This window comes from Pseudomonas sp. (assembly GCF_040514055.1).
Lineage (GTDB): Bacteria > Pseudomonadota > Gammaproteobacteria > Pseudomonadales > Pseudomonadaceae > Aquipseudomonas.
Window position 1 is genome coordinate 55,016 of sequence record NZ_JBEVDL010000052.1, and the last position, 55,357, is coordinate 110,372.

The window sequence follows — 55,357 nt, forward strand, 5'->3', positions numbered from 1 at the left end:
GAAGCGCGGGCGAATCTCGTCGCGAAATTTGGTCTGGATCTGGTACAGGTTGAGCGGCAACTGCTTGTAGCTGCTCAGTTCGTTGCGGGCCAGGTCGGTGATCACTTCCTCGTGGGTCGGGCCCACGCAGAACTCACGGCCGTGGCGATCCTTCAGGCGCAACAGCTCCGGGCCGTACTGTTCCCAGCGACCGGATTCCTGCCACAGTTCGGCTGGCTGAATGGCCGGCATCAGCACTTCGAGTGCGCCGGCGGCGTTCATTTCCTCGCGGACCACGGCTTCGACCTTGCGCAGCACGCGCAAGCCCATGGGCAGCCAGGTGTAGAGCCCGGATGCCAGTTTGCGGATCATCCCGGCGCGCAGCATCAGTTGGTGACTGATCACCACTGCGTCGGCTGGGGTTTCTTTCTGGGTCGAGAGCAGATACTGGCTGGTGCGCATGTTTGGCCGTTCTATCCATTGCGAAGGCGGGAAATGACTTGGCATTGTACGGTGCCTGTACAGTGGCGTACAGGATGGGCAGCAGAAGGACATAAGCGTGGCAGCACTTACCGCAGAGCAGGTACAGGCCTTGATTCGAGAGGGCGTGCCGATGGCCGAGGAGATCGGACTGTGCATCGACCGGCTGGACGGACAGAGGGTGGTGGCGCGGGTGCCGTTTCAGCCACGGCTGGTCCGTCCTGGAGGGACCTTATCGGGGCCGACCATTATGGCCCTGGCGGATGCCGCCATGTATGCGGTGGTATTGGGTCGTCTGGGGCGCGTGGAGATGGCGGTAACCGCTAACCTCAACATCAACTTTCTGGCCCGCCCGGGTCCGGTGGACTTGCTGGCCGAAGCCAGTATCCTGCGCTTGAGTCGGCGTCAGGCGGTGTGTGAGGTGTCGCTCTATTCCCTGGGGAACGAAGAGGATCTGGTGGCCCATGTGACCGGTACCTACGCCTTGCCACAGTAGCCCGAGTAGGGCAGGAGCGAGGCGAAAAAAAGCCCGGCAATGCCGGGCTTTTTCAATCATGCAGTGCGGTAATCCCGCAGTTACAGGATTTCCAGCGGGTATTGCACGATCAGGCGTACTTCGTCCAGATCGCCTTCAGCCTGGTCGTCATTGGCGCGGTGTACCGCGTGACGAACGGTGAAGTTGAGGTCTTTGGCAGCGCCGTCCTGCACGGTGTACTTGGCCTGCAGGTCGCGTTCCCAGTGTTCGCCGTCTTCGCCGTAGACGCCAGCGTAGCCGCCAGACGCGTCAGCGTTGGTGCCGTCGATGTCGAAGCCTTTGATGTAGCGGGCAGTGAGGACCAGACCCGGTACGCCGAAGGTGGCCATGTTCAGGTCATAACGAGCCTGGAAGGACTTCTCTTCCGGGGCGTTGAAGTCGGAGTACTGAACCGAGTTCGCCAGGAAGATCGAGTCGCCACCCACGTAGTCGAAAGGCGTGTCACCGTGTACGCGCTGGTGCGCCAGGGTGAACTTGTGCGCGCCGATGCTGTAGGCCGCTGCCAGGCTCCAGGTGGTGTTGTCGATTTCGCCCTGGAGAGCATCGCCGGTGTCGTCGGTGCGGTACAGGTTGAAGTCGAAGTTCAAGGCCTGGTCTTCGGCGAGTGCGATGTTGTAGTTCGCATTGCCATAGAACTGGGTCCAGGACTCGTCGAAATCGGCGCCGTACAGGGAAACGCTCAGGTCATCGGTGATGCCGTACACGCCACCGACGAAGTCGATGGTTTTGCCGGCTTCGCCGCCGCCGTAGTTGACCAGCAGCTCGTCGTCGGAGTTGGTGGAGTTACGGTTGTTGTAGGCAGTGAAGTGACCGGCTTCAGCGGTCAGGCCTTCCAGCTCGCTGCTGGTGACCAGGAAACCGGTGGCGGTTTCAGGCAGCAGGCGGGAGTCGCCAGTGGCGAAAACCGGTGCGGCGGTGCGCATTTCGCCATACTTCAACTCGGTAGCCGAGAGGCGCATTTTGACGGCGCCGCCGGCTTCACCGTAGGAATCTTGAGCGTGACCGTCACTGCCAATTGGCAGCAGGCCGGTGCCAGCACGGCCTTTGCCGCTGTCCAGCTTCAGGCCCAGGTAGCCATAGGCGTCAACGCCAAAGCCAACGGTACCTTGAGTAAAGCCCGAGGCGTATTCGGCGATGACGCCGTGCGCCCACTCTTCACGGTAGTTCTGAGTGCCAGGATCACGATTTTTGAAGTTGCGGTTGAAGTAGAAGTTGCGGTTCAGAATATTCAGACTGCTGTCTTCAACGAAGCCCTTGGATTCGGACTGGTTGGCGGCTACTGCCATTTGAGTGCTGCCCGCTGCTACTGCGAGGGCGATTACGCTCCACTTCATCACTTGCATCGTGATTGCTCCTAGGTTTGGAAGAGTTGCGCCGCCCATTTCGGCTATTGGCTCTGTATGGGCAGCTCTTTCTTGTTGTGTCGGCGCTGACTTATATCATGGGTTTGACGCCGGTGATACCGTCATCGCCGATCCATAGTGCGGTACCAGTCCACTATTCGACGAGGTGCTCGGCAACCTCAGGCCCACTGGGGTATCGCGGGCATAAAGAGCGGCATAACTGTCGATCGGCAACTGGGAGGTTTGCCATAAAAAAGCCCAGCAAAGCCGGGCTTTTTTTATGCGTTACCAGAGTACCGCAGAGTTACAGAATTTCCAGCGGATACTCGACGATCAGGCGGAAATCGTTCACGTCACCGGTGTAGCTGCTGTCAGCACGGTAGATGGCGTTGCGTACGCGGAACGACAGGTCTTTGGCCGGGCCGTCCTGCAGTACATACTTGGCTTCGATGTTCAGTTCGTGTTCTTTGGCTTCTTCACCGCCGCCGACATCGATGTCGGTACCGGTGACGTAGCGGGTCATGAAGCTCAGGCCCGGCACGCCGTAGGTGGCCATGTTGATGTCGTAACGGGCCTGCCAGGATTTCTCGTCCTTGCCGTTGAAGTCGGAGTATTGGATCGAGTTGGCCAGGAAGATGCTGCCGCCACCGTCAACGCCGTAGACGTAACCGGCATCGCCGCTGGAGCTCTGGTGCGCCAGGGTGAATTTGTGCGCGCCGATGCTGTAAGCCGCTGCCAGGCTCCAGATTTTGTTGTCGGCTTCGCCGGACAATTCCTGGCCGTCACCGGAGGTCTTGTAGCCGTTGAAGTCGAAATTCAGCGCCTGGTCTTCGGTCAGGGGCAGGTTGTAGTTCAGGTTGACGTAGGCTTTCTTGAAGTGGTCTTCGACGTCGGAGGCGTGGATGGCCGCGGTCAGGTCGTCGGTGAAGGCGTAGCTGACGCCGGCGATATTGGCGGATTTCAGACCAAGGCTGTCGTGGCCGGTGTTGGCTTGGCTGCTGATCGCCGTGAAGCGACCGGCGGACAGTTCCAGGCCTTCGATTTCATTGACGGTCAGCAGGGTGCCGGTGGCAACTTCCGGCAGGATGCGGCTGTCGTCAGTCGCGAATACGGGGCTACCGGTGAATTGGTTACCGTATTTCAATACGCTGTTGGACAGGCGCAATTTGGCAGCGGCGCCAACTTCGGTCTGGGTATCGTCAGCGCTGCCGTCGTCGGTGGTACCGAACAGGCCATTGCTGTGACGGCCTTTGCCGCTGTCAAGTTTGATGCTGGTCAGGCTGTGAGCGTCCAGACCAAAACCGACCGTGCCTTGAGTAAAGCCCGACTCGAACAGGGCGCGAATGCCCAGGCCGGTTTCTTCACGGTAGCCGTTGGTTTTGCCGGTAACACTGTTTGTGTTGGCGCCGCCATTGCGGTAGTCGCGATTCATGTAAAGGGCACGACTCAGCACGTTCAGGCTGCTGTCTTCCACGAAGCCCTTGGAGTCCGCCTGGCTCGAGGCTACTGCCATTTGAGTGCTGCCGGCTGCTACTGCGAGGGCGATTACGCTCCACTTCATCACTTGCATCGTGATTGCTCCTTGGTTTAGAGAAGTTGCACTGCCTAATGATTTTGTTGTATAGGCAGCTCTTTCTTTTTGTATCCGCGCTAACTTATAGCACCGGAAGAATATTGACGAGACATGCGCCCTGGTCCGAATGAATTCTCTGCGAGCCTGTCGCGAGTCCATAAGGATAATGTCGCATTTTTGTAACTTCTGCGCCCATCCGGGCGAATCTAGCTACTGGCGATATGACAGCGGTCACACCGCTGGCATGGATTCCCTCCGATCCCTTCGCCTGATTCGATTGAGAATCATTCCGCTCCAAAATAGCCCGTGATCTAGGTGTCTCGGTGAGTGCTGATGTTAAGCAATAACCGTGCTCAAATTGCGTTGTGCCTTGAAAATCGGAGCGGGCGAGTCCGTCTCAGGGCGGCTGACGACACTGCCAGCGGCTCTCGGGCTGTCTTGTCCGGGCGTGCCGGACCCATTCGGGGTGTCGTCGCCAGGACTGGTTGTGTTTGCCTGGGGACTGTGGCAGGGCAGAGTGGGAGGATTACTGCCGGTAACAGTCGTGGCCAGTAGCGCTTCTCCCGTTGCGAAATAATGTGCCATTTTGGTGCGTTCTTCGCCTTTATTAAGGCACGCGGCTGAACTCGCCGTGGCCATGGTGCGCTATATGCGGCTGGCAGGGCGTCGGTCTCGGCTGTTTTTGGAGTCAGCAACGTTGTTGTCGCGTCACTGGCGGTATCCTAAGAGGCCCTCGGTAGGTGTTGCACCGTGACCCGGGGTCGGAATAAGTCAGAGGGTGGTTTTTATGTTTGCCTTGGATCCGCGTTTGCAGCAGGACACCGTGACTATTGGTGACTTTCCGCTGTGTCGGTTATTATTAATGAATGATTCTCATTATCCGTGGTTTGTCTTGGTGCCACGCCGCGAGCAGGTCAGTGAGCTGTTCCAACTCGATACAGCTGATCAGCAAATGTTGTGGCAGGAAACAGTGGCGCTGGCGGAGACACTCAAGGATTGTTTTTCCGGTGACAAGATGAATGTTGCCAACTTGGGGAATATCGTCAGCCAATTGCATATGCATGTGATCGTACGTCATTGCGAGGACCCTGCCTGGCCCGGACCTGTATGGGGGCGCCACCCGGCGCAGCCCTATGCCGACGAGCAGCTCGCGCAAGTACGTGCCCGCTTACGCACTGCGCTGGCGAGCGATTTTCGTTTTGCCGAGGGGGCGCTATGAATCTGGAGGCACGGGTCAACGATCTGGAAAGCCGCCTGGCATTTCAGGACGACACCATTCAGGCATTGAATGATGAGCTGGTACAGCAGCAACGGCTGATCGAACGGCTGCAGCGGCAACTGGCCGCGCTGCTCAAGCGGCAGGAGGAGTTGGGCAGCGCCTTCGAGGCGGCGGAGCAGGAGGCGCCGCCGCCCCATTATTGAGCGGCGGGGCGAGTCGGCCTGGCATAAAAAAACCCGCCGTCGGCGGGTTTTCAGGGGTGCGCTGTCGCGATCAGCGGCGCAGTGGCGGGGCGGCAATCACGTCCTCGGCCTGCAAGCCCTTGTCGCGCTGCATCACCGAGAACTCGACACGTTGACCTTCGACCAGTACCCGGTGGCCCTCGCCGCGAATGGCGCGAAAGTGCACGAAGATATCGTCGCCCGAGTCACGGGAGATAAAGCCGAAGCCTTTTGAGGTATTGAACCACTTGACCGTGCCGGTTTCGCGGTTGCTCATGTCGCCCGAGGGGGTGACCGTGCGAGTCGGCAGTTGCAGGTTAATGGCCACGTGCAGGGCAACTGCTGCCGCCACCGCCAACAAGCTCAACACTACGGCGGGCTGGCCGCCGATGGACGGCAAGGGCGCGAGCAAGATCAGTACCTGCAGGACCACGGCCAGCACCAGCAAGGCCGACACCAGCGCCTGCAAATGATTGCGTGCGCCTTGGTGCCAGATTGGCAGAAGGGGGGCAAGCAGCAGGTTCAATAGGCCGAACAGGGCCAGGTAAAGTGCGTCGGGTTGTTGCAGGTAGGGCAGGGCCTCAGGCCGAAAACTGGGCACCAGCGACAGCAGCAGGGCAGTGGCGCCCGTTAACAGATGGACGAGTTTCAACATGTGGAATGAGCTCATTTTTAATAAGAAGGATCATCAGGAAAAGCGGGCTGGGCGCCCGTGCCCTTGATCGAGGGTGGGCATTGGAGGCGGGCGCCGGGTCAGCCTGTGCCGGCCCCCGATGGGTGAGGGGTGACGGCACGCAGCGTATTTAACAGCAAAGAGAGGAGCTACTCAAATCAAGCGCTTAGCGCGCACGGCGGGGCCGGTGGCGTGGCGTGGGGCGTGCCGAGGCATTCAGGCGATCAGTGCGGTGTCGGGTGGCGTAGGGCAGACCTGATTTCGGCCATTGTGCTTGGCTTGATAAAGCGCGTCGTCGGCACGCGTGATCAGGCTTTCCGGGCTGTCGCCGCCTTGCGCCAGGGCCAGGCCGAAGGAGGCGGTGATGCTGTCCAGCATTTGGTCGGTCCGCCTGATCTTGATACGCAGCGCCTGGATCTTCAGGCGTAGCTGCTCGGCGAAGGCATGGGCTTGCTCCAGGGTGAAGCAGTCGCGCAGGATAAAGCAGAATTCCTCGCCGCCATAGCGCGCGGCCATGGCCCGCGCGGGCAGCAATTCGCGCATCAGCTGGGCCACGTGCTGCAGCACCCGGTCGCCCAGGGGGTGGCCGTATTGATCGTTGAACTGCTTGAAATGATCGATATCGAGCATCACCAAGGCCAGTCCCGGTTGGTTCGCGGCCAGCGCCTGTTCCAGCAATTTGTTGAAGGCGTGACGGTTGAAGACCTGCGTCAGGCTGTCCAGCGTGGCGGCCAGCTGGGCGCGTTCCAGCTGGCTGCGTAGTTGCTGGATTTCGCTCTGGGCTGCGCGCAGGCGGTAAAGAAACTGTTCCTGCTGCTCCTGCATGTGCTGAGTGCTTTGTTGCAGGTCGTGCAGCACCGATGGCAGGTTGTCCGTCAGGGGTTCGTGCAGGGCGGCCAGACCCAGCGTCAAACTCGACTGGTAGGTCTGGCTGCCCAGAACACTGCGCGCCACCCCGCCTTCAATATCGTCGACCAGTTCAATGACCTGCTGCTGGCCCGAGCGGGCCTCCTCCAGCTCACCCCGGATGATAAAGTCACGAAACAGCCTGCTTGCGGTTTCGGGTGGAAAGCTCTCGAAGTTCTTGAGGGTCTGGTCCAGGCGCCGGTTCAGCTCCGGCTCAGAGCCTTTGCTGTAGGTGTACCACAGGGCATAGTGCAGCGGGTTGGGTGGGATGTCGTGGCGTACCATCAGCGGGATGGCGCGCTTGAGCAACTCGGCTGCCTCCCGGGTTTCTTCGGGATACAGCTCGAGCAAGGACGGAGCATGGGGTGGCTGGCTCATGCACATCACGCAGCGGATGGAGTGTGCAGAGCATAGAACAGCCTGGTGAGAAACGTCAGCCCGCTGCGGTTGGCGATCGGCGGGCGGCCCGGTGCAGCAAGGGCCTTCTGGCCGTAACGGTCAGGCGGCCAACAGGCTGCGCAGCATCCAGGCGGTCTTCTCATGCACCTGCATGCGCTGGGTCAGCAGGTCGGCGGTCGGCTCGTCGCTCACCTTGTCCAGCAACGGGAAGATGCCGCGCGCGGTGCGCACCACCGCTTCCTGGCCCTGGACCAGCAACTTGATCATGTCCTGGGCGTTAGGTACCCCTTCTTCCTCCTTGATGGAGGACAGGCGGGCGTAGGCGGCGTAGGTGCCGGGCGCTGGGAAACCCAGGGCGCGGATGCGCTCGGCGATCAGGTCGACCGCCAGGGCCAGTTCGGTGTACTGCCCCTCGAACATCAGGTGCAGGGTGTTGAACATCGGCCCGGTCACGTTCCAATGGAAGTTGTGCGTCTTCAGGTACAGAGTGTAGGTGTCGGCCAGCAGGTGGGACAGGCCGTCGGCGATCGCGGCACGGTCCTGCTCGGTAATGCCAATATTGATTTCCATGGATTTTGCCTCTCGAGTCAATCGGGCGCTAGCCCTGTGGCGAACGGCTGAGCCTAGCATGCGTCGGACCGCCAGTGGGGCTGGCGTGTGCCTGCGTCGGGGGTGTAGTGGCCGGTTTAGACGCCTTGCGGCGGCGCTTAGGGCGTATTCTAAGGGGGTTGATCAGGCGTGGGCCAGTGCCGGTTGCTGCTGCAGGGTGCGGTTGAATACCTCGACCCAGGTGCCGCTGAACTGGCTGCCGCTCAGGCTGTTGATTTCCAGTATCGCGCGCAGCAGTGGGCGTTTGCTGAGGGTCTGGTGGGCGCGCTCGTGAGTGCGTGCGTCGAAGGTATCGATGATATGCAGGATCAGCGCGCCAGGGGTGATCTCAGTCTCGCGCAGGCCCTTGGGGTAGCCGCTGCCGTCGGCATGCTCCTGGTGTTGCATGACGATCTCGGCGGCAGCGGACCAGTCCGGCATGCGCTTGAGCAGGTCGAAGGCCAGGCGTGGATGGGACTGCATCTGCCGCCGCTCTTCACGGCTCAGGCGCTGATCCTTGTGCAGCAGGTCCAGTGGCAGGAAGGCCATGCCCAGGTCATGCAGGCAAATCGCGGCTGCCAGTTGGGTGGGCTGTTCCGGGCACTCAGCCGCTTCGTTCATCGTCAGGCCGAGTTCCAGCAGGCGCATCCCGCGGCCTTGCCAGTAGGCCGAGCGCTGTTCGCTGGCGTGCATCAGGTCGATGAAAAACTGCAGGTCGGCGCCGCCTTCGATGCCGTGTCGCGCCAGTAGCGCCAGGGTTGGCGACTGGTCCACTGGGGGTTGGGCAATCAGCTGGGTGGCAGGATCGAGTTGTTGCAGCAGCTGCCGGCGCGTTTCGGTCTGCTTTTCCGTGGGTGCCACGGCCAGGGCAGTCAGGGCGCGGCAGAGCGGCTCGAGGCCACTGGCGTCGATGGCGCCGGTGCCGCCGACCACCTCGTCGCTGAGGGCGCGCAGCCGATCCAGGCTGAGCAACAGGATGTCCCCCAGCAAGCTGTCGAAATTCAGCTGGCGGGTGCGCAGGGCGTCCAGCACGTCTTCGACGGCTTGCGGCAGCGGCATCAGTCCGTTAAACCCGACATAGCCCAGGTTGCCTTTGAAGGTGTGCACCTGGCGGAACAGCTCGCGCAGGCGTTCCTGGTCCTGGGGGTAGTGTTCGAGCTCGATCAGCAGTTGTTCGCAGCGCGGGAAGAGCTCCGCCGCGTCCAGCCGAAAGTCTTCCAGCAGGTCGCGTGACAGGTCGGCGGGTCGGGCGATGGCCATGGCGGTTCTCCGCGAGGGGAAACCTGAGTATAGGAAGGCTTAGGCGAATGCGAGCCGGACGCGCGGCTGCGCGTGGCGAATTAACCAGATATAATGCTGCCCTTTCGCCGCGAGACGCGGGCTCGCGGTGGTATTTTCCATAGCCGAGACGAGCCGATGCCAATTTACGATTACCAGTGCGGCGCCTGCGCTCATCAGCTGGAAGCGATTCAGAAGTTCAGCGATGCAGTGTTGGTCGATTGCCCGGCGTGCCAGGCACCCGCACTGAAGAAATTGTTATCCATGCCGGGTTTTCGCCTCAGTGGCAGCGGCTGGTACGAGACCGATTTCAAGACCGGCGCGAAGAAGAATCTGGCTGGCGGCGACAAAGCCGACTGAACGGCCCACCGATTATCCGAATCACGAGAAGCGAACAGACCATGATGCGCAGCCATTATTGCGGCCAACTGAACGAGAGCCTGGACGGCCAGGACGTCACCCTTTGCGGCTGGGTCCATCGCCGCCGTGACCATGGCGGGGTGATCTTCCTCGACATCCGTGACCGTGAGGGCCTGGCTCAGGTGGTCTTCGACCCGGATCGCGCCGAGACCTTCGCCGTCGCCGATCGGGTGCGCAGCGAATACGTGGTCAAGATCACCGGCAAGGTCCGCCTGCGTCCGGCCGGTGCCGGCAACGCCAATATGGCCTCTGGGGCCATCGAAGTGCTGGGCTACGACCTGGAAGTGCTGAACGAGGCGGAGACGCCGCCGTTCCCGCTGAACGAATACACCGACGTCGGCGAGGAAACCCGCCTGCGCTACCGCTTTATCGACCTGCGCCGTCCGGAAATGGCCGCCAAGCTGAAGCTGCGTTCGCGCATCACCACCAGCATCCGCCGTTACCTGGACGACAATGGCTTCCTCGACGTCGAGACGCCGATCCTGACCCGTGCCACCCCGGAAGGCGCGCGCGACTACCTGGTGCCGAGCCGCACCCATGCCGGCAGTTTTTTCGCCCTGCCGCAATCGCCGCAGCTGTTCAAGCAACTGCTGATGGTGGCCGGCTTCGACCGTTACTACCAGATTGCCAAGTGTTTCCGTGACGAAGACCTGCGGGCTGATCGCCAGCCGGAATTCACCCAGATCGACATCGAGACCAGTTTCCTCGACGAAGCCGACATCATGGCCATCACCGAGAAGATGATCCGTCAGCTGTTCAAGGAAGTGCTGGACGTCGAGTTCGGCGAACTGCCGCACATGACCCTGGCCGAGGCCATGCGTCGTTATGGCTCCGACAAGCCTGACCTGCGCAACCCGCTGGAACTGGTGGACGTTGCCGACCAGTTGCAGGCAGTCGACTTCAAGGTCTTCAGCGGTCCGGCCAACGATCCGAAATGCCGTGTGGCCGCCCTGCGCGTGCCCGGTGGCGCGAGCATGCCGCGTAAGCAGATCGACGACTATACCAAGTTCGTCGGCATCTACGGCGCGCGCGGCCTGGCCTATATCAAGGTCAACGAACGGGCTAACGGTGTCGAAGGCCTGCAGTCGCCGATCGTCAAGAACATCCCGCTGGACAATATCAATGTGATCCTCGATCGCGTTGGCGCGGTGGACGGCGACCTGGTGTTCTTCGGCGCCGACAAGGCCAAGATCGTCAGCGAGGCACTGGGCGCGCTGCGCATCAAGCTGGGGCATGACCTGAACCTGCTGACCTGCGAGTGGGCGCCGATGTGGGTAGTCGACTTCCCGATGTTCGAAGAGAACGACGACGGCAGCCTGACCGCCATGCACCACCCGTTCACCGCGCCGAGCTGCAGTGCGGCCGAGCTGGAAGCCAACCCGTCGGCCGCCCTGTCGCGCGCCTACGACATGGTACTCAACGGTACCGAACTGGGTGGCGGCTCGATTCGTATCCACGACAAGGCCATGCAGCAGACCGTATTTCGCGTGCTGGGCATCAGCGAGGACGAGCAGCAGGAGAAGTTCGGCTTCCTGCTCGATGCCCTGAAGTACGGCGCACCGCCCCACGGTGGCCTTGCCTTCGGCTTGGACCGCTTGGTGATGCTGATGACCGGCGCCCAGTCGATCCGCGAAGTGATCGCTTTCCCGAAAACCCAGAGCGCGGCCTGCGTGATGACCCAGGCGCCGGGCGAGGTGGACGCCAAGGCCCTGCGCGAGCTGCACATTCGCCTGCGCGAACAGCCCAAGGCCGAGTAAGCCGATGCAGGCGCGGCCACCTTGGGCCGCGCCTGTGGTTTCGATACGACCCTTATTTGAACAGCACGGGAGTGGGTATGGCGGGTCATTCCAAATGGGCCAACATCAAGCACCGCAAAGGGCGCCAGGACGCCAAGCGCGGCAAGATCTTCACCAAGCTGATCCGTGAGCTGACCGTGGCGGCCAAGAATGGCGGCCTGCCCGCGGACAATCCGCGCCTGCGTCTGGCGGTGGACAAGGCGCTGACCGCCAACATGACACGCGACACCATCGATCGGGCAATTGCCCGGGGTGTTGGCTCGGACGAAGCCGACAATATGGCCGAGCTGAGCTACGAGGGTTATGGCCCCAGTGGCGTGGCGATTTTCGTCGAAACCATGACCGACAATCGCAACCGCACCGCGGCGGAAGTTCGTCATGCCTTCACCAAGTGTGGGGGCAATCTGGGGACCGATGGCTCGGTGGCCTATATGTTCGACCGCAAGGGCCAGATCAGCTACGCCCCGGGCGTGGCTGAAGAGGCCTTGATGGAGGCGGCGTTGGAGGCCGGCGCGGATGACGTGGAAATGGGCGCGGACGGCTCGGCGCTGGTCTCCACCAGCTTCGCCGATTTTCTCGCGGTCAACGAGGCGTTGTCGGCCGCGGGCTTCAAGGGCGAGGAAGCGGATATCGCGATGATCCCTTCGGTCAGCGCGCCGGTCACCGACCTGGAAACCGCCAAGAAGGTCATGAAGCTGATCGACATGCTTGAGGACCTGGATGACGTGCAGAACGTCTATTCCAATGCCGAGATCCCCGACGAGCTGATGGAACAGCTGGGTTAGTTGGTAGGATGGGTTGAGCGAAGCGATACCCATCGAACAAATTTATCCGCCAGGCGGGCCTCGGGCGAATGGGTTCGCCCCAGTCCACGCATTTTGAAGCCGGAGAATCCTGGCCTCGCTTCGCGCAACCGCATCAATGAAGCTGCGCTAGGCGCTCCCGGCTTCTGCCTTTAAGCTGCCGGCATTCGGCTTGGCCGTTCCTTTTTGCATGTCGCGAGCGTTATGACCCTTATTCTTGGCATCGATCCTGGATCACGCATCACCGGCTACGGCGTGGTGCGCGACACGGGGCGCGGCTGCGAGTATGTCGCGTCCGGTTGTATCCGCACCGGCACCGGCTTGCTCCACGAGCGCCTGCAGGCGGTCTACCGCGGCGTGCGCGAGGTGATCCAGACCCATGGGCCGGTGACCATGGGCATCGAGAAAGTCTTTATGGCGAAAAACGCCGATTCGGCGCTCAAGCTCGGGCAGGCCCGGGGGGCGGCGCTGGTGGCGGTGATGGAGGAGGGCCTGGATGTCGCGGAATACAGCGCGACGCAGGTCAAGCAGGCGATCGTCGGCAGCGGCGGGGCGGACAAACAGCAGGTGCAGATGATGGTCATGCACCTGTTGAAACTCACGCAGAAACCGCAGATCGACGCCTCCGACGCCTTGGCCATCGCCCTGTGTCATGCTCATACCCGCTCCAGCCTGATTCCCCATGGTCTGGTCGGCGCGCGCAGCCGCGGCGGGCGGTTGCGCCTGTGACCGGCCTGCGCAGCGTTATTGGTGATCATCGCCGGCTCGGGCCCAACGCCTGCCGCCCCGTAAAGGAAACAACAACGTGATCGGACGCCTGCGTGGCACCCTGGCGGAGAAGCAGCCGCCGCACTTGCTGGTGGATGTGAATGGCCTGGGCTACGAGCTGGAAGTGCCGATGAGCACCCTGTACCGCTTGCCGTCCCTGGGAGAGCCGGTGACCCTGCACACCCATCTGGTGGTGCGCGAGGACGCCCAGCTGCTGTATGGCTTTTTCGAGCGCCGCGAGCGCGAGCTGTTTCGCGAGCTGATCCGCCTCAATGGGGTCGGCCCCAAGCTGGCCCTGGCCCTGATGTCCGGGATGGAGGTCGACGATCTGGTGCGCTGCGTGCAGTCCCAGGATACCTCGGCGCTCACGCGTATCCCGGGGGTCGGCAAGAAAACCGCCGAACGCCTGCTGGTGGAATTGAAGGACCGCTTCAAGGCCTGGGAAACGGTTCCCGGGTTGGCCGGCTTTGTGGTTGAACCTCGGCTGGTCGTGGCAGTCACAAGCGCGGAGAATGATGCGGTCAGTGCGTTGATTTCCCTCGGCTTCAAGCCACAGGAAGCCAGTCGGGCGGTATCCGCCGTGCAGGAAGACGGTTTAAGCAGTGAAGATATGATCCGTCGTGCATTGAAGGGAATGGGTTAAGTGATCGAAGCCGACCGCCTAATGACCGCCAGCGGCAAAGACCGCGACGAGCAGCTCGACCGTGCCATTCGGCCGCTGCGCCTGGCAGACTATATCGGCCAACCCAAGGTGCGCGAGCAGATGCAGCTGTTTATCCAGGCTGCCCAGGGGCGCCGTGAAGCCCTGGATCACACCTTGATTTTCGGCCCGCCGGGTTTGGGCAAGACCACCCTGGCCAATATCATCGCCCAGGAAATGGGGGTGTCGATCAAGAGCACCTCGGGGCCGGTGCTGGAGCGTCCGGGCGACCTGGCGGCCATGCTGACCAATCTCGAGCCGGGCGATGTACTGTTTATCGACGAGATTCATCGCCTGTCGCCGATCGTGGAAGAAGTGCTCTACCCGGCCATGGAAGACTTCCAACTCGATATCATGATCGGCGAGGGGCCTGCGGCGCGTTCGATCAAGCTCGACCTGCCGCCTTTTACCCTGATCGGCGCCACCACCCGGGCCGGCATGCTGACCAACCCGCTGCGCGACCGTTTCGGTATTGTCCAGCGCCTGGAGTTCTACAACATCGACGACCTGGCGACCATTGTCGGTCGTTCGGCCGGTATTCTCGGACTGCCGATCGAAGCCGACGGCGCCTATGAAATCGCCCGTCGCGCGCGTGGCACGCCGCGGATCGCCAACCGGCTGCTGCGCCGGGTGCGGGATTTCGCCGAAGTGCGGGCCCAGGGGCAGATCACTCGGGCGGTGGCCGATCTGGCGCTGAACTTGCTCGATGTGGACGAGCACGGCTTTGACCATCAGGACCGGCGCCTGCTGCTGACCCTGATCGAGAAATTCGATGGCGGCCCGGTGGGTATCGACAGCCTGGCCGCGGCCATCAGCGAGGAGCGCCACACCATCGAAGATGTGCTGGAGCCCTACCTGATCCAGCAGGGGTATATCATGCGCACCCCCAGGGGGCGGGTGGTCACGCGCCACGCCTACCTGCACTTCGGCCTCAACGTGCCCAAGCGCCTGGGTGAATTGCCCACCGCCGACCTGTTCGCCAGCGAGGACCCATGAGCCATCGACACAAAGAGTTGCAACCCCTGATTGGCAAGCGTGGGAGTAAGCACTAGAGTATGCGCGCGCAAAACGGACTTGAACCGTTCGCCCACCGGTGTCGGGTGTATTACGAAGACACCGATGCCGGCGGCATCGTGTACTACGTCAACTACCTCAAATTTATGGAGCGGGCCCGCACCGAACGGCTGCGCGCACTGGGTTTTGCCCAGTCGGAGCTGGTGGGGGACAATCTGCTGTTCGTCGTGCATTCCAGCGAAGCGCGTTACCACGTGCCGGCGCGCCTGGACGACGAGCTGCTGGTGAGCGCCGATCTCAGTGAATTGAACCGTGCCAGCCTGCGCTTTCGTCAACAGGTGAGGCGGGCCACGGATAATGCGCTGCTCTGCGAAGGGCAGTTTTTGGTGGCCTGTGTGCGCGCCGACAGTTTGAAACCCCGGGCTATTCCCGAAGCTTTGCGCGCGGCCTTCGCCGCGCTGAGCGGCCCGGGTACATCCAAAGCAGGAGAGTAAGCGTGGAAGCCACCGCCGTCGACCATTCATCCATGTGGAGCCTGATCAGCAACGCCAGCATCTTCGTGCAGCTGGTGATGCTGACCCTGGTAGCCGCTTCGGTTACCTCGTGGATCATGATCTTTCAGCGCAGCATCATGCTGCGTGCCGCCAAGCGCTCGCTGGACAGCTTCGACGAGCGTTTCTGGTCGGGCATCGACCTGTCCAAACTGTACCGCCAGGCCGGCAGTAACCCCGACCCGGATTCCGGCGTGGAGCAGATCTTCCGTGGCGGCTTCAAGGAATTCTCCCGCCTGCGCCAGCAGCCAGGGGTCGACCCGGATGCGGTGATGGAGGGTGTGGCCCGCGCCATGCGCGTGGCGATTTCCCGCGAAGAGGAAAAACTCGAGCAGAGCTTGCCGTTCCTCGCCACCGTCGGTTCCACCAGCCCCTATATCGGCTTGCTGGGTACTGTCTGGGGCATCATGAACTCCTTCCGCGGCCTGGCCACGGCGCAGCAGGCAACCTTGGCCACCGTGGCCCCGGGTATCGCCGAGGCGCTGATCGCCACCGCCATCGGCCTGTTCGCGGCGATCCCCGCGGTGATCGCCTACAACCGCTTCGCCGCCCGCGGCGAGATGCTGATCGGCCGTTATTACACCTTCGCCGATGAGTTCCAGGCGATCCTGCACCGCAAGGTCCACACCAGCGATGAGTGATTCGCCGGTTTTCTTTTCGGGTGGGTGTTAAGTCATGTCCAGAGTGCGCAAGAAACGTAAGCCGGTTGCCGAGATGAACGTGGTGCCCTACATCGACGTGATGTTGGTGCTGCTGGTGATCTTTATGGTGACCGCGCCGATGCTCAACCAGGGCGTCAAGGTCGACCTGCCCAAGGTGTCCAGCGAGGCCTTGCCCCAGGACAACGACAGCCAGGTGCTGACCATTTCCATCAAGGCCGACAAAACCTACTTCTGGAACCTGGGTAGCGAGGTCGATACCGACGCGGGCAAGACCACCGAGAAGGCCTTGACCCTGGCGGAGATGACCAGTTCGGTGACCAAGATCCTCAACCAGAGCCGCACCCAGGGTAAACAGACCCAGGTCTTTATCCGGGGCGACAAGTCGGTCGACTACGGGTCGGTCATGGCTGCCATGGGCGGCCTGCAGCAGGCCGGCGTGGGCAACGTCGGTCTGATCACCGAGGCCCCTTGATGCGCGAGTCCAGCCAGCGTTCCACTTCGGAAAGCTATTTCTGGCCCAGTGTCTGGGCGGTGGGCTTGCACGCGCTGATTTTTGCCCTGGTGTTCGTCAGTTTCGCCTTCGCCCCCGACTTGCCGCCGTCCAAGCCAATTGTCCAGGCGACCCTGTATCAGCTGACGTCCAAGAGCCCGGCCACAGTGCAGACCAACCAGAAAATCGCCGGCGAAGCGGTCAAGACCGCGGCCCGCGAGACCCAGGTCGAGCAGCTGGAAGCCAAGAAGATCGAGCAACAGAAACAGGCCGCCGCCGAAGCCAAGGAAAAACAGGAAGAGGCCGCGCAGAAAGCCGAGGAGGCCAAGGAAGAGGCGGCCGCCGACGCTGCCGAGGCCAAGGCCGCGGAGAGCAAGAAGGCCGAGGAAGCGAAAGCCGAGCAGCAGAAGCTCGCCGATATCGCGAAGAAAAAGACCGAGGAAGAACGCAAGAAGGCCCTCGAGGAGGCCCAGAAAAAAGCCGCCGAAGAGCTGAAGAAAAAGACCGACGAGGCCAAGAAAAAAGCCGACGACGCGAAAAAGAAGGCCGATGAGGCGCGCAAGAAACTCGAAGACGCCAACAAGAAAAAGGCCGCCGACCTGCTGAAGAAACAAAAGGCCCAGGAGGCCGCGCGCAAGTCTGCCGAGGAGAAAAAAGCCCAGGCCCTGGCCGAGTTGCTGTCCGACACCACTGAGCGCCAAGCGGCTGTGAGCGACGAAGTTGGCGAGCAGGTGGCGGGCAACTTCGATGACCTGATTCGCCTGCGCGCTGCCGAAAGCTGGAGCCGTCCACCGAGTGCCCGTAAGGGCATGTCGGTGACGGTGCAGGTTTCCATGTTGCCGGACGGCACCATCACCGGTGCGAGCATCGCCCGCTCCAGCGGTGATGGACCTTTCGATGCCTCGGCTGTGGCGGCGGTAAAAAACATTGGGCGAATTACCGAAATGCAAGGTCTGAGTCCACAGGACTTCAACCCTTACCGTTCTTTCAAGATGACCTTCACCCCTGAGGATCTAGCGTTGTGATCAAACTTCTTCGAGGTTTACTCGTGGTTCTCTGCGCTGCCGCCAGCCTGGCGGTGGCCGACGAGAAAAACATTCTGGTGAGCACGGGTAGAGACGTCGCTATTCCCATCGCCGTGGTGCCCTTTGGCTGGCAGGGCGGTACCGCATTGCCCGAGGACCTGGCCGATATCGTCGGCAAGGACCTGCGCAATTCCGGGACCTTCGAGCCGATCCCACGGCAGAATATGCTCAGTCTGCCGACCCAGGCCGGCGAAGTGATCTACCGCGACTGGAAGGCCCTGGGCGCGCAGTACGTGCTGGTGGGCAATATCGTGCCGTCCGGCGCACGCCTGCAGATCCAGTTCGCCCTGTTCAACGTGGCTACCGAACAACAGGTGTTCACCGGCAGCGTCGGCGGTACCGCTGACCAGCTGCGCGACATGGCGCACTATGTCTCGGACCAGTCCTTCGAGAAACTCACCGGCGTCAAGGGCGCGTTTTCCACCCGCATGCTCTACGTCACCGCCGAGCGTTTTTCGGTGAGTAATACCCGCTACACCCTGCAGCGTTCGGATTATGACGGTGCCCGTGCGGTCACCCTGCTGCAGTCGCGCGAGCCGATCCTGTCGCCGCGTTTTGCCCCGGACGGCAAGCGCATCGCCTATGTGTCCTTCGAGCAGAAGCGCCCACGGGTGTTCGTCCAGCATATCGACACCGGTCGCCGCGAGCAGATCACCAATTTCGAAGGCTTGAACGGCGCGCCGGCCTGGTCGCCGGAAGGCAACCGCCTGGCGTTCGTGCTGTCGCGTGACGGCAATCCGGAGATCTACGTGATGGACCTGGGCAGCCGCCAGTTGCAGCGGGTCACCAACCACTACTCGATCGACACCGAACCCTTCTGGGGCGCCGATGGCCAGACGATTTACTTCACTTCGGACCGTGCCGGCAAGCCGCAGATCTACAAGACCAATATCGCCAGCGGTTCGGTGGAACGGGTGACCTTCGTCGGTAACTACAACGCCAACCCGAAACTGTCGGCCGACGAGAAGACCCTGGTCATGATCCACCGCCAGGACGGTTTCACCAACTTCAAGGTCGCGGTCCAGGACCTGCAAACCAACAACCTGCGTATGCTGTCGGATACCAGTCTGGACGAGTCGCCTACTGTCGCGCCTAACGGCACCATGGTAATCTACGCGACCCGCCAGCAGGGCCGGGGAGTGCTGATACTCGCTTCCATCAATGGACGTGTAAAACTCCCGATTCCAACAGCGCAAGGCGAAATCCGAGAGCCTTCCTGGTCGCCTTACCTGAACTGATGCGGTGCAACACAATTACTTAACACACTGGGGTTTCATTAGGAGTTTTACCATGGAAATGCTGAAATTTGGCAAGTTTGCTGCACTGGCGCTGGCTCTGGCCGTGGCTGTGGGTTGTTCCTCGAAAGGCGCTGAAGACGCTGGCCAAGGCGCTACCGATCCAAACACTGGTTATGATGCTAGCGGTGCCAACACCGACGGCAGCCTGAGCGAAGAAGCCGCACTGCGCGCCATCACCACCTTCTACTTCGAGTACGACAGTGCCGATCTGAAGCCGGAAGCCATGCGCGCACTGGACGTTCACGCCAAAGACCTGAAAGGCAATGGCGCTCGCGTCGTTCTGGAAGGCCACACTGACGAGCGCGGTACCCGTGAATACAACATGGCTCTGGGCGAGCGTCGCGCCAAGGCTGTTCAGCGTTACCTGGTCCTGCAGGGCGTTTCCCCGGCTCAAGCTGAGCTGGTGTCCTACGGTGAAGAGCGTGCTATCGCTACCGGCAACGACGAGCAGTCCTGGGCTCAGAACCGTCGCGTAGAACTGCGTAAGTAATTCGCCATGCATAAGTGCCGACGTGTCTTAACCGTTCTGTCCCTCAGCTGCCTGCCGTTCGCGGCATTGGCTGATGTTCCCGTGGTCGATAACAATGCCCCTTCGGGTGGCAGCAGTTACCCGCCCGTGGGTTATGGCACGTCTGGCGCCTACGCAGGGGGAGGGGTTACGGCCCCTGCCTCGGCGCAGGGTGAGCTGTTTATGCAGTTGCAACAAATGCAGGAAGAGGTCGCGCGACTGCGCGGTATGCTCGAAGAGCAACAGAATGAAATCCAGCGCCTGAAGCAAGAAGGCCTGGAGCGTTACCAGGAACTTGATCGACGTTTTGCGAGTGGCGCAACCGGCGCTGCCATCGCACCCGAATCTTCGACCGCGGGCGCCATCAACGCCAGCGGCACCCCGATAGCACCGGCCGAATCGGCGCCGGTGAGTACCGAACCGGCGGATCCGGCGAAGGAAAAGCTCTATTACGAGGCTGCCTTCGACCTGATCAAGGCCAAGGACTTCGCTCGCGCGAGCCAGGCCTTCGCCGGCTTCCTGCGCAAGTATCCCAACAGCCAGTATTCGGGCAATGCTCAGTACTGGCTGGGCGAGGTGAACCTGGCCAGTGGTAACCTGCAGGAGGCCGGCCAGGCTTTCGCCAAGGTCAGCCAGGCGTATCCGAACCACGCCAAGGTGCCGGATTCGCTGTACAAGCTGGCCGATGTCGAGCAGCGCTTGGGTAATGGCGACCGCGCCAAGGGCATTCTGCAGCAAGTGATCTCCCAGTACCCGGGCAGCTCCGCCGCGCAGCTGGCCCAGCGCGATCTGCAGCGTTTGCCTTAAAAGCTGAGTCGCCGATCAGGAAAAACCCGCGCCTTGCGCGGGTTTTTTCGTTAGACTCTGCGCCCCTTTCCCGCAACGGAGGCGGATGGCCTGTTTCGCCGTCACGCCCGTGGCTGATATGCAAGATACCCTGCGCATTACCGAGATTTTTTACTCGCTGCAGGGGGAAACGCGCACCGCCGGCTTGCCGACTGTGTTCGTACGCCTGACCGGCTGTCCCCTGCGCTGCCAGTACTGCGACACCGCCTATGCCTTCAGCGGCGGCGAAGTCATGGCCCTGGACGTCATCCTCGAGCAGATCGCCGCCTACAAGCCGCGTTATATCTGCGTGACCGGCGGTGAGCCGCTGGCTCAGCCCAACTGCATCCCGCTGCTGCGGCACCTGTGCGACGCCGGTTACCAGGTGTCACTGGAAACCAGTGGCGCCCTGGATATCGGTGCGGTCGATACCCGGGTCAGCCGCGTGGTCGACCTCAAGACTCCGGGTTCGGCTGAGGTCGGGCGCAACCGCTACGAGAACCTCGACTTGCTGACCGCCAACGACCAGGTGAAGTTCGTCATCTGCTCGCGGGAGGACTACGACTGGGCGGTGTCCAAGCTGATCCAGTACCGTCTCGAGCAGCGGGCAGGCGAGGTGCTGTTTTCGCCCAGCCACCATGAGCTGGATGCGCGCTCGCTGGCCGACTGGATAGTCGCTGACAACCTGCCGGTGCGCCTGCAGATGCAGCTGCACAAGATTCTCTGGAATGACCAGCCCGGCCATTGAACGGCGGCTATTTTTCTATTCGAGGTGAGATATGGGCGAGAAACGGGCGGTCATTCTGTTGTCCGGTGGCCTGGATTCGGCGACCGTGGTGGCCTTGGCGCGGGCTCAGGGCTACGCCTGCTACAGCATGAGCTTCGACTATGGCCAGCGTCATCGCGCCGAGCTGGAGGCCGCCGAGCGGGTGGCGCAGCAACTGGGCGTGATCGAACACAAGGTGATCGGCCTGAACCTCAACGGTATCGGCGGTTCGGCCCTGACCGACAGCAGTATCGCGGTGCCCGAGGCGCCCTCCGAGGGGATTCCGGTCACCTACGTGCCAGCGCGCAATACGGTGTTCCTGTCCCTGGCCCTGGGCTGGGCCGAGGTGCTGGGCGCGCGGGATATCTTTATCGGGGTCAATGCGGTGGACTACTCGGGTTACCCGGATTGCCGCCCTGAATTCGTCGAGGCGTTCGAGCGCATGGCCAACCTGGCGACCAAGGCCGGTGTCGAGGGTTCGGGGTTTCGCATCCGCGCGCCGCTGCAGATGCTGAGCAAGGCGCAGATCGTCCAGGCGGGCCTGCAGCACGGGGTCGACTATGGCCTGACCGTCTCCTGCTACCAGGCCGACGACCAGGGCCGGGCCTGTGGCAAGTGCGACAGCTGCCGCCTGCGCGCGACCGGTTTCGCCGAGGCGGGCGTGGCCGATCCGACCCGTTATTTCTGATCCGGTTTAGCTATTTTTTCCGTGGGGTGTTGTTTTCCTGAATTAAATCAGTATCATGCGCCCTGCGTCGGGTCGTTAGCTCAGTTGGTAGAGCAGTTGGCTTTTAACCAATTGGTCGTAGGTTCGAATCCCACACGACCCACCATTTTCCCTCGCACTATCCCGCCTGTGCCCATCACCGAATTCTGTCTCGCGAATTCGGGTGATATAGTCGATTGTCGCGCCCTTGCTACAGGTCTCGTGAACATGACGCAGATTTCTGAACGTCTCCTTGTCCAAGCCCATCTCGATGCCCAGCAGCCCAAGCCGCTGAGCGATGCCGAGCAGGCCGATTATCGTGCCGCCATCGCCGCCGAACTGAAAGCGCAGAACGCGGTACTGGTCGCGCACTATTACTGCGATCCGGTGATCCAGGCCCTGGCCGAGGAAACCGGCGGCTGCGTGTCCGATTCCCTGGAAATGGCCCGCTTCGGCAGCCAGAGCCCGGCGCAGACGGTGCTGGTGGCCGGCGTCAAATTCATGGGCGAAACGGCCAAGATCCTCAACCCGGAAAAACGCATCCTGATGCCGACCCTGGAGGCGACCTGCTCGCTGGACCTGGGCTGCCCGGTGGATGAATTTTCGGCGTTCTGCGACCAGCACCCCGAGCGCACGGTGGTGGTCTATGCCAACACCTCGGCGGCGGTCAAGGCGCGTGCCGATTGGGTGGTGACCTCCAGCTGCGCCTTGGAAATCGTCGAAAGCCTGATGGACAACGGCGAAACCATCCTCTGGGCGCCGGACAAGCACCTGGGGCGTTATATCCAGAAAGAAACCGGCGCCGACATGCTGCTGTGGGACGGTGCCTGCATTGTCCACGAAGAGTTCAAGTCCAAGCAGCTGCTGGACATGAAGGCGCTGTACCCGGACGCGGCGATCCTGGTGCACCCGGAGTCCCCCGAGGCGGTGATCGATCTGGCCGATGCGGTGGGCTCCACCAGTCAGCTGATCAGGGCCGCGCAAACTCTGCCCAACCGCACCTTTATCGTCGCCACCGATCGCGGCATCTTCTACAAGATGCAGCAGTTGTGTCCGGACAAGGTGTTTATCGAGGCGCCCACCGCCGGCAATGGCGCGGCGTGCCGCAGTTGCGCCCATTGCCCCTGGATGGCCATGAACACCCTGGAGCGTACGCTGCTGTGCCTGCGCGAGGGGCGTAACGAGATCCTGGTCGACCCGGCCCTGATCCCCCGCGCGGTGCGCCCGCTCAAGCGCATGCTGGACTTTACCCAGGCCGCTCGCCTCAAATTGGCCGGCAACGCCTGAGGCGTTGCAGGTCATCATCGAAGCCCGGCATGTGCCGGGTTTTTTTATGCCGGGGCATGATGGCGGTGAGTCGTACGGAGGTGGCGTCGTGTTAGGTGGTGCTGGGAATGGACGCTGGAGCGTCCGGGACGGCATGCCCACGCGGAGCGTGGGAACGATCAGTCTTTCTCGCCGTTGTTCCCGCGCAGGCGGGAGCCCAGGGTGCGCAGATGTTCCTGGATACCCGCCTGCGCGGTTATGACGGGTGTCTGAGGGATGGCCTCTGTCCGGGCGGGATCTTACTCAGCGCCGTACCCGCGCGGGTTATCCAGCCTTCTGCGTCGTTCCCGGGCAGGCGGGAACCCAATTGCGCCAAGGTCTCTGGATATCCCCTACGTGGGGATGACAGGTGTTTGAAGGCATCTGCCCAGAGGTTTCGCGGCCGTGGGCCGATCCCGGTGAGCGTTAGGCGCGGCTTGCCCTACATCATCTGCTTGAGCAGGCGCTGCTCTTCCATCAGCACTTTCTGCCGCGCGTCGATGCGCGAGGCCAGTTGGAAATTGTTGGTCGCCCGTCGTTTGGCGAAATCCAGTTGCTCGATCGCCTGGTCATAGTCGCCGACCAGGGCGAAGTACTCGGCGCGTGCCTGATGCAGGCCGATGGTATTGCCCGACAGGCCGCGCACCTCCGCCACCAGGTACCATATGTCCGGATCCTTGGCGCGGCTCTTGAGCAGCTCGTCCAGGGCCTTCTCGGCGTCCTTGGGCCGCCCCTGCTTGATCAACAGGTCGACCCGCGCCTGCTTGAGCGGGTAACTGCCGGGAAAGAGCGTAAGCATGCGGGTGACGCGCTGCTGGGCGGCGTCCAGGCGGCGGCTGGCGACGTCCAGGTCGACCTGGGCCAGGTTGTAGCTGATCTCGTTGGCTGCCTTGGCCAGCAAGGGTTGCAGGCTGGCCTGGGCCTCGGCCAGCTGGCCACTCTTGATCTGCGCCAGCGCCAGGCCGTAGCGGGCGGCGTCATGCTGGGGGTTTTCGTCGAGCTGGGCGCGAAAACGCTTGGCGGCGAGGCCGGGAGTGTCCTCATAGGACAGCTGCACACGGGCTCGCATCAGCTGGTAGCGCAGGCTGTCCTCGACGCCGCCGGGTTTCGCCTGTTCGGCGCGGTTGCGGGTGTCGGCGATCCGCGACTCGGACACCGGGTGCGTCATCAGGAATTCCGGGGGCTTGCGGTCATAACGGTACTGGCGCATCAGCCGTTCGAACATGCTGGGCATGGCGCGCGGGTCGTAGCCGGCTTTTTCCAGGTTGAGCAGGCCGATACGGTCGGCCTCCTGCTCGTTTTGCCGGGAAAAGCGCCGCTGTTCCTGGACCGCGGCGGCCTGGGCCGAGGCGATCGCGGCGATCCCGGCATCGCCGGCACCCGCGGCGGCCGCTACGATGCCGGCCAGCATCGCCGCCATCAGCGGAATCTGCATGCGCTGCTGGGCTTCCAGGCCGCGGGCAAAGTGACGTTGCGACAAGTGCGCCAGCTCGTGGGCCAGTACCGAGGCGTATTCGCCTTCGGTCTGGGCGTAAAGGAACAGTCCACCGTTGACCCCAATGATCCCGCCGGGTGCGGCAAAGGCGTTGAGTTGCGAGCTGTCGAGCAGCACGAACTCCAGGCGCCGGTCCTGCACCTCGCTGGTCTCGGCCAGGCGGTAGACGCTGGTTTCGACATAGTCCTTGAGCTGCGGGTCGGACAGCTGGTGCACCTGGCCGCGCAGCAGGCTCAGCCAGGCCCGCCCCAACTGGTGCTCCTGTTCAGGCGAGACGATGGCCGAGCTGGCGTCGCCCAGCGACGGCAGGTCATCGGCGAACCCGGGCGTGGCCAGCAGGCAAGCGAGCGTGAGCAAGGTGGGGCGCAGGAGATTCATGCACGGGTCTCTTGGCGACAAAGGGCTTACTGTAGCCGCCAAGTCGGTCGGGTGGCCAGGCTTGTGCAGCCTTGGGTATGCTGGCGGCCCTTTTTGGAGACGTCCGCATGACCGATAGCGCCCCTGCCCACGACGCCCTGCTGGACGCCAGCGGCCTGAATTGCCCGCTGCCGCTGCTCAAGGCCAAGCTCGAGCTCAATCGCCTGGCCAGTGGCGCGGTGCTCAAGGTGATCGCCACCGATGCCGGCTCCCAGCGCGACCTGCGCGCCTTCGCTCGCCTGGCCGGCCATGAGTTATTGCAGGAAGAAGAAGAGGGCGGGGTGTATCGTTATTGGTTGCGCAAGGGCTGATGCCCGGAAAAGCCTTCACGGACGTGGCGCGCAGCCCAACGCTGTGCTCCCATTTCACCGTCATTTCCGCGTAAGCGGGAATCCAGGGTGCACTCGGCGTATGCCGGCCTGGAAGCTGGGCCAGACCCCATAAAAAAACCGCCGTTGGCGGTTTCTTGCCAAGCGGGTCAATTCAGCCCTGCTGCAGCGCCTGGGCGGCGGCCAGCACCGCGTCGACGTGACCGGGCACCTTTACGCCGCGCCATTCCTGGCGCAGCACACCGGCCTTGTCGATCAGAAAGGTGCTGCGGTCGATACCCAGGTATTCCTTGCCGTAGAGCTTCTTCAGCTTGATCACGTCGAACAGCTGGCACAGCGCTTCGTCGCCGTCGCTGATCAGCTCGAAAGGAAAACCCTGCTTGGCCTTGAAGTTCTCATGGGATTTCAGACCATCGCGGGACACGCCGAACACCAGGGTGTCGGCCGCCAAAAATGCCCCATGCTGATCGCGAAAACCCTGGCCCTGGGTGGTGCAGCCCGGGGTGCTGTCCTTGGGATAGAAATACAGCACCAGGTTACGGCCCTGGAGGTCCGCCAAGCGGACCTGCTGACCACTGGTGGCCGCCGCCTGGAAGTCGGCCACCGGCTGGTCGAGTGTCACGCTCATGGGCTGTGCCTCAGGAAGGGGTTTGCGGGCGCCAGGGTTCGATCAGCGCATCGAGGTTCAGGGCGTCGGCGAAATCCAGGAACTGATCGCGTAGCCAGCTGATCTGCGTGCCGGCCGGCAGGGTCACGGTCAAGGTGGCGTTGAGCATGGTGCCGCCGGTTTGCGGGGCCTGGTAGGTGTCGCAGGTCAGGTTTTCCAGCTCGACGTTATGGTCGATGAAGAACTGGCACAGCTCGTTGAGAATGTCCGGACGGTACACCGAGCTGACATAGGCCACATAAGGCAGCGCCTGCGGACGGACCTCGGAAGCGGCGCTGCGGGTCACGCTGACGGTGAAGGCGTGTTTCTTCGACAGGCTCGGCAGGCCGGCCTCCAGGCGGGCCAGGGCGTCCCAGCTGCCGGAGACCTGCAGCACCAGCGCGCTGTACTCGCCGTGCCGGCTCAGACGGGTGCTGACTACGGCGCAGCGGTTCTCGTGACTGGCACGGCACAGCACGTTGGTCAGCTCCATGGAGTTGGCGCCAAGGGCACTGATGACAAGGAATTGTTCGCGGACTGTGGGGGTGGACATGCAGCCTTCCTAGAGCGATGAGCGGTCGACACTGCTCGAGTGTCAATCAAAGCCGGAAGGTTAGCGAAAAGCGCGGCTGAGGGGAATGCTCACGGCAGCACTTCGCTTGTGCAAGGCAGGTGGCGCCAGTACCATTAGCCCCTCTTTTTCCGGCAGGAGCGGTTGCATGATTGCGGGCAGTATGGTGGCACTGGTCACGCCCATGGATGCGCAGGGGCGTCTGGACTGGGACAGCCTGAGCAAACTGGTGGACTTTCACCTGCAGGAAGGCACCAACGCAATCGTCGCGGTCGGCACCACGGGTGAGTCGGCGACGCTGGATGTGCACGAGCACATCGAGGTGATTCGTCGGGTGGTCGACCAGGTGGCCGGGCGTATCCCGGTGATCGCCGGTACCGGCGCCAACTCCACCCGCGAAGCGGTGGAACTGACGGAGAACGCCAAGCGTGCAGGCGCCGACGCCTGCCTGCTGGTAACCCCCTACTACAACAAGCCGACCCAGGAAGGCCTGTACCTGCACTTCCGTCACATCGCCGAGGCGGTGGCCATCCCGCAGATCCTCTACAACGTACCGGGCCGTACTGTCTGCGACATGCTGCCCGAGACCGTCGAGCGCCTGTCGCTGGTGCCGAACATCATCGGCATCAAGGAAGCCACCGGCGACCTGCAGCGCGGCCAGGAAGTGCTGGACCGCGTCGCCAAGGATTTCCTGGTCTATTCCGGGGATGACGGCACTGCCGTCGAGCTGATGCTGATGGGCGGCAAGGGCAATATCTCGGTGACCGCCAACGTCGCGCCGCGCGCCATGAGCGAGTTGTGTGCCGCGGCCATGGCTGGCGATGCCGCCGCCGCGCGGGCCATCAACGACCGCCTGATGCCATTGCACAAGGCGTTGTTCATCGAGTCCAATCCGATCCCCGTGAAGTGGGCACTGGCCGAGATGGGGCTGATACCGGACGGTATCCGCTTGCCCCTGACCTGGCTTAGCCCGCGTTGTCACGACCCGCTGCGGCAGGCCCTGAGCCAGTCCGGCGTATTGCTTTAATCGAGGAACTACTACGCATGAAGCGATTGGCCGGACTCTCCGCACTTGCCTTGATTATCTCCAGCACCAGCGGTTGCGCCTGGGTCTGGGGTGATGACGGCTATTTTCGCGATCGCGGCAGCGACTACCTGAACGAGCGCCAGACCGCGCCGATGCAGGTGCCCCCGAACGTCGAGGCCAAGCGTCTCGATCCGTTGTTACCGGTGCCGAACCAGATTGCCGACAGCACCGCGACGGTCGAAGGTTTCGAAGTGCCGCGCCCGCAGGCACTGCAAGCGACCGCCGAATCCAGCCCGTTCAGCCTGCAGAAAAGCGGCGAGTCGCGTTGGTTGGTGGCCCAGCAGGCACCGGCCGAGGTCTGGCCGGTGGCCCGGCAGTTTTTTGAGGACAATGGCTTTCGCATTGCCGAAGAGCGGCCGCAGACCGGTGAGTTCAGCACCGCCTGGCAGCGCTTCGACGAGCTGTCCACCACCATGGCCAGCCGCCTGAGCAGCCGGGTGGCGGGTGTCGAGCCGGACAGCGAAACCCGTGTGCGGGTGCGCGTCGAGCCGGGCGTGCAGCGCAACACCAGCGAGATCTTCGTGGTCAGCGCCGAGCGTCCCGCCGGCAGTCAGGTCGATATCCCGTTCCCCAGCCGTACCGGCAACGCCAGCCTGGAAGCGGCACTGCTCGACGAGATGCTCGCCAACCTGGCGCGCAGCGCCGAGCAGGGCGGCTCCGTGTCCTTGCTGGCCGCCCGCGACTTCGACGCGCCGAGCCGGGTCAGCCTGAACGAGGACGGCAACGGTAACCCGTTGCTGAACCTGGGCGCCGACTTCGACCGCGCCTGGTCCGGTATCGGTCGTGCCCTGGAAGCCGGGGACGTGCGCATCGACGACCTCAACCGCACGCTGGGCGTGTATTACATCAACCTCGCCGAAGGCGCGAAGAAGCCGGAAGAAAAACCAGGGCTGATCGGCCGGGTGTTCGGCAGCGAGCCGGACCAGGAAGAGATCGATGCCCGCGCCGAGCGTTACCAGGTGCGCCTGACCCGCGTCGGCGACGCGGTCCAGGTCAGCGTGGAAAAAGACCTCAACACCGTGGCGCCGGCCGACGTGGCCCGTCGCATCCTGGGCATCATCCAGGACAACCTCGGCTAACCCCCGGCCGCCGCGCCTGGCGCGGCGGCAGCGAGTGTTGCAGTGGCGGTAAAATCAATAGGCGAAACCGGCTCGGTTTCGCCTGTTTTGTTTGATCAAGGCGGATACCGAGATGACCACCACCCTCAGCCTGAAAAAGATCTACTCCGGCAAAGTGCGCGACCTGTATGAAATCGATGCCCAGCGCATGCTGATGGTCGCTACCGATCGGTTGTCGGCCTTCGACGTGATCCTCGCCGAGCCGATCCCGGACAAGGGCAAGATCCTCACCGCCATCTCGAATTTCTGGTTCGACAAGCTGGCCGGCCTGGTGCCCAACCATTTTACCGGCGACCGCGTCGAGGACGTGGTGTCGGCCGCCGAGCTGCCGCTGGTGCAGGGCCGCGCCGTGGTCGCCAAGCGTCTGCGGCCGGTGGCGGTGGAAGCCATCGTCCGCGGGTATATCGTCGGTTCCGGCTGGAAGGAGTACCAGAAGAGCGGCACGGTCTGCGGCATCGCCCTGCCGGCCGGTCTGCGCGAGGCCGACAAGCTGCCGCAACCGATCTTCACCCCCTCGACCAAGGCCGCGGTGGGCGATCACGACGAGAACATCTCCTTCGAGCAGTGCCAAACCATTATCGGCGCCGAGCTCGCCGTACAGGTGCGCGATACCGCCATCGCCCTGTACAGCGCGGCGGTCGAGTACGCCACCACCCGCGGCATCATCATCGCCGACACCAAGTTCGAATTCGGCCTGGACGAAGACGGCACCCTGACCCTGATGGATGAGGCGTTGACCCCGGACTCCAGCCGCTTCTGGCCGGCCGACAGCTACGCGCCGGGCAGTAACCCGCCAAGCTTCGACAAGCAGTTCGTGCGCGACTGGCTGGAGTCCACCGGTTGGAACAAGGAGCCGCCGGCACCTCCGGTGCCGCTGGAGGTCGCGCAGAAAACCGCCGACAAATACCGCGAAGCCCTGACCCGCCTGACCGAATAACGCGCCGGATACTGTGTTTGGCAAAGAGAAGCTTCGGCTTCTCTTTTTTTGCCCGGGTTTTATAAGGCGCCTCTTATCGGTGGATTGTGGGAGGCCCGCCCCCGAGCCGCGCTTTTTTGATCGTTTTTGATCCTTCCCACGCTCTGCGTGGTAACGCCGCCCCGGACGCTCCGCGTTCAACCAAGATACAAGGACCAGGCTCGCAGCGAGAAAGGCCCCGAGCGTGATCGTTCCCGCGCTCGGCTTGGTAACGCCGCCCCGGACGGTCCCCGTTCAACCAGGATACGAGGACGACCATCTAACCTGAGTCGGCGCACCTATCTCCCAGTCACCACCCCAGGTCACGCAAGCACCTGATCCAGGATGAAAAATTCCTCGCCGGGGGCTTCGCTGACGGCTCATGAACTGTTATGATGCGCGCCGCTGGAGAGATGCCGGAGTGGCCGAACGGGACGGATTCGAAATCCGTTGAACTGGCAACAGTTCCTAGGGTTCAAATCCCTATCTCTCCGCCACCATTTCACCCGAAAGCCCCGCACCGCGGGGCTTTCGCGTTTCTGGGGTGTGCTGCTCGCCCTTTTGTACCCGTTAGCGTCTAGACGCTCGTCTACATGGATAGACTTCCCGTGGCTTCTCTGAATAAACCTCCGGAAAATGCCAGATAGCGGATATCCGCGGTTTTATGATGTGTTGGGGTAGTTATGAGATTGAATAACCTGGGTATCTTTCTTTCCTGCGGTGCAGCTGTGCTGGTTGTACTGGCAAATTTATATTTCTATAACCAGCGCTGCGCGTTCAGTCCGACCATCTCCGTGGCGGGAGTCTTTATCGGTTTTTCATTGCAGGCCGTTTTTTTGCTGTCTTTTGCAAGCTTGCTGGGATACTCAGCGATGACCGCGCGGGCGCCTCGAGAAAACAGACTGAATAACCTTAAAATGACCACTGTGTTTATCTTCGGTGCCCTGTTTTTGGGAGGGGGTATCAGTCACCAGGCGTTATTGCGAAGTGATGCCATGAAATCACGAGGCGCTTCTTCAGTGGGTGATGTTTGTCTATTCAGCAGTCGCGCGGCTCCGACTGTTGAGACCGCGGTCGTGACGTCTGGCGCCGAGCTGCTCAAGCATGAACAGACATCGCAGCCGCAAGGCAGTGAAACGCTCCTGTACCCATTTATGCAACAAGCGTTGCTGCAACCTGACCGGCAGCTCGATGCGTTATCTCACGCGGACTATCAGGATCCTTCGAGCATTAAACTGAGCACTACGGCACCACGCGATGAGGCAGGACGAACGGCCATTCGAGTGCTGACCATTCCAGGACGGCCGGTATCGCCAGCCGCGATGGCGCAGCTGATAGACCGGTTCGGCGCCTTGCCGGAAAATTTCATGCACTGGTTTGGCCAACAGGCGGGCAGCGTATTGTTAGTGCGTGACGCGGATTCGACCCAACAGTACCGCGTGTTCAGCCCCGAGGAGGCCCTGGAGCGGCATGCCGAGCTGATGGGGTGGCTACACCTACATGACGACAGCGCGCCGGAGATGTCTAAAGATATATTCGCTATGCTTGGCAAAGCGGGCATTGACCCCGCCAAGATGCTGCCGATAGTGGGCAGTGATGGGACCCCGGACTGTTTTGTGATGCGCTTGGACGGCGAGTACCGAGGTCATATCTACTTCTGGAGCCATGAACAGATCCCCAGGTTTGAGCCGATTACAGCTAACGCGGTTGGCTTGCTTGAGTACTTGATCGACAGGGCTCGTGCTGGCGATATCTTCGTGCTTTGATACAGAAGTCGATTCAATAAGGTGATGAAGCTAGCCCTCGATTAACTTTGTTTCTACTTGATGGCTATGGTGGAATTCCTGATCTATCCCCTATTTATCCTCAGCCATAATTGCCCTGTGCTGCCTCTGGTACTCGTCGTAGGGCAGGTTTTCTTGCATAAGCTGCTGAAGCCGTTGATCCCTGTTTGACTGGCTTGGAGGAGTGGCTGTGCTTTCCACCTTTGGCTGTTTTCCGAGCTCGCCCTGGGTACTGGCGTTGTGAAGAAACACCAGTGCGTCGGCAAACTCTTTGGCCCTGTGCTCTGAGCGGAAATACACATTTCGGGCCGTCACGCCTTCGGAAAGTCGAATTGTTACGGCAAAGCGATTTTCACGACCGTTGCGTTTGGAAAGAATGGGCGTACCTAGAGAGCGAAAATAGATGCGCTGGGTTATCTCTTCCGTTCTCAAGAATGTCGAACCCAGACCGACGGCGACGCCGTTGTAGACGGAGACTGTGCCCGTGGTCAGCCCTCGGGTCACCGAGCCGTTCGATAGGCCAATGTACTCAGCGGTCACCATGGCTGACTGTGGTTTTTGTTGACTGAAGTCCTCGTAGAACCCTTGCTCTACAATCGAGGCTGCCTCGGTTATTCCTATGGCTAGGGGCGATGGCGTGTAGGCGATCCGAGAGTGGCCGCAGCCAGCCAGAATGAGCACTATCAGTGCGGATACTACTAAGCGCATGGCGCCTCCTTGCAGTCATGCGTGGAACAGCCAAGGGTGGCGATGTCTGGCACTTTGCTATCTTAGCAGTCTATTAACGATCTGCCGGCAGTCAGTAGCCCCTTCTCAGGGGCGTCGTAGCGGTACCACTCCCACCTTCGTCAGGGCTCAGCAATGCGCTTTCCTAGATTCCCTCCACTGTCGAAGAAGAGCCGGGAGATGCGCCGGGTCTTTGCTGAGATCCACCAGGGTCGCACCTGGGGTGACTGCGAATCGATTTCCGGGCCCGGCTCCACCCGTGCACGAGCGGCCACGTTTCTGCCGGACCTAGTCGCCCTGGTGCGGTCGCTCGAGGGGCACACGCTGCTCGATGTGCCGTGCGGTGACTTCAATTGGGCGGCGCCCCTGGCCGATTCGGTCGGCTGTTATATCGGCGTGGACGTGGTACCTGCCTTGATCGAGGCCAACCACCGCCAGCACGCCTCGGCCAACCGTCGGTTCCTCTGCCGTGACCTGGTTCGGCAACGGCTGCCCAAGGCCGATATCGTGCTCTGCCGCGACGCCCTGGTGCACTTCAGCCAAGCCGATATCATGGCTGCCATTGCCAACCTGCGCCGCACGGGAGCGGCGTTCCTGATCGCAACCACCTTCGTCGGTGACCGGGCGAATGCCGATATTGGCACGGGCGAGTGGCGGCCCCTCAACCTGCAGCGGCCCCCCTTTTCCTTCCCGTCGCCCCTGGCGCTGGTCGATGAGCGTTGCCAGCACACGGACGGTATCTACTCGGACAAACGCCTGGGGCTCTGGCGCTTCAGCGATCTGCCTTGACGCTGCTTGGGTAGAGGCGCGAGGTCATAGTGCTTGGCTTGGCATGCGCCGGTCTGTGGACCCACGCGGATGCCTGAGGTTTTCTCATCAGCCTGCGGCGACCCGCTGATCGTCAAGCGCTGCAGGAGCATCATGACGCGGGTTACGGGCCTTTATGTTGCCCGTGGCACAGCTAGAATCCTTGGTCTGTCTTATGGCTGGAGAACCGGGATGATCAGCAAGAACAGAGTCTGCCTTTGGTATGACGGCTCCGCGTTGGAGGCGGCGACCTTTTACGCCGCGACGTTTCCGGACAGCGCGGTGGGCGTTGTTTATCGCGCGCCAGGTGACTATCCGGCGGGCAAGCAGGGCGATGTGTTGACCGTCGAGTTCAGGGTAATGGGCATCCCCTGTCTGGGCCTCAATGGAGGGGCGGCGTTCAAGCCTAACGAGGCGTTCTCGTTCCAGGTGGCGACCGACGACCAGGCCGAGACGGATCGCTTGTGGGACGCGATCGTCGGAAACGGGGGCCAGGAAAGTGCCTGTGGCTGGTGCAAGGACAAATGGGGGCTGTCCTGGCAGATCACGCCGCGGGTTTTGACGGCGGCGATCAGCCATCCTGATCGGGCCGCCGCCAAGCGCGCCTTCGACGCGATGATGGGCATGCACAAGATCGATATCGCTGCGATCGAAGCGACGCTGCGGGGCTGAATTACGCTGGAGTATTGAGCCTTTAGCTGGGGCAACTGCGGCTGTGTAGGGCGGTCTCGGCGCGCGGTTCAGCGACAGCCCGCCGCTTCGCGGCGATGCCTAGAGCAGCGTTCTGCTCCAGTCGAGGGTGCCCCAGGGCCGCTGCTGCTTGGTATCGATACGCCAGGTTCCGCCCTTGCTCACCAGGCCGTACAAGCACTCATAGCGAACCGACGCACCGGGACCCTGTCGGGTCATCAGGCGCGCCGCGCGACCCTTGAGGTCGAGCTTGACCAGGGTTTCGTCCGGGCTGTAAGCGGGTGGGAAGCCAAAGCTGCCCTGGCGGCCATAGGTACGGGGTTTTGCGGTGCAAAAGCGCTCGAAGACCCGTTGCTGCCCGTCTTGAATCGGCTGCCAGTCGATATGCTCGTTGCCGCTACGCTGGTGGTCGGCGTAGCACTGGGTTTCCCAGCGGTGCATGGCCAGGATAAAACCACGCAGCACACTGGCCGGCTCGCTGTCGTCGATCTCGCCGCCATCGGCCACCGGCCAGGGCAATGTCGATTCTTTCAAGGGCACGGGCGCACGGGCGCCCTGGGCTTTCAACAGCGCCACCACCTCGGTGTGGCCACTTTCCTCCGCGCGTGACAGCGCATTGCGCCCATTAACGGTTTGCCCATGCAGGTTTGCGCCCGCGGCGAGCAGGCGCGTAACCACGTCGAGGTGTCCGTTTTGGGCCGCGCCCATCAGCGGCGAATGCTTGAAGGGGCTGTTGTCCTTGTCGACCTGGGCGTTGGCCGTCAGCAGCAGGTCAATGATCTCGACATAACCCTGCATGGCGGCCCAACTAAGTGGGGTAGAGCCAGTGGCCGCATCCGTGCAGTCCGGGTTCGCGCCCTGCTTCAGTAAGAATTCTACCGTGTCGGTCTGGCCGGCAATCGTGGCTTCGATCAGCGCGGTGCGACCTGGCATCCTGTCGGCGAAGTCGATAGCAATACCGGCCTCCAGCAGGGTCTGCAGCGTGGCGATTCGCCCGGCGGCGGCGGCCTTCAACAGCGCTTTACTCATTGCATCTCCTCAGGGCCTGGTAGGGCGACGTAGGGTATTGCCAGGTTTCTGGAGCGGCTGTACCGGCGTGATCCAGGAGCACGACGGTAGCCGAACGCGGGCCTGAGACAGCAACTTTGTATCGCGGCTGTGATGAGGTTCGATGATCAAAAGTGTCCAGGCTCCGCGCAGAAGCGCAAGAGGCGTTGCACGCAGGTGATCACGCGGATGGATAATGTGCCCATCCCCTTGACGATAAGGAATTGGCCGATGGTGGAGATACGCCAGGCAACGACAGGCGACGTGCGCCAGCTGCTGGCGCTGGTTGCCGAGTATTGGGCCTTCGAGGGTATTGCCGGCTTCGTGCCCGAGCGGGTGGCCGCCCAGCTGAGCCGATTGCTGTCCAGCGCGGAACTGGGCGCGGGCTGGATGGCGGTGGAGGAGGGCGAAGCGGTGGGCTATCTGCTGGCCGTCCAGGTCTTCAGTCTGGAGTACCTGGGGCTCACGGCCGAAATCGATGAATTCTTTGTGTTGGCGTCTCAGCGTGGCAGGGGCGTCGGCGCGGCGCTGCTGAACACCGCCGAAGCGGAGTTTGGGCGGCGGGGTTACACCCAGGTTTCGCTGCAGCTGTCGCGGACCAACCCGTCCGCGCTGCAATTTTACCGGGGTTTGGGCTATGCCCAGCGAGCAGACTATGGATTGCTGGATAAGCCCTTGGGGTTGAACGCCTAGCCGCCGTGAGGGGCTCATAAGCCCGAGCTGTGGACATTATCATCTCGCGCCGCGTTGCCGCGTAAATGGCCCCAGGCCAGGTGCGGGCTGCAGTTTTTTGTAGGGCGGGCAGCGCCCGCGAGTGCTGGCGAAATCGCCTTCCTGCACAGGCTTAACCCAGCGCTGTGCTCAGCAGGCCCGGCGGGACGTATCGGCTGTTAAATGCGCGGGATTCTCCCGCCCTACCAAAACGACGGGTTCGGCGCGGCCGTGCGGGTAGTGTCCACTGGTCCTAGAGCTGTCCTGCCGCAGGCGGTTTCGCAGTGCCTGGACCCTGGCGCCAGTGCCAGTAGATACCGATAGCCACTGCCGCCAGCACCAGCGCCAGCACACCCGCACCACCGGCTGCCAGCATCTGTTTGCCAGCGATACGGCACGCGGGGCGGGTTTGCTCGAACAGGGGCGGCGGGCAGTTCCAAAAACTCAAGGTGAGGCGGGCGGTCAGGTACAACAGCCCGCCGGCAACGGCACTGACCGCGCAGCCGATACCCAATAGCCAGAGCCGGGTGGACGTTGCGCCCGTGAGGCGCGGCGCGGCCGGCTGCTGGGTTATCGCCTGGGGGCTGTCAGTCGCAGCTCTGGAACGGAACCAGCGATTGCTGCTGGGGACATAAAGCAGCACGACCGCGGCCAGCGGTAGCAGGTAGACCAGGCTGCCAACGATACCCAGGTTCGGCCAAGACGGAAGGCTGGCCAGAAAAGCCACGAAAGTGATCACGCCATAAAAGTAGAACCCGGTAAAGGCCAGGCGCGCGGCGTTGCTGCCGAATGCCATGGCGACCAGCAAGGCGGCTTTTATCAGGTGGGTTACGGCAAAGAAGAACATCGGGATAAAGGGGGCGATCTGCATAGTCGACGTGCCCACTGACGGCAAGCCTCGAATAAAACCGTTGATCAAAAATACGGCCAGCACGACGATTGCCAGCAGCACCAGCGCAGGTGGACGAGGGATCATGGAGGCTCCAAGGCTGCGGACGCAAAAAAGGGTGGCAAAGTAGGCGTCTATTGAGCCTAGCTCGCTATAAAATGGCAAACCGGTTGGCGTGGAGCCTTCGCGCGGTGACAAACGTGCGTCCGAAGCACGTTTGGCCTTACGCTTAACGCAACTACGGGTGTGTGTTCGATCAATCAGCGGGCCTAGTGGATGTGGTGGGATTTGGTATGGAGCTTGGCCAGCTTTCGTGCGATGACTATGTGGAATGAACAAGGGTGGGTTTAGATGAATAAATGACCTGCCGCTTCAGTCAGGCAAGTAATCAGAGGACACAGTGTTAAATCATCCTTGCTTATGCGGGTGGCTCCATTTTTTTATATTGGAAATCAACTATGAGTGACCGTAGTCGGTACACTGCTTTCTTTATTTTGCTCTTGTTTCTTTGCGTTTATTACTGGCTGGCTGTTGAGAGTTCATGGCGCTGGTGGCTGCTTTGGCCAGCGCTGTCTTGCACTGTGCAGGCTTTAGCCTATGGGTTAAACCGTCCCTATTTGGTCTGTGGGAAAACCTCTTCCGGACGGATTTCCCTGCCCATGGTTCTGCTGAACTTGCCATGGTTGACGTTCACGTGGACCACGTGGGGGCTGATAGTCCTGTTCAGTCGCGAACCAAGCATTAACCCTATCCCCGGAACGAATGTCTCGATTTCCCGCTATCCACTGTTTGGGGTTGATCTTGCTGGATTCGATCGCGTCTTGGATCTTACCGCCGAGTTTCCATGCCTCTATAGGGTGCAAAAACAGTATCGATGTCTGCCCAGTCTGGATGGAATAGCTTTAAGTAATTTGTTGGCGGTGCTCGATATAAAGCCTGCCGAAAAAGTTCTTATTCACTGCGCCCAAGGGCACGGGCGCAGTGCAACATTCGCTTCGCTGCTGCTTACGGGGTATTCGATTTTCTCGACAGCTGAAGGCGCTTATGTTGCGATTCTCAACGTGCGGCCCGGTGCGAAGCTGGCGAAATCGCAAAAGCTCCAATTGCAGGCGGGATCTTTAACTCACCGTACTTAGCTGTTTCTGGGTTTTTAGTGTTTAGAGGTGGTCTTGGGTTTTTATGCGTTACTCTTGGGTTCTGGCATGCAGACCACTTTTGAACGGGCTATGTAAATTTTGTAAGCCGACATGGCTCCAGGTTTTTTGTACGGAGAATAGGTGCAAACAGGAGCTCCCAAACACTGGGGGAGGCTTCGTGCCTGCTTGCAAGCTGATGGTGTTTCGAACATTGTAGGTGCCACCTTATTCACTACCTGGGAGCGATTATGAGCTGGAGAACAGGCAGTAGTATTTTTCTGGAAATTTGGCCCATTCTGCAAAAGCATATCGAAGAGGATGACGAGCGTATCGAATTCACCGCCAGCCTGTTGAAGCTCTTCGTCGAAGGCGATATGGATGCCTACGATGTCGAAGACGTCCACCCGGAAATCCGCGCTGCGATGCGCGAGGCCGGTATTGCACTAGCCGAACCCGAGCGCTACAAGGATGAGCAGTAGGTCGCATGGGTCTATTGGATTAGACCTGGTTAACAGATGTATGCCGCCCCCCTTGGACCTTTAACGCGGCATTGAATTGAACGATGACGACACGTTGCAGCGGTTGTGTGACCAACCGCCCAGTCAAGCCGTGACAACCTCGCGGTGCACGCTGCTGCTGGCCTACTGGCACCAGCAGCACGAGGACATAGCGCTACTACTGCTGACGCACAAGGTCCGAGCGCTGCCGAAGCCCTCGCCAGCGCGCCCAGGATACCGTTCGAGCACCGCCGCATCGGAATAACCTGTCTGAATTCCAGCGCAAGTGCACTTGGGCCCTGGCCGATATCGGTACCTAAGGGCGTCGGCCGGATTGTTTCTTGCCGCGCTTGGACGGCGAGCACTGTGGTAATGTCTACTTCTGGGGCCATCATGAGCGCGCCAGCTGCGAGCCTTCGTGAATAACGCGGCGGACTTGCTTGAGTATTTGAGCGGAAGAATCAAAACGGCGAAGTGTTTTGGCGCTGAAGACTGATACGCCACTCAGGGACTTGGCACCTGTCAGCTTAGGGTGTGCCGTACTTTAAGCGCTGACTATGAGCAGAAGCGTCCAATTAGCAAGTGTCTGAACCTAGGGTAAAAAATCTCGTCGTGTATTGGTTGCCGGTTTGCTATAGTTTGACAGTGAATAATCTAATGGAGAGGGGGTTGCAAATAAAAAGATGAATACTCGAGCGAATGTTTCGGCTCGTCCGAAATTTGTAGGTGGGTTGCTTCTGGTATTGGTCATGCCCTTGGTTATCGCCAACTTGGCAATGCTCGGTGCGGATATGTACCTCAGCGTTTTCTCCATCGCGATGCTTACTGTGCCAGCCAGCTATTTCGTTGCTCGCTGTCTTTTCACCTCTGCAGATGATCTGTCAAATGTCATTCACCTGACTGAGGCTCGAGTGGTATATGTGTTAAGTTTTCTGACGGCCGGCTTGTTGATATTGTTTGCCCAGCCTATATATGCGGTGCCCGCCTTGCTAAGCGGTTTGATGTATTCGTGTAGCGAGCGAATCGTTGGTCGGGCGTTACGTTGGTTTCCGCTTTTTCGGTGAGATAAAAAAATCCTGCGCCGTTGTAACGAAATGAAAACTTCAAGCCGCACAGGCTGACGTTTTGGTGCGGTACGCTCGATTCAGGTTTTAAACAAGCTCTCCTCGCCATTACAGCCTGCTCGTTCGGTCACTTCAAAGTCTTGATAGGGTCGGCGTGCCGAGTCGTTGAATGAACGATTTGCCGGCGTCCTTAAGAGCGCAATCTACAACTCCGCTGCAGTGCTGGAAGACTGAGCGAAGAGCGAATTTATTACTGTTTAGGAATGCTCCCTAAGCTTATTTTGGAAAAGTAACGTGCACTGGCTATGTCGCTCTAATCTTATCTACAGCCCCGAACTCGTCCACCGCAAAAGCGATAAAACTGCGCAGCGCCTGGGTCATGCGCCGGTCGCGGTGGTAGAGCAGCGACATGGGCCGTTCCTGCAGTTGCCAGTCGGCAAACAGCTGTACCAGCTGTCCCGCCCGGACATGCTCGGCCAACAGCAGCGCCGGTTGCATCACCACGCCCAGGCCCGCGCAGGCGGCTGTTCGGACCGCCTGGCCGTGGTTGACCGTGATCGATCGCCGCGGCATCACCTCCACCACCTCGTCGCCCCTGGACAGCCGCCAGGGCGAACGCGCCGAGGGGGTAAAACCGACGGCTTCATGGCTGGCCAACTCCAGCGGATGCCGGGGTGTGCCCAGGCGTTTCAGGTAATCCGGGGCGGCCGCGATCATCATCCGGTAGGACGCCAGGCTGCGCACGATCAGCCGTGAGTCCGGCAGGCTGCCGAGGCGAAAGGCGAGGTCGAACCCCTCGTCCACTAAATCGATATTCCGGTCGCTCAGGGTCAGGTCCAGGCTGACCTCGGGGGCTATCTCGCGGTAGCGGCGTAGGCTTGGCACCAGGGCTTGCGCGCCGAAAGTGGTCGGTGCGGTGATCCGCAGCTGGCCACGGGCCTGGGTCTGCGAGGCTTGGGCATCCTGGTCGGTCACCGCCACCCGCTCCAGGATATCGCGGCATTGTTCGGCATAACCGGTGCCGAAATCCGTCAGGCTCTGGCGCCGCGTGGTGCGGTTCAGCAGGCGGGTGCCCAGGCGTGTTTCCAGCGCGGCGATATGCTGACCGACCATGGCAGGCGACAAACCGAGCCCGCTGGCCGCCGCACTCATCGAGCCGGCCTGCACGGTGGCGACAAACACCTGCATGGAGCGGAAGAGGTCCATTCGATAGCTTTTCTTTTAGATGATCCAAGTATTTCGCCAATTATCAGCAAAGTGCTGCTTAATTACCATGGCCGTGAGCAAATCCACCCAAGGAGTACAGCGTGGCACTATCACGGTTTATCGGTAAAACAATCCTGATCACGGGCGCGGGCACCGGCATGGGTCGAGCAGCCGCCCTGCGGTTGGCAGACGAAGGGGCACAACTTGTGGTGCTCGGGCGCAGGCTGGAGCCCCTCGAGGCGCTGGCGAAACAGATCGAAGCGCGCGGCGGCCAGGCGCTGGCAATCCCGTGCGATATCGCTCAGGAACCGGCGATCATGGCCGCCATTGCCCAGGGGCGTGGGCATTTCGGCGGCCTCGACGGCGTCTTCGCCAACGCCGGCGTGCTGGGTGGCTTCCAACCGCTGGCCGAGACAGCGGTGGAGGATTTCGACCCGCTGATCGCCACCAACCTGCGGGGCACCTTCCTGACCCTCAAGCACTGCCTGCCCTGGCTGGCGGGCGGCAGTATCCTGATCAACGCCTCCTGGACCGTCAGTGGCGTGATGCCGGGCGCCGGCGCCTATGCCAGTACCAAGGGCGCGTTGCTGGCGATGATGCGCACCCTGGCCCTGGAGCAGGGGCCTCGCAACCTTCGGGTCAACGCGATCAATCCGGGGATTATCCTGACGCCCATGGCCGACGAGGTGCTGGATCCCGAGGTACGTGCCCGGCTGGCCGCGCATACGGCCTTGCGCCGCAATGGCACGCCCGAGGACGTCGCGGGTACGGTCGCCTGGTTGCTGTCGGAGGATGCCGCCTTTGTCACCGGCCAGGAGATCACCGTGGACGGCGGATTCACGATCGGGGGGATGCGGCTTTAGGGGGCCGAACCGGGCACGCAAGCCCGCTGCTCGGTTGCGCGCGCCTGCCATGCGCGCGCCGCCGCGACGGTTCGCCGCAGCGGCCCGAAGTGACAGCGCGGGGCTGGCATGCAACCGTGTCAGGGTCGAATACGGCGCCGCGACCGGCGTCCCTGTGACAGGAGTGGCCTGGATGAAGACCCATGTGGAACGCTGCGGTGTACCTCCCGGCGCGCTGATCCAGCAGCAGTTGGCCGGGGCCCGCTTCGTCGATTGCCAGCGGATCACCCTCGAGAACGCCGAGCGCACCGCCCTGCGGCATTTTCTGCTGCTGATGGCCGATACCCCTCGCTGGATCGATACCCTGATGGGGGTGCGCAATCGCCTGGTGCAATGCGTGGGCTTGAAAAACCTCGGGCGCATGACGCGCGTCGACCCGGCGCGGCCGGACGAATCCTATCGTCCCAATGACCGGGTCGGAATATTTACCCTGATCGCCAATGCCCCGGACGAGTTACTGCTGGCCGACCAGGACAAGCACCTGGATGTGTATCTGTCGGTGAACCGGCTGCCGCTACGTGCCGACGGCACGCGGGATATCGTGGTCTCGACGGTGGTGCGCACGCATAACCTGCTCGGGCGGCTTTATATGCTGCCGGTGGGGCCGTTCCATCGCTTTATCGCGCCGCTGATGCTGGCGAATATCGCGCGTCACTGAGCTTTTTACGGCGCCATGCGGCGCTGCTGATGGGCGTCGCTGGGCTCGACCTCGGCGGTCCGATCCACAGGATGCCCAGCGCCTTGAGCGCGTAGGCGCTGGAACCTCTGCAGTTGCCTTCCCACGCGGAGCCTGGGCAGGATCATCTGCACCACAGCCGCGGCCGCCCTTCACTCCTTGAACCGGAAATGCCAGCTCGCCAGGTGGCCCAGTTCCTTGGCCCCGGCAAACGAAATACGCGTCGGGGTCGGCTGTTGATGGACGGGCGCGGGTTGACCCACGGCGATGCGTTTGACCCCGGTGGTCTTGGCCAGGCCAGCGGACCAGTGCTGGCAACGTTCGCCGTTGAGGCGGTCGCGGTAGGCCAGACCACGCACCTGCTCGGCGCTGGGAGTTGTGGGCGAGAGCAGGTCAAGGTATTCCACGCGGCCACGGGTGATGCCCCGCGCGTCGGTTTCTTCGGCATGGCAGTAGACCGCGCCCCACAGGTCCTCGCGGTAGCGCACGGCGTAGATATCACCGGCCGCGACCGGCCCACTGATGGCCTTGGGGCCGCTTGAGGGCGCCTTGGCCGCTTTCGGCGCCTTGACCTTGGCCGGAGCGGCGGGTTCGTGGGCGGGCACCGGCAGGTGGCCGAACAGACGCTCGAGCAGGGCTTCATTCAATCCGTGGTCGCTGCTCCACCAGGCCAATGGCCCCGGCACCTCGACCCGCACATTGGGGCGCATGTCGCGCTCGGATGACGAAGTGAAGCGGGTGAACAGGCCCGGGTGCTCAGGGGTTTCCAGCACGCCGATAAAGGCCAGTGCCGCCAGCAGTGTTTCACAGCGGGCCGGGGTATTGACCGCCAGCAGGCCGCTGGCCTTGATCGCCTCGCGGGCCTTGCTGTAGCGGGCGGCGGCGGGCAGGCCGCGCAACAGCTCGAGCAGCTGGTGGAACACCCACGTGTCGCGCTCGCTGGGGACGGGCCAAAGGTCCGCGGCGATGGCCGTGGCATTTTCCAGGGCCAGGACCGCGTCCAGCGGATCGTTCTCGCCCCATGCCGAGCCGCTGATCTGATGAAAGTAGCTTTGCTGGGCGCGGTCCTTGCTGGCGTCGGTATGGAAGCACAGGTTGCACACCCGATCCGGCGCAACACGGCTGGCGGTGTGTGCCGGCAGCGTCAGACCCAGCGCCATGGCGGGCAGCACCGTGGCCCAGGCCGGGGTGCTGGAGACCAGCGAGGCGACAAAGGCGTCGGCAGCCCGCTGCAGCTCGACGGCGCCGGCCAGTGCCTGCAAACGACTGATGCATGCGTCGTGCTCCATGCTGACGAACTGGTTGGGCATCGAGTGTGCGTCAGCCAACTGCTGGCGCTCCTCGGCGGTGACCGTGTCCGGGATGCGGTGACAATGACGCTTGTCCCCGTCGATATAGCCGTTGGGGTGCGAATAGATGCGCTTGAGTAGGGCCGTGAGGCTGGGGTCGAATGGCTTCACCGTGAACAGTCTCCAGTGGATGGATCAGAATGCGCGACAGGTAAAACGAGCTAGTCGGCCAGGCGCGCGTCGCACGCCTGGCGCGTGCCACCGATCAGCCGGTGACCACCTTGTAGCAGGGCACGTAGGCCGCGCCGCCCGGCAGTTTCATCCGGTGCTGGTCGACGAAGGCCTTGAGCAACTGGTCGAGCGGTTGGGTCACGGCCAGGTCGCCATGGATCTCGTACGGGCCATGTTGCTCGATCAGGCGGATGCCCTTGTCCTTGACGTTGCCGGCGACTATCCCGGAAAACGCCCGGCGCAGGTTGGCGGCCAGCTCGTGGGCCGGCAGGTCGCGGCGCAACTGCAGGCTGGCCATATTGGCGTGGGTCGGGTCGAAGGGGCGCTGGAAACTTTCCTCGATGCGCAGCAGCCAATTGAAATGGAAGGCGTCATTGCGTTCGCGACGGAACTGGGTCACCGCCTTCAGCCCCAGGGTCATCTGGCGGGCGACCTGAACCGGGTCGTCGATGATGATCTGGTAACGACCCTGCGCCGCCTCGCCCAGGGTTGCACCGACAAAGGCGTTGAGTTGCTGCAGGTAGGGTGCTGCGCTTCTTGGTCCGGTCAGGATCACCGGGAAGGGCAGGTCGCGGTTGCTGGGGTGCATCAGGATGCCCAGCAGGTAGAGGAACTCCTCGGCCGTGCCGGCGCCGCCGGGGAAGATGATGATGCCGTGACCGACGCGGACAAAGGCTTCCAGGCGCTTTTCGATATCCGGCAGTATCACCAGCTCGTTGACGATCGGATTGGGCGCTTCCGCCGCGATAATGCCCGGCTCGGTCAGGCCCAGGTAACGACCGCCGTGGATCCGCTGTTTGGCGTGAGCGATGGTGGCGCCCTTCATCGGCGCCTTCATCACGCCGGGGCCGCAGCCGGTGCAGATGTCCAGGCTGCGCAGGCCCAGCTCATGGCCGACCTTCTTGGTGTACTTGTACTCCTCGCTGCTGATCGAGTGGCCGCCCCAGCACACCACCATCTTCGGCTCGACGCCGGGTCGCAGGGTGCGGGCGTTGCGCAGCAGGTGGAAGACGTAGTCGGTGATGCCCTGGGAGGTGCTCAGGTCGATGCGCTGGCTGTCCAGTTCGCTCTCGGTGTAGACGATGTCGCGCAAGGCGCTGAACAGCATTTCGCGGGTACTGGCGATCATTTCGCCGTCGACGAAGGCGTCCGCGGGGGCATTGATCAATTCCAGGCGTACGCCTCGGTCCTGCTGGTGAATCCGCAGCTCGAAGTTCTTGTAGGCATCGAGGATGGTCTTGGCGTTGTCGATCTGCGCGCCGGTATTGAGGATGGCCAGGGCGCATTGGCGGAACAGGGTATAGATACTGCCGGAGCCGGCTTGGCTCAGTTGCTGCACTTCCCGTTGGGAGAGTGTTTCCAGGCTGCCCCGGGGGCTTACCGAGGCGTTGATTACGTGTCGTGGAGCCATTCTAGCTTCCCTGAAAACGCCGCACCCTGCGGATGCAGCGGAATGGTGGAGGCCGCAGACGGTTGCGCGCGGCGGCTTTCGGTGGGGCGGTTGGGCAGCGGCCTGAGATGGCGACTGAATGTGCCCGGTGCACCCTGCGTGCCGATCCCAAGGGGCGCGACAGCGCTTGGGTCTATCTTACCTCGGTGAAGTCGCGCGCAGTGTGAAAGCGCGGCGCCGGCAGGCGCCGGGGCTTGCTTGTCTGCCAGGCGAGTGGCCAGCGCCGTCTCTGAACACTGTCCCGAGGCGATAGAACAGCGGGCGCGGCTGCCATGTGGCAAGTGGCGAGGGGGTGTTGACACGGGCTACACGCGCCGAGTTGCCCAGGCCAGGCGCGGGCCTCAGGTTTTTGTAGGGCGGGCAGCGCCCGCGAATCCTGGCGAAATTGCCCCCGTGCTGTACCCAGCAGCGCCCGCCGGGGCAAGCGCGCGGTTAAATACGCGGGATTCTCCCGCCCTACCCAAGCGCCTCTGCGGGTAGGCACGGGCAGGCGCGGGCCGCAGTTTTTTGTAGGGCGGGCAACGCCCGCGAGCCCTGGCGAAATTGCCCCCCGTGCTGGACCCAGCAGCGCCCGGCTGGGCCAACACGCGGTTAAATACGCGGGATTCTCCCGCCCTACCTGAGCGCCCCTGCTGGCAGGCAAGGGTAGACGCCCTAGTCCATGCCTTGTGGCGGGCCCGGCAGGTTGTGGGCAATGGAGCGGGCCAGCTCCCGGACTTGGCGCGGCGTCCGGCAAAAGGCGGGTGCGATGTTCGCGAGGGTAAAGGATTCGCCCGTATCACGCTGCTGGAAACGCAGGGTCAGCACAGGCGTTTGACCGCGGCTGCAGTGGACCCTGAAGGAAGGCAAGCAGGCCTCCAGGATCCGCTCGATATCAGCGGTGGCAAGGGGTTTAAGTTCCATTGAGACCTGCCCGTACAAAAGGCCTTAGGGCCGTGGACACTAACCACAGGTGCCGTGCTGCCGCGCATAGTGTCCACCGGCCCTAGAGCGCCACAATAACGCTGCTCCGCGGGGGGTTAAATCCTCGAAATTCGTAGGGGGCCTGGAGCCTAGGGGCGAATGGGCGGGGCCGAGGCCGAGGCTGCCAGCCTGGCTCGACCGGACGGTCGGCGGGCTGCATTCGCTTGGCGGTGGCGGCCTTGCCTGCCACGACCAGGTCTGGGGTGCATGCGGCGACGTCCACCCGACCAGCGAGGCGATTGCACGGCTTGGCCGCCCGTGCGAATCATCTGGCCGAAAGTTGGGTTCGCTGTCGGGGCATGAAACCCCCGCCCTGGCGCGCGGCGTCGGCTTTGCCAAGTGCGCGGAGCTGGCTTTATGATGCTAACCGATCGGGTGTAAACCGCGTGGGGGGCATCGTTACCGAGATCCCCGCGACCCTGTCCGGCAGATGGCCGTTAGGCCGCTGACCAGGGCGTTGATGGAATAGCCGTGCAAGGATGCTGATGAACCTTTATACCCCTGGGCCTGCCTCGCGTCGGGCTATTCGCTCCGTCTCGCCTGTACAGGCGCGGCTTCTTTCTCGCCAAGCCTTCTCCCAGGCAGCCGCCCAGGGATGGCCTGCAGCGGGTTATCCGTGCTGACTCGGCCATGAGCTTGATACCCCGGTGTGGGCGATTTCCCTTGAGCGCGGATGTTTGCATCCGCCAGGTCAGGCTCCTGCTGCTGCCGCTGTTGCTGCTGGCGAGCGCCTGCGACCACCGACCCGCGGCCAATACCCCGGAGTACCGCCAGGCCCATGGCCTGGTCGAGGGCCGGGACAACCGCATTGTCGTTGGCGCCACGCGTTTTCGCATACCGGCTGCTCTCCCCGTCGAGGTTTACACCGGCGGGCCGATCCAGCCGGGGCGGGCCGACACCCTGACGCTGTATCTGGATTTCCCGGGGCGCCTGGAACAGCCGGCGGACCTCGGGATCTTGTCGCCGTCCACCGTCCGGGTCGAGATCAAGGATATCCCTGGCGGCGAGGAGCAACTGACGCCCCTGTCGCGGCAGGACGCGCGCTGGCAGCGCGTGTTCGATCGGCCCGACCTGGGCTTGACCGAGTTTCACGACCTGCAATTCGACGGGGGTTGGGGTTATATCAGTTACCAATCGCTGGCGCCGGACGCCAGGACCCCGCTGGGGGCGCCGATCCAGTTGGCGTGCAGCGGATTTCCAGTTGGCACCGTGCACCAGTGTCGGGGCGAGTTCCGCATGCCCGCGGGGCCTTACGTCTGGTACTTCATCAGCGTGGACTTGCTGCCCCATTGGCGGGACGTTCAGCGCGGCATCGTCGAAACAACAGAACAATTGACCAAGGATTGACCCAGACATGGAACGTATCTATCTGTCGCAACAACAAATCGACGTGATTCGTGCTTTCAGCGAGCGTGGCCCGAACGCCAGGGGCCGTTACGACGATGTATATCAGGCCATAGGCGCGATGCTGCCCGACAGCGACGTGAAACGCTGGTTTCAGGGCGCCGAACAGGCCAACGCCGGGCGTGGTGCTTTCTCCACGGTGATCCGTGAGTACAGCCGCCGGCAATTGGAGCTGCGCGGTGGCACCTTTACCCCCGAACTGATGCAGGCCGCGTCCAACGCGGTGGCGGTCAACGCGTTGAAGGACATTCTCAGCGCCGCTCGAAAACAGCCGGACGGTCGCTGGCTGTTTCCCACCATCGAGGACATTGCCAACAACGATGCGGTCGGTGTTGGGCAGGTGCTGTTCGCCCACCTGGGCAATGACACCGCCGGTGGCCTGGTCAACGCCGGTTGGGCCGGTTCGATCCTGTTTTCGGCACTGGGCTCCAACCAGACGTACCGGTTGACCACCGCGGGTGGTGGCGACCTGAATCGGCTGGACGATTTCAAGAACCTGCTGTTCGCCTACGAGGCCTTCGGCAAGGCCCTGGTGGCGGCGCGGGGGGCGGCGGGCAGCCAGGTTCTGGAGGCCGATCGGCAGTTCTTCACCGATATTGGCATTGGCTGGGACACCTTCCTGTCCATCAGCCTGAAGGACCTCTACGCCATCGGCTTTAACAAGGTCAGCGGCTTTTTGAGTGGAGACGCCAAGCTGTTCGGCCAGCTGATCGAGAAGGCCCAGCCGCCTCTGGTGCTCGACTGGCTGAGGTCCAGTTACCAAGGCAAGAACCTGGACAAGACGACCAGCGCCGAGGGCTTTCTGAGTGCGGCCCAGGGGTTTTTCGGCGGGCTCAGTGCGGCCACCCTGCAAGGCATGAACGCTCGCCTGTTGCCCGCCAACAAGCAGGAAATTCTCGGGCTGGCCAAGCAGGACGAGTCGGTTCGCAACGCCCTGTTCGCCCTGTCGCCGGTGGCCATCACCCTGCCCAGCTATGCCCAGGACCTGAGCCTGATGAAGTTGGAAACCGGCGACGGCAGCTTGTCCGAAGAATGGCTGGATAAACGCGCCTCGATGCTGATTTTCGAAAAGCTCTATCGCGAGGATGGCCAGAACGATGGCGTTTTCGAGATGCCATTTGGGTTGCCAGTGCCGATCGTGGGCGATATCGATTTTCGGGATTTCAGCGGCGGCAGCGAATACAAACTGCGTATAGATGGTGTCGACGGGGGCATTGCCGAGACCCGACAGATCGTCTTCGGTGGGCGTGGCGGTGATTCGGCCCAGGGCGGTGACGGCAAGGATTTCCTGTTCGGCATGGCCGGCGCGGATCAGTTACAGGGCGGCGCCGAAGCGGACTACCTGGAAGGGGGCGACGGCAACGATCAGCTCGATGGTGGCGAGGACGACGACAAGCTGTACGGCGGCAAGGATAACGACACCCTCAAGGGCGGGGACGGCAAGGACAAGCTGCTTGGCGGTAAGGGCAACGATACCCTCGAAGGGGGGGACGGCAAGGACATCCTGGAAGGCGGTGAGGGCAGCGACCGCCTGGCGGGCGAGGATGGCTACGATGTCTATCGCAGCGACAGCCAGGACGAGATATCCGACACCGACGGCAAGGGCGCCGTCTACCTGCAGGAAAAACAGCTGACCGGTGGCCGCCGCAAGGAGTCCGACCCGGAAAACATCTACAACGGGGGCGGGCACCGTTACGAACTGCAAGGCCGTACCCTGTTGATCAGCGGTGGACCAACGATCAAGGATTTCACCAACGGCGACCTGGGAATCAACCTGGAAACCGAGCCGGAGGATGACGAGGAAACACCGGACATCGACGGCCCCGAGCAAATCACTTCACCCATCGTGCTCGACCTGGATGGCGACGGTGTGGAGACCCTGGCCCTGGGTGCCAGTTACTTCGACCATGACGCCGACGGTCTGAGCGAACGCTCCGGCTGGGTGAGCCCCGACGATGGCCTGCTGGTGCAGGACCTCAATGCCGATGGTCGGGTTAGCAGCGGCGCCGAGTTGTTCGGCAACCACAGCCGGCTACGCGATGGCGGCCTGGCCGCCAATGGTTTCCAGGCCTTGGCTGAGTATGACGACAATGGCGATGGTCGCCTCGATGCCCAGGATGCTGCATTCGCTACCCTGCAGGTCTGGCAGGATCTCAACGGTAACGGCAGCAGTGACCAGGGCGAACTTAAGACCCTGACTCAGGCCGGCGTGCGCTCTATCGCCACCGGCTACGCCGACTCCGATCGGGTGGACGCCAATGGCCATGCGCACCGCCAGGTCGCCACCCTGTTGCTCAGCAATGGCACGGCGTCCACGGCGGCGGACGTCTGGTTCAAGGTCGATGCCGGCCAGCGCGTCAACAGCGGCAGCATTACCCTGACCGACGACGTGCTGTTCATGGCCAACGCCCAGGGGTTCGGCAAAGTCCAGGACCTGCGCCAAGCCATGGTGCTGGATGCGACGCTCAAGGAAATGGTCAGCCAGTACGGCCTCACCACCGATGCCAAGGTCCGTAGCGAGTTGCTCGACAGCCTGATCTATCGTTGGGCGGGCGCCGCGGACGTCAACCCCAACAGCCGCGATCCGAGCAAGGTCTATGGGCATGTGATGGATGCCCGGCAGCTGGTGACCCTGGAGAACCTGGTGGGGCGCGCCTACCTGGGCACCTGGTGCTGGGGCGAACGCGACCCCAATCCACATGGTCAGGCGGCGCCGGTGCTGGTGGCCGAGTACCTGGAGTTCAAGCGATACACCGCCGCGCAGTTGCTGGCGCAGACCGACTACGCCGCTGAATTGGGCATCCGCTCGCATTTCGGTTCCGACGCACAACGTCCCCGTGTCGATTGGGCGCCGCTGGCGGACACGCTGCGGACCCTCGATGCGACGGGGCAGAGCGAACGCGTCAAGGACATTATTCGCGTGTTGAGCGACCTGGGCCTCTATTCACCGGCTTACCGTGCCGAGCGGGATGCCGCGTTCCAGGCCATTGCCGCGGGTAATGTGCAGCTGGCGCCCTATTTCGATTTTTCCAGCCGTATCGGCACCGCGCAGAGCGACAATCTCTACGGTGTGACCGCCGGTACGTTGTTCTACGGGTTGGCCGGCGACGATCGCCTTTACGGCCAGGCCGGTGGCGATGGCTATCAGTTTGGTAAAGGCCATGGCAACGATGCCATCCTCGACCAGGGCGGTATCGATCAGCTGCTGTTTGGGCCTGGTATCGGTCCGGCCGATCTGCAGTTCTCGCGCAATGTCACGACGGTGTGGATCAAGGTCAGGAATGCCGATGGCAGTGTCAGCGACTCGCTGCGCATCGATAACTTCTTCGATTTCGACGGATCGGTGGCGTATGGGGCCATCGAGAAGATCGTCTTTGCCGATAACACCCGCCTGGACCAGCAGCAGATTCTTGGCCTGTTGACGGCCGCTTCGGTGACCAGTGGGGATGACCTGGTGTTCGGTTCGCCGCAAGGTGACGCGATTGCCGCCCAGGCAGGTAACGACAGCCTCCACGGGCTCAAGGGTAATGACAGCCTGTCGGGTAACGAGGGCAATGACCAGCTGCTGGGCGACGACGGCGAGGACCAACTGGACGGCGGGAGCGGTGACGACAGCCTGATCGGCGGTCGGGGCAGCGACACCTATCTGTTTTCGGCGGGTCACGGCCAGGACGTGATCAACAACTTTGCCCCGGACGCCGACAAGGTCGATCGAATTCGTTTCGATGCCTCCGTAGACCCGGCGGCGTTGCGGGTCCGGCGCGACGGAGAGGATTTGCTACTGCACACGTCGACTACCGACAGCGTGCGGGTCACGTCTTACTTCGCCGCCGAGGCGACGGGTGGCTACGCGGTGGAGCAGATCGCCTTTCACGACGGTACGGTTTGGCGCGTCGAGGAGGTCAAGGGCAAGGTCACCTTGGCCACGACCGGCGACGACGTGCTCGAGGGCTACGGCAGCGACGATAGCCTCTTCGGTCTGGCCGGCAATGACCGCTTGTTCGGTCGCGCAGGCAACGACAGCCTGCTGGGCGGCGAGGGTGATGACAACCTCGAGGGTGGGGTGGGCGATGACGTGCTGCTGGGTGACCAGGGGCACGATGGGCTGCAAGGCGGTGAGGGCAGCGATCGGCTTGAGGGCGGCACCGGCGATGACCGGCTCGACGGCGGCACTGGTGACGATCGCCTGCTCGGTGGTGAGGGTCAGGATGTGCTGGAGGGCGGATCCGGTCGTGATCATCTGGAAGGTGGCGAAGGCAATGACAGCCTTTCCGGCAGCGCAGGCGACGATTTCCTGGTCGGTGGCAAGGGCAACGATCGTCTCGATGGAGCCAATGGCAGCAACAATTACCTGTTCGCCAAGGGCGACGGCCAGGATCTGATTGTCGATGCGTATGAGGAGGTGGTGACCCTCTACCTGGCGCAATTGCCCCTCGACCAATTGGTCTTCCGTCGCGACGGCCTCAGCCTGACGGTCGGCTTTCTCGGCAGTCCCGACGACAAGCTGACCCTGAGCAATTTTTTTACCGGTGAAACTCCGCGCAGCAGTATTCAACTGCACTACGGCGATGGCCTGCAAAGGACCCTCGGTGCCGCGCAATTGCAGCTGCTGACCCTGGACGGCAGCGAGTGGGACGACCTGATCAGTGCTTACTCCGCCGATGACCGGATCGAGGCGTTGGCCGGCAACGATACCGTGCAGGCTGGCGCCGGAAACGATCAACTGGGCGGTGGCGAAGGCCATGATTTGCTGCTGGGGGAGCAGGGCGACGATGTGCTGCGCGGCGGCGCGGGTAATGATCGGCTCCATGGCGGCGAAGGCAATGACCAGCTCACGGGCGACGGCGGCGACGACATCCTCGAAGGCGGAGAAGGCGACGATCAGTATCACTTCGCTGCCGGCTTTGCTTCGGACCGGCTGGTCGATGCCTCGGGTGCTGACGTCGTGCACTTTAGCGGCATGGCACCGGACGACCTGATTCTACGGCGCGAGGGGCTGGATTTAATCTTGCTGAACCGTATGACCGGTGACCGCCTGCAGGTCGTTGGGCAATTTTCCGCGCAGGCGGGTAGGCCGGGCGGCACGCCGCTCGAGCGGGTGGTGTTCGCGGATGGCAGTACCTGGAACTACGACGACCTGAAAACCCTGGCCTTGAAGGGCAGCGAGCTGGCGGACGTGATTTACGGACATGCCGACGACGATCTGATCGAGGCCGGCAGCGGTGATGATCGGTTGCTGGCGGGGGAAGGCAACGATAGCCTGAACGGGGGAAGCGGCAACGATACCTTGAATGGTGAGCAAGGCGACGACGTGCTTTCGGGTGACGTCGGCGACGATCTGCTCGAAGGCGCCATGGGTAACGACCAGTTGCACGGCGGAGATGATACCGACCAGTTGTACGGCGGCGACGGCAACGACCTGCTGTTCGGCGACGCCGGTGATGACCAGCTCAACGGTGACTGGGGTGATGATCAACTGAACGGTGGCGCAGGCAACGATCTGCTGGCCGGCGGTGGCGGGCAGGACAGCCTGTATGGCGATGCCGGTAACGACAGCCTGAGCGGCGACGGCCTGCTCGATGGCGGCCTGGGCGATGACAGTCTGGAAGGCCTGGGCCTGCTGATCGGTGGCGAGGGCAATGACCACCTGAAGGGGCTGGGCTTCGATACCCTGCAAGGCGGGGCGGGCGATGACCTGCTGGAAGCACACAGCGATGCCTGGAACCAGGGCGCCAATACCCTGGAAGGTGGTGCCGGTGACGACACCCTGTACGGCGCCTTCGGCGAGGACCGCTATGTCTTCAACCTGGGCGACGGTCGCGACCTGCTGATCGAGCGGCGGGCCGACCAGGCCTACAGCAATATCGAGCCCACCGCCGATACCCTGGCCTTTGGTGAAGGCGTGGCCGCTGCCGACCTGGCCTTCAACCGTCGCGGCCTGGACCTGGTCATTGAGCATACCAACGGCAGCGATGCCATTACCGTGCAGAACTGGTTCCGGGAACCCACCGATCACTTCAAGCTCGATACCTTCACCTTTGTCGACGGCAGCATGCTGAGCCAGGCCGAGGTTGAGGCGCGGGTGATCACCCATGGCACCGATGGGGCCGACAGCTTTATCGGCTACCGCGCCCTGGGCGATGCCATGCGCCTGGGCGCGGGCGACGACAAGGCATGGGGCCGTGACGGCGACGACCTGATCCAGGGCGAAGCCGGTCACGACTACCTGGAAGGCGAAGCCGGTCAGGACAGCGTGCAAGGCGGATTGGGTAACGACCAACTGGACGGTGGGGTGGGCAACGACCTGCTGGCGGGCGGTGCCGGCGACGACAAGTATGTCTACAGCCTGGGCGACGGGGTCGATGCGATCGACAACAGCGGCGGTGGCAACGACGGGGTGTTCTTCAGTGGCGGCATCGATGAAAAGCGCCTGGACTTTAGCCGCGACGGTAACGACCTGCTGATCCGCGTGGACAAGGATGATGCGCAGGCGGTGCGGGTGACGGGGCACTTTCTGGGGGGCGACAAGGCCATCAGTTACGTGCAGCCCGACGGTGGTTTCCTGATCACGGCGGCCCGTATCGCCCAGATCATTGCCGCCGGCTCAATCCCCGGCGGCTTCGATACCCTGGTCGAAGGCACGGCGGCCGGCGAGCAACTGGCCGGCGGTGTGGGCCGCGACCTGTTGCGTGGCCTGGCCGGCAACGACAAGCTGTTCGGCATGGGCGGCAATGACCAACTCGAAGGCGGCGACGGCGACGACTACCTGTCCGGCGGCAATGGCGGGCAACAGGGCTCGGGCAACGACAACCTGATCGGCGGTGCCGGCAAGGATGTGCTGGACGGCGAGGATGGTGACGACGCCCTGGCCGGTGGTGCCGGCGATGACCAGTACTACTACCGGGCCAATGGCGGCGTCGATGTGATCGACAACAGCGGCGGCGGCTTTGACGGTGCCTTTATGGTCGGCGTGGCGCGTACGCGCCTGAGCTTCCATCGGGTCGGTGACGACCTGGTGGTGCTGGTGGACAAGGACCTGAAGCAACAACTGCGCATCAGCGGGCACTTCCTCGGCGGCGATGCGGCCATCGATTTCGTCCAGCCGGACGGCGGCAGTTACCTGACCACGGCGCAAATCGCCGGGCTGTTGACCGCCTTGCCGGATGCCGGCGGTACGCCAACGGACCCGACTGATCCCACAGATCCGACGGATCCAACCGACCCTGGCGATCCCGGCACCCCGCCGCTGCCTGGCGTAGGCGGCGCCGACCTGCTGACCGGCACGGCCGGCCACGATCTGCTGCTCGGTGGCGCCGGCAACGACACGCTGGACGGTGGCGCCGGCAACGACCGCCTGCTCGGCGGCGTGGGCGACGACCGTTATGTCTTTACCGCCGGCCAGGACCTGGTCGAGGAGCAGGGCGGTGCCCAGGACCGGCTGCAGTTCGCCGCCGGTATCACCTTCAACCAGGTGGCCTCGGGCATGACCAAGTCCGGCAACGACCTGATCCTCAAGGTCAACGGCAGCACGGCCAACCAGGTGACGCTCAGGGACTTTTTCCTCGGTGGCGACAACCTGGTGGAGACCTTCGGCTTCGACACGGGGGGCGAGCTGACCGCGGCGCAGATCTTCGGCGCCTTTGGCCTGGCCCTGCCGACCCCGCTGCCGGCCTTCGACAATCGCGTGCAGGGCAGCAGTGGCCATGATGCGGCGCTGGTCGGGGGCGCCCTGCGCGACCTGCTGCAGGGCTTTAACGGTAACGACGGCCTCAAGGGCGAGGCCGGTAACGATCGCCTGGAAGGCGGCAACGGCAACGACACGCTTACCGGCGGGGTCGGCAACGACCTGCTGCTGGGCGGGCGTGGCGACGACACCTATGTGTTCGCCGCCGGCAGTGGCCAGGAGGTGATCGACAACAGCGGTGGCGGGTTCGACACCCTGCGTTTCGAGGGCATCAGCCAGAGCCAGGTCGGCAGTGGCCTGCTGAAAAGCGGCAACGACCTGGTGCTCAAGGTCAGCGGCGGTGCGGACCAGGTGACCCTGAAAAACTGGTTCCTCGGTGGCGACAACGTGGTCGACCTGATCACCTTCGCCGGCGGCGGGCAGTTCACCGCGGCGCAGCTGTTTACCGTATTCAAGCTGAGCAACCCCGATCCGCTGGGTTCGCCCGCCTACCAGAACCTGCCGGACGAGCGCGGTTTTGCTACGGTCCTGGCGGGCCAGGCCGGCGAGCAGAACCTGCTCGGCTCCTCGGACGCCGAGCTGCTCGACGGCGGCTTGGGCAACGACCGGCTGCGCGGCAATAAGGGCAACGACTACCTGCTGGGCGGCGACGGTGCCGACACCTACCTGTTCGCCGCGGGCGATGGCCAGGA

The 55,357-nt window shown here is 62.5% G+C and carries 51 protein-coding genes, 2 tRNA genes and 1 pseudogene (1 of these 54 only partly in view); 36 read left to right on the forward strand and 18 right to left on the reverse strand.

The features are described from left to right. Positions 1 to 441, reverse strand: partial view of a proline--tRNA ligase gene (locus ABWY06_RS12520; RefSeq protein WP_353925897.1) — the start only. Its footprint begins 1,275 nt before the window's first position; the window shows 441 of its 1,716 coding nt (coding positions 1–441); its start codon is at positions 439 to 441; its stop codon lies beyond the left edge, outside the window. A gap of 151 nt (positions 442 to 592) precedes the next feature. Between ABWY06_RS12520 and ABWY06_RS12525 the strand changes: the two genes are divergently transcribed. Next, complete coding sequence (locus ABWY06_RS12525; RefSeq protein WP_353925945.1) at positions 593 to 955, forward strand: PaaI family thioesterase; 363 nt, start codon at positions 593 to 595, stop codon at positions 953 to 955. Between the two features lie 80 nt (positions 956 to 1,035). Here the strand turns inward: ABWY06_RS12525 and ABWY06_RS12530 are convergent, their stop codons facing one another. Both ABWY06_RS12530 and ABWY06_RS12535 read right to left on the reverse strand, forming a co-directional pair. Then, entirely contained in the window at positions 1,036 to 2,337 is a 1,302-nt protein-coding gene (locus tag ABWY06_RS12530) for an OprD family porin (protein ID WP_353925898.1), read from the reverse strand. 304 nt (positions 2,338 to 2,641) lie between these two features. Continuing rightward, positions 2,642 to 3,907: an OprD family porin gene (locus ABWY06_RS12535; RefSeq protein ID WP_353925899.1), complete on the reverse strand. Its 1,266-nt coding sequence runs from the start codon at positions 3,905 to 3,907 to the stop codon at positions 2,642 to 2,644. Between the two features lie 790 nt (positions 3,908 to 4,697). On the opposite strand from ABWY06_RS12535, the gene ABWY06_RS12540 reads away from it, so the two are divergent. Together ABWY06_RS12540 and ABWY06_RS12545 are read left to right on the forward strand one after the other, a co-directional pair. After that, positions 4,698 to 5,129 carry an HIT domain-containing protein gene (locus tag ABWY06_RS12540; RefSeq protein ID WP_353925900.1) on the forward strand — a complete coding sequence of 144 codons (432 nt, stop codon included), beginning with the start codon at positions 4,698 to 4,700 and terminating at the stop codon, positions 5,127 to 5,129. Beyond that, positions 5,126 to 5,332: a SlyX family protein gene (locus tag ABWY06_RS12545; protein WP_353925901.1), complete on the forward strand. Its 207-nt coding sequence runs from the start codon at positions 5,126 to 5,128 to the stop codon at positions 5,330 to 5,332. The genes ABWY06_RS12540 and ABWY06_RS12545 overlap by 4 nt, the downstream gene beginning before the upstream one ends. 70 nt (positions 5,333 to 5,402) lie before the next feature. Here ABWY06_RS12545 and ABWY06_RS12550 read toward each other — a convergent pair whose 3' ends face one another. The 5 genes and pseudogenes from ABWY06_RS12550 to ABWY06_RS12570 all read right to left on the reverse strand — a co-directional run bounded on the left by ABWY06_RS12550 (position 5,403) and on the right by ABWY06_RS12570 (position 9,176). Beyond that, the gene (locus ABWY06_RS12550; RefSeq protein ID WP_353925946.1) at positions 5,403 to 5,627 is read right to left on the reverse strand and encodes a cold-shock protein; all 225 of its coding nucleotides are present in this window, start codon (positions 5,625 to 5,627) and stop codon (positions 5,403 to 5,405) included. A gap of 57 nt (positions 5,628 to 5,684) precedes the next feature. Further along, positions 5,685 to 6,020 (reverse strand): annotated as a pseudogene (locus ABWY06_RS12555) (cold shock domain-containing protein membrane protein); the annotation flags it as partial. A gap of 219 nt (positions 6,021 to 6,239) precedes the next feature. Then, a complete protein-coding gene (locus ABWY06_RS12560; protein WP_353925902.1) occupies positions 6,240 to 7,307 on the reverse strand; it encodes a GGDEF domain-containing protein in 1,068 nt (355 codons plus the stop codon). 120 nt (positions 7,308 to 7,427) lie between these two features. After that, positions 7,428 to 7,898, reverse strand: a complete 471-nt coding sequence (locus tag ABWY06_RS12565) for a Dps family protein (RefSeq protein WP_353925903.1) — start codon at positions 7,896 to 7,898, stop codon at positions 7,428 to 7,430. A 162-nt stretch (positions 7,899 to 8,060) separates the two neighbouring features. Then, on the reverse strand, positions 8,061 to 9,176 hold the full coding sequence (locus ABWY06_RS12570) for an HD domain-containing phosphohydrolase (protein WP_353925904.1): 1,116 nt from the start codon (positions 9,174 to 9,176) through the stop codon (positions 8,061 to 8,063). A 156-nt stretch (positions 9,177 to 9,332) separates the two neighbouring features. Here ABWY06_RS12570 and ABWY06_RS12575 point away from each other — a divergent pair, with 156 nt between their 5' ends. From ABWY06_RS12575 to nadA, 17 genes are all read left to right on the forward strand, one after another. Further along, positions 9,333 to 9,554 carry an FmdB family zinc ribbon protein gene (locus ABWY06_RS12575; protein WP_353925905.1) on the forward strand — a complete coding sequence of 74 codons (222 nt, stop codon included), beginning with the start codon at positions 9,333 to 9,335 and terminating at the stop codon, positions 9,552 to 9,554. 41 nt (positions 9,555 to 9,595) lie between these two features. Then, entirely contained in the window at positions 9,596 to 11,371 is a 1,776-nt protein-coding gene (gene aspS / locus ABWY06_RS12580) for an aspartate--tRNA ligase (protein ID WP_353925906.1), read from the forward strand. Between the two features lie 77 nt (positions 11,372 to 11,448). Beyond that, positions 11,449 to 12,195 carry a YebC/PmpR family DNA-binding transcriptional regulator gene (locus ABWY06_RS12585; RefSeq protein WP_353925907.1) on the forward strand — a complete coding sequence of 249 codons (747 nt, stop codon included), beginning with the start codon at positions 11,449 to 11,451 and terminating at the stop codon, positions 12,193 to 12,195. A 222-nt stretch (positions 12,196 to 12,417) separates the two neighbouring features. Beyond that, positions 12,418 to 12,942 carry a crossover junction endodeoxyribonuclease RuvC gene (gene ruvC / locus ABWY06_RS12590; RefSeq protein WP_353925908.1) on the forward strand — a complete coding sequence of 175 codons (525 nt, stop codon included), beginning with the start codon at positions 12,418 to 12,420 and terminating at the stop codon, positions 12,940 to 12,942. A 76-nt stretch (positions 12,943 to 13,018) separates the two neighbouring features. Next, entirely contained in the window at positions 13,019 to 13,624 is a 606-nt protein-coding gene (ruvA, locus tag ABWY06_RS12595) for a Holliday junction branch migration protein RuvA (RefSeq protein ID WP_353925909.1), read from the forward strand. Continuing rightward, positions 13,625 to 14,677 carry a Holliday junction branch migration DNA helicase RuvB gene (gene ruvB, locus ABWY06_RS12600; RefSeq protein WP_353925910.1) on the forward strand — a complete coding sequence of 351 codons (1,053 nt, stop codon included), beginning with the start codon at positions 13,625 to 13,627 and terminating at the stop codon, positions 14,675 to 14,677. Positions 14,678 to 14,736: 59 nt separating this feature from the next. Continuing rightward, positions 14,737 to 15,189, forward strand: coding sequence for a tol-pal system-associated acyl-CoA thioesterase (gene ybgC / locus ABWY06_RS12605; RefSeq protein WP_502948193.1), 453 nt, complete (start codon positions 14,737 to 14,739; stop codon positions 15,187 to 15,189). 2 nt (positions 15,190 to 15,191) lie between these two features. Further along, complete coding sequence (tolQ, locus tag ABWY06_RS12610; protein ID WP_353925911.1) at positions 15,192 to 15,887, forward strand: protein TolQ; 696 nt, start codon at positions 15,192 to 15,194, stop codon at positions 15,885 to 15,887. A 34-nt stretch (positions 15,888 to 15,921) separates the two neighbouring features. Further along, on the forward strand, positions 15,922 to 16,380 hold the full coding sequence (tolR, locus tag ABWY06_RS12615; RefSeq protein ID WP_353925912.1) for a protein TolR: 459 nt from the start codon (positions 15,922 to 15,924) through the stop codon (positions 16,378 to 16,380). After that, positions 16,380 to 17,423, forward strand: coding sequence for a cell envelope integrity protein TolA (tolA, locus tag ABWY06_RS12620; protein ID WP_353925913.1), 1,044 nt, complete (start codon positions 16,380 to 16,382; stop codon positions 17,421 to 17,423). Before tolR ends, tolA begins: the two co-directional genes overlap by 1 nt. Then, complete coding sequence (gene tolB, locus ABWY06_RS12625) at positions 17,420 to 18,721, forward strand: Tol-Pal system beta propeller repeat protein TolB (RefSeq protein WP_502948194.1); 1,302 nt, start codon at positions 17,420 to 17,422, stop codon at positions 18,719 to 18,721. The genes tolA and tolB overlap by 4 nt, the downstream gene beginning before the upstream one ends. Before the next feature lie 52 nt (positions 18,722 to 18,773). Beyond that, entirely contained in the window at positions 18,774 to 19,271 is a 498-nt protein-coding gene (gene pal / locus ABWY06_RS12630; protein ID WP_353925915.1) for a peptidoglycan-associated lipoprotein Pal, read from the forward strand. A 6-nt stretch (positions 19,272 to 19,277) separates the two neighbouring features. Further along, positions 19,278 to 20,096: a tol-pal system protein YbgF gene (gene ybgF / locus ABWY06_RS12635; protein ID WP_353925916.1), complete on the forward strand. Its 819-nt coding sequence runs from the start codon at positions 19,278 to 19,280 to the stop codon at positions 20,094 to 20,096. A gap of 118 nt (positions 20,097 to 20,214) precedes the next feature. Continuing rightward, positions 20,215 to 20,862, forward strand: a complete 648-nt coding sequence (gene queE / locus ABWY06_RS12640; protein WP_353925917.1) for a 7-carboxy-7-deazaguanine synthase QueE — start codon at positions 20,215 to 20,217, stop codon at positions 20,860 to 20,862. Positions 20,863 to 20,893: 31 nt separating this feature from the next. Then, positions 20,894 to 21,568: a 7-cyano-7-deazaguanine synthase QueC gene (gene queC, locus ABWY06_RS12645; RefSeq protein ID WP_353925918.1), complete on the forward strand. Its 675-nt coding sequence runs from the start codon at positions 20,894 to 20,896 to the stop codon at positions 21,566 to 21,568. A 69-nt stretch (positions 21,569 to 21,637) separates the two neighbouring features. After that, a tRNA-Lys gene (locus ABWY06_RS12650) sits at positions 21,638 to 21,713 on the forward strand. A 101-nt stretch (positions 21,714 to 21,814) separates the two neighbouring features. Continuing rightward, positions 21,815 to 22,873, forward strand: a complete 1,059-nt coding sequence (gene nadA, locus ABWY06_RS12655; protein WP_353925919.1) for a quinolinate synthase NadA — start codon at positions 21,815 to 21,817, stop codon at positions 22,871 to 22,873. A gap of 460 nt (positions 22,874 to 23,333) precedes the next feature. Here nadA and ABWY06_RS12660 read toward each other — a convergent pair whose 3' ends face one another. Further along, positions 23,334 to 24,764, reverse strand: a complete 1,431-nt coding sequence (locus tag ABWY06_RS12660) for a M48 family metalloprotease (RefSeq protein WP_353925920.1) — start codon at positions 24,762 to 24,764, stop codon at positions 23,334 to 23,336. Positions 24,765 to 24,871: 107 nt separating this feature from the next. Here ABWY06_RS12660 and ABWY06_RS12665 point away from each other — a divergent pair, with 107 nt between their 5' ends. After that, a complete protein-coding gene (locus ABWY06_RS12665) occupies positions 24,872 to 25,114 on the forward strand; it encodes a sulfurtransferase TusA family protein (protein ID WP_353925921.1) in 243 nt (80 codons plus the stop codon). Positions 25,115 to 25,286: 172 nt separating this feature from the next. Here the strand turns inward: ABWY06_RS12665 and ABWY06_RS12670 are convergent, their stop codons facing one another. Further along, positions 25,287 to 25,760, reverse strand: a complete 474-nt coding sequence (locus ABWY06_RS12670) for a peroxiredoxin (RefSeq protein ID WP_353925922.1) — start codon at positions 25,758 to 25,760, stop codon at positions 25,287 to 25,289. Between the two features lie 10 nt (positions 25,761 to 25,770). Further along, positions 25,771 to 26,331 carry a glycine cleavage system transcriptional repressor gene (locus tag ABWY06_RS12675; RefSeq protein ID WP_353925923.1) on the reverse strand — a complete coding sequence of 187 codons (561 nt, stop codon included), beginning with the start codon at positions 26,329 to 26,331 and terminating at the stop codon, positions 25,771 to 25,773. Positions 26,332 to 26,497: 166 nt separating this feature from the next. On the opposite strand from ABWY06_RS12675, the gene dapA reads away from it, so the two are divergent. The 5 genes from dapA (at position 26,498) to ABWY06_RS12700 (ending at position 31,275) form a co-directional block, all read left to right on the forward strand. Continuing rightward, the gene (gene dapA / locus ABWY06_RS12680; RefSeq protein WP_353925924.1) at positions 26,498 to 27,376 is read left to right on the forward strand and encodes a 4-hydroxy-tetrahydrodipicolinate synthase; all 879 of its coding nucleotides are present in this window, start codon (positions 26,498 to 26,500) and stop codon (positions 27,374 to 27,376) included. Between the two features lie 17 nt (positions 27,377 to 27,393). Continuing rightward, positions 27,394 to 28,515 carry an NlpB/DapX family lipoprotein gene (bamC, locus tag ABWY06_RS12685; protein ID WP_353925925.1) on the forward strand — a complete coding sequence of 374 codons (1,122 nt, stop codon included), beginning with the start codon at positions 27,394 to 27,396 and terminating at the stop codon, positions 28,513 to 28,515. Positions 28,516 to 28,627: 112 nt separating this feature from the next. Further along, positions 28,628 to 29,491: a phosphoribosylaminoimidazolesuccinocarboxamide synthase gene (locus tag ABWY06_RS12690; RefSeq protein WP_353925926.1), complete on the forward strand. Its 864-nt coding sequence runs from the start codon at positions 28,628 to 28,630 to the stop codon at positions 29,489 to 29,491. A gap of 425 nt (positions 29,492 to 29,916) precedes the next feature. Beyond that, positions 29,917 to 30,006: transfer RNA gene (locus ABWY06_RS12695), tRNA-Ser, on the forward strand. A 186-nt stretch (positions 30,007 to 30,192) separates the two neighbouring features. After that, positions 30,193 to 31,275, forward strand: coding sequence for a hypothetical protein (locus ABWY06_RS12700; protein ID WP_353925927.1), 1,083 nt, complete (start codon positions 30,193 to 30,195; stop codon positions 31,273 to 31,275). Positions 31,276 to 31,365: 90 nt separating this feature from the next. Here ABWY06_RS12700 and ABWY06_RS12705 read toward each other — a convergent pair whose 3' ends face one another. Next, complete coding sequence (locus tag ABWY06_RS12705) at positions 31,366 to 32,001, reverse strand: hypothetical protein (protein ID WP_353925928.1); 636 nt, start codon at positions 31,999 to 32,001, stop codon at positions 31,366 to 31,368. A 198-nt stretch (positions 32,002 to 32,199) separates the two neighbouring features. On the opposite strand from ABWY06_RS12705, the gene ABWY06_RS12710 reads away from it, so the two are divergent. Both ABWY06_RS12710 and ABWY06_RS12715 read left to right on the forward strand, forming a co-directional pair. Further along, positions 32,200 to 32,808: a class I SAM-dependent methyltransferase gene (locus ABWY06_RS12710; protein ID WP_353925929.1), complete on the forward strand. Its 609-nt coding sequence runs from the start codon at positions 32,200 to 32,202 to the stop codon at positions 32,806 to 32,808. A 210-nt stretch (positions 32,809 to 33,018) separates the two neighbouring features. Further along, the gene (locus ABWY06_RS12715) at positions 33,019 to 33,498 is read left to right on the forward strand and encodes a VOC family protein (protein ID WP_353925930.1); all 480 of its coding nucleotides are present in this window, start codon (positions 33,019 to 33,021) and stop codon (positions 33,496 to 33,498) included. 99 nt (positions 33,499 to 33,597) lie between these two features. Here ABWY06_RS12715 and ABWY06_RS12720 read toward each other — a convergent pair whose 3' ends face one another. After that, positions 33,598 to 34,545, reverse strand: coding sequence for an ankyrin repeat domain-containing protein (locus tag ABWY06_RS12720; RefSeq protein ID WP_353925931.1), 948 nt, complete (start codon positions 34,543 to 34,545; stop codon positions 33,598 to 33,600). A gap of 249 nt (positions 34,546 to 34,794) precedes the next feature. Here ABWY06_RS12720 and ABWY06_RS12725 point away from each other — a divergent pair, with 249 nt between their 5' ends. After that, entirely contained in the window at positions 34,795 to 35,256 is a 462-nt protein-coding gene (locus ABWY06_RS12725; protein WP_353925932.1) for a GNAT family N-acetyltransferase, read from the forward strand. Positions 35,257 to 35,527: 271 nt separating this feature from the next. Here the strand turns inward: ABWY06_RS12725 and ABWY06_RS12730 are convergent, their stop codons facing one another. Further along, positions 35,528 to 36,250, reverse strand: coding sequence for a hypothetical protein (locus ABWY06_RS12730; RefSeq protein ID WP_353925933.1), 723 nt, complete (start codon positions 36,248 to 36,250; stop codon positions 35,528 to 35,530). 371 nt (positions 36,251 to 36,621) lie between these two features. Here ABWY06_RS12730 and ABWY06_RS12735 point away from each other — a divergent pair, with 371 nt between their 5' ends. From ABWY06_RS12735 to ABWY06_RS12745, 3 genes are all read left to right on the forward strand, one after another. Further along, a complete protein-coding gene (locus ABWY06_RS12735) occupies positions 36,622 to 37,299 on the forward strand; it encodes a protein-tyrosine phosphatase family protein (RefSeq protein WP_353925934.1) in 678 nt (225 codons plus the stop codon). Positions 37,300 to 37,547: 248 nt separating this feature from the next. Further along, positions 37,548 to 37,778, forward strand: coding sequence for a hypothetical protein (locus ABWY06_RS12740; protein WP_353925935.1), 231 nt, complete (start codon positions 37,548 to 37,550; stop codon positions 37,776 to 37,778). Between the two features lie 767 nt (positions 37,779 to 38,545). After that, positions 38,546 to 38,860, forward strand: a complete 315-nt coding sequence (locus tag ABWY06_RS12745; RefSeq protein WP_353925936.1) for a hypothetical protein — start codon at positions 38,546 to 38,548, stop codon at positions 38,858 to 38,860. Positions 38,861 to 39,163: 303 nt separating this feature from the next. Here the strand turns inward: ABWY06_RS12745 and ABWY06_RS12750 are convergent, their stop codons facing one another. Continuing rightward, complete coding sequence (locus ABWY06_RS12750) at positions 39,164 to 40,066, reverse strand: LysR family transcriptional regulator (RefSeq protein ID WP_353925937.1); 903 nt, start codon at positions 40,064 to 40,066, stop codon at positions 39,164 to 39,166. A gap of 158 nt (positions 40,067 to 40,224) precedes the next feature. On the opposite strand from ABWY06_RS12750, the gene ABWY06_RS12755 reads away from it, so the two are divergent. Beyond that, a complete protein-coding gene (locus ABWY06_RS12755) occupies positions 40,225 to 40,929 on the forward strand; it encodes an SDR family NAD(P)-dependent oxidoreductase (protein WP_353925947.1) in 705 nt (234 codons plus the stop codon). A gap of 172 nt (positions 40,930 to 41,101) precedes the next feature. Then, positions 41,102 to 41,626: a DUF2867 domain-containing protein gene (locus ABWY06_RS12760; RefSeq protein ID WP_353925938.1), complete on the forward strand. Its 525-nt coding sequence runs from the start codon at positions 41,102 to 41,104 to the stop codon at positions 41,624 to 41,626. Positions 41,627 to 41,796: 170 nt separating this feature from the next. On the opposite strand, the gene ABWY06_RS12765 is transcribed toward ABWY06_RS12760, so the two are convergent. The 3 genes from ABWY06_RS12765 to ABWY06_RS12775 form a co-directional block, all read right to left on the reverse strand. Next, a complete protein-coding gene (locus tag ABWY06_RS12765) occupies positions 41,797 to 43,104 on the reverse strand; it encodes a hypothetical protein (protein ID WP_353925939.1) in 1,308 nt (435 codons plus the stop codon). Between the two features lie 94 nt (positions 43,105 to 43,198). Further along, a complete protein-coding gene (ppnN, locus tag ABWY06_RS12770; protein WP_353925940.1) occupies positions 43,199 to 44,575 on the reverse strand; it encodes a nucleotide 5'-monophosphate nucleosidase PpnN in 1,377 nt (458 codons plus the stop codon). Positions 44,576 to 45,268: 693 nt separating this feature from the next. Next, positions 45,269 to 45,517, reverse strand: a complete 249-nt coding sequence (locus tag ABWY06_RS12775; RefSeq protein WP_353925941.1) for a hypothetical protein — start codon at positions 45,515 to 45,517, stop codon at positions 45,269 to 45,271. A gap of 690 nt (positions 45,518 to 46,207) precedes the next feature. Here ABWY06_RS12775 and ABWY06_RS12780 point away from each other — a divergent pair. Beyond that, complete coding sequence (locus ABWY06_RS12780) at positions 46,208 to 46,924, forward strand: hypothetical protein (RefSeq protein ID WP_353925942.1); 717 nt, start codon at positions 46,208 to 46,210, stop codon at positions 46,922 to 46,924. A 7-nt stretch (positions 46,925 to 46,931) separates the two neighbouring features. Further along, a partial coding sequence (locus ABWY06_RS12785; RefSeq protein WP_353925943.1) for a calcium-binding protein occupies positions 46,932 to 55,357 on the forward strand: 8,426 nt, incomplete at its 3' end.

What these genes read in the sequence shown, in the direction of transcription:
- ABWY06_RS12740 (WP_353925935.1), top strand. Translation starts at nt 37,548, where the DNA reads ATGAGCTGGAGAACAGGCAGTAGTATTTTTCTGGAAATTTGGCCCATT.
- ABWY06_RS12745 (WP_353925936.1), top strand. Translation starts at nt 38,546, where the DNA reads ATGCCCTTGGTTATCGCCAACTTGGCAATGCTCGGTGCGGATATGTAC.
- ABWY06_RS12720 (WP_353925931.1), bottom strand. Translation starts at nt 34,545, where the DNA reads ATGAGTAAAGCGCTGTTGAAGGCCGCCGCCGCCGGGCGAATCGCCACG.
- ABWY06_RS12755 (WP_353925947.1), top strand. Translation starts at nt 40,225, where the DNA reads ATGGGTCGAGCAGCCGCCCTGCGGTTGGCAGACGAAGGGGCACAACTT.
- ABWY06_RS12780 (WP_353925942.1), top strand. Translation starts at nt 46,208, where the DNA reads ATGAGCTTGATACCCCGGTGTGGGCGATTTCCCTTGAGCGCGGATGTT.
- ABWY06_RS12675 (WP_353925923.1), bottom strand. Translation starts at nt 26,331, where the DNA reads ATGTCCACCCCCACAGTCCGCGAACAATTCCTTGTCATCAGTGCCCTT.
- ABWY06_RS12540 (WP_353925900.1), top strand. Translation starts at nt 4,698, where the DNA reads ATGTTTGCCTTGGATCCGCGTTTGCAGCAGGACACCGTGACTATTGGT.
- ABWY06_RS12700 (WP_353925927.1), top strand. Translation starts at nt 30,193, where the DNA reads ATGAGATTGAATAACCTGGGTATCTTTCTTTCCTGCGGTGCAGCTGTG.
- queE (WP_353925917.1), top strand. Translation starts at nt 20,215, where the DNA reads ATGCAAGATACCCTGCGCATTACCGAGATTTTTTACTCGCTGCAGGGG.
- ABWY06_RS12730 (WP_353925933.1), bottom strand. Translation starts at nt 36,250, where the DNA reads ATGATCCCTCGTCCACCTGCGCTGGTGCTGCTGGCAATCGTCGTGCTG.
- dapA (WP_353925924.1), top strand. Translation starts at nt 26,498, where the DNA reads ATGATTGCGGGCAGTATGGTGGCACTGGTCACGCCCATGGATGCGCAG.
- ABWY06_RS12710 (WP_353925929.1), top strand. Translation starts at nt 32,200, where the DNA reads ATGCGCCGGGTCTTTGCTGAGATCCACCAGGGTCGCACCTGGGGTGAC.
- ABWY06_RS12525 (WP_353925945.1), top strand. Translation starts at nt 593, where the DNA reads ATGGCCGAGGAGATCGGACTGTGCATCGACCGGCTGGACGGACAGAGG.
- ABWY06_RS12550 (WP_353925946.1), bottom strand. Translation starts at nt 5,627, where the DNA reads ATGAGCAACCGCGAAACCGGCACGGTCAAGTGGTTCAATACCTCAAAA.
- ABWY06_RS12715 (WP_353925930.1), top strand. Translation starts at nt 33,019, where the DNA reads ATGATCAGCAAGAACAGAGTCTGCCTTTGGTATGACGGCTCCGCGTTG.
- tolA (WP_353925913.1), top strand. Translation starts at nt 16,380, where the DNA reads ATGCGCGAGTCCAGCCAGCGTTCCACTTCGGAAAGCTATTTCTGGCCC.
- ABWY06_RS12665 (WP_353925921.1), top strand. Translation starts at nt 24,872, where the DNA reads ATGACCGATAGCGCCCCTGCCCACGACGCCCTGCTGGACGCCAGCGGC.
- bamC (WP_353925925.1), top strand. Translation starts at nt 27,394, where the DNA reads ATGAAGCGATTGGCCGGACTCTCCGCACTTGCCTTGATTATCTCCAGC.
- ybgC (WP_502948193.1), top strand. Translation starts at nt 14,737, where the DNA reads ATGCGCGCGCAAAACGGACTTGAACCGTTCGCCCACCGGTGTCGGGTG.
- ABWY06_RS12560 (WP_353925902.1), bottom strand. Translation starts at nt 7,307, where the DNA reads ATGAGCCAGCCACCCCATGCTCCGTCCTTGCTCGAGCTGTATCCCGAA.
- ybgF (WP_353925916.1), top strand. Translation starts at nt 19,278, where the DNA reads ATGCATAAGTGCCGACGTGTCTTAACCGTTCTGTCCCTCAGCTGCCTG.
- ABWY06_RS12725 (WP_353925932.1), top strand. Translation starts at nt 34,795, where the DNA reads ATGGTGGAGATACGCCAGGCAACGACAGGCGACGTGCGCCAGCTGCTG.
- nadA (WP_353925919.1), top strand. Translation starts at nt 21,815, where the DNA reads ATGACGCAGATTTCTGAACGTCTCCTTGTCCAAGCCCATCTCGATGCC.
- ABWY06_RS12570 (WP_353925904.1), bottom strand. Translation starts at nt 9,176, where the DNA reads ATGGCCATCGCCCGACCCGCCGACCTGTCACGCGACCTGCTGGAAGAC.
- ABWY06_RS12760 (WP_353925938.1), top strand. Translation starts at nt 41,102, where the DNA reads ATGAAGACCCATGTGGAACGCTGCGGTGTACCTCCCGGCGCGCTGATC.
- ABWY06_RS12775 (WP_353925941.1), bottom strand. Translation starts at nt 45,517, where the DNA reads ATGGAACTTAAACCCCTTGCCACCGCTGATATCGAGCGGATCCTGGAG.
- ABWY06_RS12750 (WP_353925937.1), bottom strand. Translation starts at nt 40,066, where the DNA reads ATGGACCTCTTCCGCTCCATGCAGGTGTTTGTCGCCACCGTGCAGGCC.
- ABWY06_RS12690 (WP_353925926.1), top strand. Translation starts at nt 28,628, where the DNA reads ATGACCACCACCCTCAGCCTGAAAAAGATCTACTCCGGCAAAGTGCGC.
- ABWY06_RS12660 (WP_353925920.1), bottom strand. Translation starts at nt 24,764, where the DNA reads ATGAATCTCCTGCGCCCCACCTTGCTCACGCTCGCTTGCCTGCTGGCC.
- ppnN (WP_353925940.1), bottom strand. Translation starts at nt 44,575, where the DNA reads ATGGCTCCACGACACGTAATCAACGCCTCGGTAAGCCCCCGGGGCAGC.
- ruvC (WP_353925908.1), top strand. Translation starts at nt 12,418, where the DNA reads ATGACCCTTATTCTTGGCATCGATCCTGGATCACGCATCACCGGCTAC.
- ABWY06_RS12530 (WP_353925898.1), bottom strand. Translation starts at nt 2,337, where the DNA reads ATGCAAGTGATGAAGTGGAGCGTAATCGCCCTCGCAGTAGCAGCGGGC.
- ABWY06_RS12670 (WP_353925922.1), bottom strand. Translation starts at nt 25,760, where the DNA reads ATGAGCGTGACACTCGACCAGCCGGTGGCCGACTTCCAGGCGGCGGCC.
- ABWY06_RS12535 (WP_353925899.1), bottom strand. Translation starts at nt 3,907, where the DNA reads ATGCAAGTGATGAAGTGGAGCGTAATCGCCCTCGCAGTAGCAGCCGGC.
- ABWY06_RS12545 (WP_353925901.1), top strand. Translation starts at nt 5,126, where the DNA reads ATGAATCTGGAGGCACGGGTCAACGATCTGGAAAGCCGCCTGGCATTT.
- tolR (WP_353925912.1), top strand. Translation starts at nt 15,922, where the DNA reads ATGTCCAGAGTGCGCAAGAAACGTAAGCCGGTTGCCGAGATGAACGTG.
- ABWY06_RS12565 (WP_353925903.1), bottom strand. Translation starts at nt 7,898, where the DNA reads ATGGAAATCAATATTGGCATTACCGAGCAGGACCGTGCCGCGATCGCC.
- aspS (WP_353925906.1), top strand. Translation starts at nt 9,596, where the DNA reads ATGATGCGCAGCCATTATTGCGGCCAACTGAACGAGAGCCTGGACGGC.
- queC (WP_353925918.1), top strand. Translation starts at nt 20,894, where the DNA reads ATGGGCGAGAAACGGGCGGTCATTCTGTTGTCCGGTGGCCTGGATTCG.
- ABWY06_RS12705 (WP_353925928.1), bottom strand. Translation starts at nt 32,001, where the DNA reads ATGCGCTTAGTAGTATCCGCACTGATAGTGCTCATTCTGGCTGGCTGC.
- ABWY06_RS12735 (WP_353925934.1), top strand. Translation starts at nt 36,622, where the DNA reads ATGAGTGACCGTAGTCGGTACACTGCTTTCTTTATTTTGCTCTTGTTT.
- pal (WP_353925915.1), top strand. Translation starts at nt 18,774, where the DNA reads ATGGAAATGCTGAAATTTGGCAAGTTTGCTGCACTGGCGCTGGCTCTG.
- ABWY06_RS12585 (WP_353925907.1), top strand. Translation starts at nt 11,449, where the DNA reads ATGGCGGGTCATTCCAAATGGGCCAACATCAAGCACCGCAAAGGGCGC.
- ABWY06_RS12575 (WP_353925905.1), top strand. Translation starts at nt 9,333, where the DNA reads ATGCCAATTTACGATTACCAGTGCGGCGCCTGCGCTCATCAGCTGGAA.